This window comes from Pseudoalteromonas sp. T1lg21 (assembly GCF_002964625.1).
Taxonomy (GTDB): domain Bacteria; phylum Pseudomonadota; class Gammaproteobacteria; order Enterobacterales; family Alteromonadaceae; genus Pseudoalteromonas; species Pseudoalteromonas gelatinilytica.
The window spans coordinates 1-57,671 of sequence record NZ_PQBX01000041.1 but is presented as its reverse complement, the minus strand read 5'-3'; the positions used below and the strand labels follow the sequence as shown (position 1 = coordinate 57,671).

Annotated in this window: 41 protein-coding genes and 1 rRNA gene (1 of these 42 running past the window's edge); 22 read left to right on the top strand and 20 right to left on the bottom strand. The window is 43.3% G+C overall.

Translation table 11 applies throughout. The features are described from left to right. The 4 genes from C2M25_RS09490 to C2M25_RS09475 form a co-directional block, all read left to right on the top strand. Positions 1-2,555, top strand: partial view of a LamG-like jellyroll fold domain-containing protein gene (locus C2M25_RS09490; protein WP_105180990.1) — the 3' portion only. The gene continues 865 nt to the left of window position 1, outside the view; 2,555 of the gene's 3,420 nt are visible here — the last part of the coding sequence; its start codon lies beyond the left edge, outside the window; the stop codon is at positions 2,553-2,555. A 52-nt stretch (positions 2,556-2,607) separates the two neighbouring features. Beyond that, the gene (locus tag C2M25_RS09485; protein ID WP_234003555.1) at positions 2,608-3,105 is read left to right on the top strand and encodes a hypothetical protein; all 498 of its coding nucleotides are present in this window, start codon (positions 2,608-2,610) and stop codon (positions 3,103-3,105) included. Positions 3,106-3,577: 472 nt separating this feature from the next. Continuing rightward, a complete protein-coding gene (locus C2M25_RS09480) occupies positions 3,578-4,012 on the top strand; it encodes a DUF4019 domain-containing protein (protein ID WP_105180989.1) in 435 nt (144 codons plus the stop codon). A 174-nt stretch (positions 4,013-4,186) separates the two neighbouring features. Next, positions 4,187-4,582: a DUF4019 domain-containing protein gene (locus tag C2M25_RS09475; RefSeq protein WP_105173859.1), complete on the top strand. Its 396-nt coding sequence runs from the start codon at positions 4,187-4,189 to the stop codon at positions 4,580-4,582. A gap of 552 nt (positions 4,583-5,134) precedes the next feature. On the opposite strand, the gene C2M25_RS09470 is transcribed toward C2M25_RS09475, so the two are convergent. The 6 genes from C2M25_RS09470 to C2M25_RS09445 form a co-directional block, all read right to left on the bottom strand. Beyond that, positions 5,135-7,081 (bottom strand): family 43 glycosylhydrolase, encoded by a 1,947-nt coding sequence (locus tag C2M25_RS09470; protein WP_234003554.1) that lies wholly within the window; start codon positions 7,079-7,081, stop codon positions 5,135-5,137. 12 nt (positions 7,082-7,093) lie between these two features. Beyond that, complete coding sequence (locus C2M25_RS09465) at positions 7,094-8,161, bottom strand: aldose epimerase family protein (protein ID WP_234003553.1); 1,068 nt, start codon at positions 8,159-8,161, stop codon at positions 7,094-7,096. A gap of 215 nt (positions 8,162-8,376) precedes the next feature. After that, on the bottom strand, positions 8,377-8,961 hold the full coding sequence (locus C2M25_RS09460; protein WP_063700833.1) for an HAD family hydrolase: 585 nt from the start codon (positions 8,959-8,961) through the stop codon (positions 8,377-8,379). Between the two features lie 136 nt (positions 8,962-9,097). Then, complete coding sequence (gene araA / locus C2M25_RS09455) at positions 9,098-10,597, bottom strand: L-arabinose isomerase (protein WP_054552271.1); 1,500 nt, start codon at positions 10,595-10,597, stop codon at positions 9,098-9,100. Between the two features lie 23 nt (positions 10,598-10,620). After that, positions 10,621-11,316, bottom strand: coding sequence for an L-ribulose-5-phosphate 4-epimerase (locus tag C2M25_RS09450; protein ID WP_063528078.1), 696 nt, complete (start codon positions 11,314-11,316; stop codon positions 10,621-10,623). After that, positions 11,313-12,965 (bottom strand): ribulokinase, encoded by a 1,653-nt coding sequence (locus C2M25_RS09445; RefSeq protein ID WP_063700831.1) that lies wholly within the window; start codon positions 12,963-12,965, stop codon positions 11,313-11,315. The genes C2M25_RS09450 and C2M25_RS09445 overlap by 4 nt, the downstream gene beginning before the upstream one ends. A 231-nt stretch (positions 12,966-13,196) precedes the next feature. On the opposite strand from C2M25_RS09445, the gene tal reads away from it, so the two are divergent. Continuing rightward, complete coding sequence (tal, locus tag C2M25_RS09440) at positions 13,197-14,150, top strand: transaldolase (RefSeq protein WP_105180988.1); 954 nt, start codon at positions 13,197-13,199, stop codon at positions 14,148-14,150. 121 nt (positions 14,151-14,271) lie between these two features. Here tal and tkt read toward each other — a convergent pair whose 3' ends face one another. Continuing rightward, positions 14,272-16,272 (bottom strand): transketolase, encoded by a 2,001-nt coding sequence (tkt, locus tag C2M25_RS09435; RefSeq protein ID WP_105180987.1) that lies wholly within the window; start codon positions 16,270-16,272, stop codon positions 14,272-14,274. A gap of 426 nt (positions 16,273-16,698) precedes the next feature. Here tkt and C2M25_RS09430 point away from each other — a divergent pair, with 426 nt between their 5' ends. From C2M25_RS09430 to C2M25_RS22245, 5 genes are all read left to right on the top strand, one after another. Further along, on the top strand, positions 16,699-17,514 hold the full coding sequence (locus C2M25_RS09430) for a MipA/OmpV family protein (RefSeq protein ID WP_158679698.1): 816 nt from the start codon (positions 16,699-16,701) through the stop codon (positions 17,512-17,514). Further along, positions 17,514-17,897 carry a DUF3019 domain-containing protein gene (locus tag C2M25_RS09425; protein ID WP_063700828.1) on the top strand — a complete coding sequence of 128 codons (384 nt, stop codon included), beginning with the start codon at positions 17,514-17,516 and terminating at the stop codon, positions 17,895-17,897. Before C2M25_RS09430 ends, C2M25_RS09425 begins: the two co-directional genes overlap by 1 nt. Further along, on the top strand, positions 17,897-18,607 hold the full coding sequence (locus C2M25_RS09420; RefSeq protein WP_063700827.1) for a response regulator transcription factor: 711 nt from the start codon (positions 17,897-17,899) through the stop codon (positions 18,605-18,607). The genes C2M25_RS09425 and C2M25_RS09420 overlap by 1 nt, the downstream gene beginning before the upstream one ends. 72 nt (positions 18,608-18,679) lie before the next feature. Continuing rightward, positions 18,680-19,798: an ATP-binding protein gene (locus C2M25_RS09415; protein ID WP_063700826.1), complete on the top strand. Its 1,119-nt coding sequence runs from the start codon at positions 18,680-18,682 to the stop codon at positions 19,796-19,798. Between the two features lie 160 nt (positions 19,799-19,958). Beyond that, positions 19,959-24,905 carry a S8 family serine peptidase gene (locus C2M25_RS22245; RefSeq protein WP_105180985.1) on the top strand — a complete coding sequence of 1,649 codons (4,947 nt, stop codon included), beginning with the start codon at positions 19,959-19,961 and terminating at the stop codon, positions 24,903-24,905. 62 nt (positions 24,906-24,967) lie between these two features. On the opposite strand, the gene C2M25_RS09405 is transcribed toward C2M25_RS22245, so the two are convergent. Both C2M25_RS09405 and C2M25_RS09400 read right to left on the bottom strand, forming a co-directional pair. Continuing rightward, complete coding sequence (locus C2M25_RS09405; protein ID WP_063700820.1) at positions 24,968-26,113, bottom strand: DUF1624 domain-containing protein; 1,146 nt, start codon at positions 26,111-26,113, stop codon at positions 24,968-24,970. Then, positions 26,103-28,187, bottom strand: a complete 2,085-nt coding sequence (locus tag C2M25_RS09400; protein ID WP_105180984.1) for a TonB-dependent siderophore receptor — start codon at positions 28,185-28,187, stop codon at positions 26,103-26,105. The genes C2M25_RS09405 and C2M25_RS09400 overlap by 11 nt, the downstream gene beginning before the upstream one ends. A gap of 180 nt (positions 28,188-28,367) precedes the next feature. Here C2M25_RS09400 and C2M25_RS09395 point away from each other — a divergent pair, with 180 nt between their 5' ends. The 3 genes from C2M25_RS09395 (at position 28,368) to C2M25_RS09385 (ending at position 32,548) form a co-directional block, all read left to right on the top strand. Continuing rightward, on the top strand, positions 28,368-28,832 hold the full coding sequence (locus tag C2M25_RS09395) for an energy transducer TonB family protein (RefSeq protein ID WP_063700813.1): 465 nt from the start codon (positions 28,368-28,370) through the stop codon (positions 28,830-28,832). A gap of 85 nt (positions 28,833-28,917) precedes the next feature. Beyond that, a complete protein-coding gene (locus C2M25_RS09390) occupies positions 28,918-29,163 on the top strand; it encodes a DUF3297 family protein (RefSeq protein ID WP_171037140.1) in 246 nt (81 codons plus the stop codon). Positions 29,164-29,332: 169 nt separating this feature from the next. Beyond that, positions 29,333-32,548: a S41 family peptidase gene (locus C2M25_RS09385; RefSeq protein WP_105180983.1), complete on the top strand. Its 3,216-nt coding sequence runs from the start codon at positions 29,333-29,335 to the stop codon at positions 32,546-32,548. Between the two features lie 67 nt (positions 32,549-32,615). On the opposite strand, the gene C2M25_RS09380 is transcribed toward C2M25_RS09385, so the two are convergent. The 3 genes from C2M25_RS09380 to C2M25_RS09370 are packed head-to-tail and all read right to left on the bottom strand — an operon-like array spanning position 32,616 to position 34,749. Continuing rightward, positions 32,616-32,954 carry a low molecular weight protein tyrosine phosphatase family protein gene (locus C2M25_RS09380; protein ID WP_105180982.1) on the bottom strand — a complete coding sequence of 113 codons (339 nt, stop codon included), beginning with the start codon at positions 32,952-32,954 and terminating at the stop codon, positions 32,616-32,618. A gap of 8 nt (positions 32,955-32,962) precedes the next feature. Beyond that, entirely contained in the window at positions 32,963-33,601 is a 639-nt protein-coding gene (gene prfH / locus C2M25_RS09375; RefSeq protein WP_105180981.1) for a peptide chain release factor H, read from the bottom strand. Further along, positions 33,598-34,749, bottom strand: a complete 1,152-nt coding sequence (locus C2M25_RS09370; protein WP_105180980.1) for an RNA ligase RtcB family protein — start codon at positions 34,747-34,749, stop codon at positions 33,598-33,600. Before C2M25_RS09370 ends, prfH begins: the two co-directional genes overlap by 4 nt. A gap of 404 nt (positions 34,750-35,153) precedes the next feature. Here C2M25_RS09370 and C2M25_RS09365 point away from each other — a divergent pair, with 404 nt between their 5' ends. After that, the gene (locus C2M25_RS09365) at positions 35,154-36,302 is read left to right on the top strand and encodes a serine hydrolase domain-containing protein (RefSeq protein WP_105180979.1); all 1,149 of its coding nucleotides are present in this window, start codon (positions 35,154-35,156) and stop codon (positions 36,300-36,302) included. 19 nt (positions 36,303-36,321) lie between these two features. Here the strand turns inward: C2M25_RS09365 and C2M25_RS09360 are convergent, their stop codons facing one another. Beyond that, entirely contained in the window at positions 36,322-37,440 is a 1,119-nt protein-coding gene (locus C2M25_RS09360) for an alpha/beta hydrolase (RefSeq protein ID WP_105180978.1), read from the bottom strand. Between the two features lie 271 nt (positions 37,441-37,711). Here C2M25_RS09360 and C2M25_RS09355 point away from each other — a divergent pair, with 271 nt between their 5' ends. Next, positions 37,712-39,181 (top strand): M20 family peptidase, encoded by a 1,470-nt coding sequence (locus tag C2M25_RS09355; RefSeq protein ID WP_105173841.1) that lies wholly within the window; start codon positions 37,712-37,714, stop codon positions 39,179-39,181. 26 nt (positions 39,182-39,207) lie between these two features. On the opposite strand, the gene C2M25_RS09350 is transcribed toward C2M25_RS09355, so the two are convergent. Beyond that, the gene (locus tag C2M25_RS09350; protein WP_158679697.1) at positions 39,208-40,341 is read right to left on the bottom strand and encodes a helix-turn-helix domain-containing protein; all 1,134 of its coding nucleotides are present in this window, start codon (positions 40,339-40,341) and stop codon (positions 39,208-39,210) included. A 283-nt stretch (positions 40,342-40,624) separates the two neighbouring features. On the opposite strand from C2M25_RS09350, the gene C2M25_RS09345 reads away from it, so the two are divergent. Next, positions 40,625-42,928, top strand: coding sequence for a TonB-dependent receptor (locus C2M25_RS09345; RefSeq protein WP_105180976.1), 2,304 nt, complete (start codon positions 40,625-40,627; stop codon positions 42,926-42,928). A gap of 43 nt (positions 42,929-42,971) precedes the next feature. Here C2M25_RS09345 and glmS read toward each other — a convergent pair whose 3' ends face one another. Beyond that, positions 42,972-44,792 (bottom strand): glutamine--fructose-6-phosphate transaminase (isomerizing), encoded by a 1,821-nt coding sequence (gene glmS / locus C2M25_RS09340; RefSeq protein WP_105173837.1) that lies wholly within the window; start codon positions 44,790-44,792, stop codon positions 42,972-42,974. Between the two features lie 96 nt (positions 44,793-44,888). Continuing rightward, positions 44,889-45,659, bottom strand: a complete 771-nt coding sequence (locus tag C2M25_RS09335; protein ID WP_054552250.1) for a DeoR/GlpR family DNA-binding transcription regulator — start codon at positions 45,657-45,659, stop codon at positions 44,889-44,891. Between the two features lie 155 nt (positions 45,660-45,814). Between C2M25_RS09335 and C2M25_RS09330 the strand changes: the two genes are divergently transcribed. Then, positions 45,815-46,342 (top strand): sugar O-acetyltransferase, encoded by a 528-nt coding sequence (locus C2M25_RS09330; RefSeq protein ID WP_105180975.1) that lies wholly within the window; start codon positions 45,815-45,817, stop codon positions 46,340-46,342. 115 nt (positions 46,343-46,457) lie between these two features. Here the strand turns inward: C2M25_RS09330 and C2M25_RS09325 are convergent, their stop codons facing one another. From C2M25_RS09325 to C2M25_RS09315, 3 genes are read right to left on the bottom strand one after another with little or no spacing between them, the layout of a single operon-like run. Next, a complete protein-coding gene (locus tag C2M25_RS09325; RefSeq protein WP_105180974.1) occupies positions 46,458-48,854 on the bottom strand; it encodes an ABC transporter permease in 2,397 nt (798 codons plus the stop codon). A 1-nt stretch (position 48,855) separates the two neighbouring features. After that, complete coding sequence (locus tag C2M25_RS09320) at positions 48,856-49,557, bottom strand: ABC transporter ATP-binding protein (protein ID WP_105180973.1); 702 nt, start codon at positions 49,555-49,557, stop codon at positions 48,856-48,858. A gap of 11 nt (positions 49,558-49,568) precedes the next feature. Then, positions 49,569-50,822, bottom strand: coding sequence for an efflux RND transporter periplasmic adaptor subunit (locus C2M25_RS09315; RefSeq protein WP_054552245.1), 1,254 nt, complete (start codon positions 50,820-50,822; stop codon positions 49,569-49,571). A 230-nt stretch (positions 50,823-51,052) separates the two neighbouring features. Here C2M25_RS09315 and C2M25_RS09310 point away from each other — a divergent pair, with 230 nt between their 5' ends. The 5 genes from C2M25_RS09310 to C2M25_RS09290 all read left to right on the top strand — a co-directional run bounded on the left by C2M25_RS09310 (position 51,053) and on the right by C2M25_RS09290 (position 56,592). Continuing rightward, complete coding sequence (locus C2M25_RS09310) at positions 51,053-52,456, top strand: sigma-54-dependent transcriptional regulator (protein WP_105173833.1); 1,404 nt, start codon at positions 51,053-51,055, stop codon at positions 52,454-52,456. Between the two features lie 3 nt (positions 52,457-52,459). Continuing rightward, positions 52,460-53,764: a sensor histidine kinase gene (locus C2M25_RS09305; RefSeq protein ID WP_105173832.1), complete on the top strand. Its 1,305-nt coding sequence runs from the start codon at positions 52,460-52,462 to the stop codon at positions 53,762-53,764. 84 nt (positions 53,765-53,848) lie between these two features. Beyond that, positions 53,849-54,388, top strand: coding sequence for a hypothetical protein (locus tag C2M25_RS09300; protein WP_105173831.1), 540 nt, complete (start codon positions 53,849-53,851; stop codon positions 54,386-54,388). Positions 54,389-54,506: 118 nt separating this feature from the next. Then, the gene (locus tag C2M25_RS09295; RefSeq protein ID WP_105180972.1) at positions 54,507-55,784 is read left to right on the top strand and encodes a LysM peptidoglycan-binding domain-containing protein; all 1,278 of its coding nucleotides are present in this window, start codon (positions 54,507-54,509) and stop codon (positions 55,782-55,784) included. A gap of 91 nt (positions 55,785-55,875) precedes the next feature. Beyond that, positions 55,876-56,592, top strand: a complete 717-nt coding sequence (locus C2M25_RS09290) for a hypothetical protein (RefSeq protein ID WP_105180971.1) — start codon at positions 55,876-55,878, stop codon at positions 56,590-56,592. A gap of 794 nt (positions 56,593-57,386) precedes the next feature. Here C2M25_RS09290 and rrf read toward each other — a convergent pair. Beyond that, positions 57,387-57,501 (bottom strand): 5S ribosomal RNA (gene rrf / locus C2M25_RS09285). Positions 57,502-57,671: the final 170 nt, after the last annotated feature.

Sequence of the window (57,671 nt, the reverse complement as noted above, 5' to 3'; positions counted from 1 at the left end):
ACTACTTATTCTACTCAGTAGCTGGTTTTGCGCTAAATGATGGTTACAACATTCGTGTTGCTCGTTCTAAAACACCAGATGGTCCTTACCTAGATAACGCAGGTAACGATATTTCAACATTAGGCGGCTTAGAAGTTGGTGAAAAACTAATGGGCGGCTTTGAGTATACACAAGAGCTTGGCGAAACAGCACCAGCATGGGGCTACCAATCACCAGGTCATAACTCTGCTTACTACGATGAAGCGACAGGTCGCCATATTTTAGTAACGCATACGCGTTTTCCGCAAACATCGACTGAGTTCCCAACCATTTCAGAAGCGCACCAAGTTCGCGTACATGAAATGTTCATTAACTCATTAGGTTGGCCTATGGCTTCACCGCAGCGCTATGTGCCGCTTGAAGGCGACAACATGGTTGTGGCAGATGAACTTTATGGTTATTACAAATTTATCAACCATGGTAACGATGTAAATACAGATGCTATTCGTTCAATGCATATTGCTTTAAACGAAGATCACTCAGTAACCGGTGATGATCCAGGTATCTGGTACATGATTGATGACTCAAATATTAAGCTTGAGTTAGATTCTGGTACGTACTTTGGTGTGGCTAAATGGCAATGGGATGATGCAACTAAAGCGATGGCTGTCACTGTATCTGCAACATCAAGCGAAGGTGCAACCATTTGGGCAAGTAAACGTGATGAAATCACAGATACAGCTAACGTACTAGGTACTGTTCAAGAAGCGCTAGATATTAAAACTGAATTATCAATTGCAGACGAAGGCTACTCATTACCAACAAAAGGTAAAGACGGTGCTGCAATTAACTGGGAAAGTAGTGATGAGTACTACATCACCAGTGAAGGTTCGGTATTTATTCCAACGCCAGATCGCGGTGATAAAGCAGTTACGTTAACGGCTAATATCTCATTAAACGGTGAAAGCACAACCAAAACATTCAATGTAAATATTGAAGCGCGCCCTGAGTTTAAAAATGCGATTGCACACTATGCATTTGAAGATTCACTCAGTGATGGCTTAGGAAACCTTGATGATGCGGGTGTAACAGACAACAGCATGCTAAATGTGGGTGCTGGTACAGCAGCCTACGCTGAAGGTCAAACAGGTAAAGCATTTAACTTTGATGGTGCAACGGGTGTTCGTTTACCTGATGATCTTGTTACTGGCGATGAGTACACTATTTCATACTGGTTTAAGCCAACTGTACTGACTAACTTCACGCCTACATTCTTCGCGGCAACCTCTGATGCACGTTGGATGAGCTTGATCCCAGGTAGTACCCACTTTACAACAACACCAATGCTTTGGAGTCGTTACTTAGCTGATGATGGCACAGATATGTGGAACCAAATCATCTCTGACTCACCAGCGGTAATGGATTGGAATCATATTGCCATCACTTATGCTAATGGCACAGCGACACTTTATCGTGATGGTGTACGCTCAGGTACGATGCCACGTCCTGATTTCTTTAGCACACAAACAGGTAACTTTGCGCTGGGTGTGAACTACGGTTGGGACTTACCTTTCCAAGGTCAAATTGATGAATTTATCGTCTATGACTATGCGCTAAACGGCTTAGATATCAATGGTGCGGCTATCAATAACCTGACAGATCCGACTAAATTCGAAGACTTCATTACAGATGCGCTTGATTTAGGTGATGTTTCTGCAGTACGTGATAGCTTTGAATTACCACGAGTAGGTCCATTTGTATCTGGTATTAGCTGGACGTCAAACAACGAAGAGTACTTAAAACCAGTTAACGGCACGGCTGTTGTGACACAACCAAGTGCGTCTGCTGGCGACCAAGTTGTAACATTAACTGCAACCATTAAGTACAAAGACTTTACTGATACTAAGTCATTCGATGTAACCTTAAAATCACTTGCACCTGCTGAATACAGCTTTGAAGGTGACCTAACTGCATTAAACGGCGCATACGCGGCGGGTAAATCAACGGGTGGTTTCATCAATAATACTGGCGGTAGCGTAAGCTATGTTGACGGTGTAATTGGTCAAGCAGTATTCCTAGAAGGTTCAGGTGTTCGTTTACCGGATAACCTAATCACGACTAATGACTACTCTGTATCTATGTGGCTTAAACCAGAAAGCTTCACAGATTACACAACAACGTTCTTTGCCGGTGCAAGTGCAAACGCATGGTTAAGTTATGTACCATCGATGGCAGGCTCAGCGCTAACGCGTTTATGGGCAAATAACGGTGCCTTCTTCGATAATGCAGAACTAGATAGCCGTATTCCTGCAAAAGAGTGGACACATGTTGCTTTCACTGTTGATGGTACAAACGGTGATGTGCTGAAGATGTACGTTAACGGTGAACTACAGCTAGAAACCGATGGCTTCCCACGTGTATTCACGGTTCCTGGTGAAACAAATGAGTTTGCTCTAGGTGTTAACTACTGGGATACGCCATACCACGGTGCTATCGATGAACTGAAAATTTTCAACGGTGCGATTAGCGCTGAAGAAATAAAAGCACTCTTTGATGCAGCTGCTGCACAAGAGTAACAAAGTGAGGTGAGCTGCCTCACCTCAACTATTTGTTGTCTGGAAAAGCCGGGTGAAAACCCGGCTTTTTTCTAAAGCTTTAGTACCTTTTGCCGATACATACATATCATTCACTTTCATCGCTCTTATTATGGCTATTAACTCATTAGCAAGTGCGCTAACTATCTCAAACGCAAGCACAGCAAGCAGTCATACCCACTCAAAAGTAGGCTACAAACTTAGCAGCCAAGAGATGAATAAACTCTCTGGTCGTGAAGTAGAGCCCGCTCAAAAAGAAGAAGTATCTAGCGAACTCCCCGCGCATATTCGCAAAATGGTTGAGCAACTTGAAAAGCTCAAAGAACAACTCGAACTCGCCAAAGAGCAATTAGCCAAACTGCAAGCGCTCAAAAACCAAGAAGATGAAGCTGTAAAAGTGCAAGTTGAAACACAGACCAAGATGGTGATGGAAATCCAAACGCAAATAATGTCTCTTAGCCAATCAATTAGCGATGCGCTAAAAGAAGCAGGTATTAGCGACCCTGGAGTGCTAATGAGCGTGCTGGTGTGATAGAAGCTTTAAGCTGTAAGTTTTGAGCTATAAGCTTTAAGTCTCAAGTTTTACTCTTGTCGCTTTCATCTCGCTAACTCCCTTTCATGCTCACTTTACTCTTGCAACTTTACCCTCGCTAACTTCTCTCAAAAAACCCAAAAAAGGGTCAAAACCCAGTGAGTATGCGGGCTCTGAAATATCGAGCACGCAAATACGAAACTTCCTTAGCAGTAAAAATAGGTGTTATTTAGGGTCATTGTCGTTACATTTAGTAGCTGTTAAAACAACTTGTTTTGTTCAATAAATCAACAGCATAAAATTAACGACCTAACCTACATAGCCACTTTACGAACTCAATGACAAAGACCGTTCAAATAAAAAACAACACTTAAATCCCACCAAAAAGCCTTTCCTAGCACTTTTTTAGTATAGAAATTAACCAACTCATTCGTATTATGAATTCACCCTATGAACGAAGTGAGGGCGTCTTATGCGTCAAATTTTATTACTTTCTGTAAATGGATTTACGCTACAAAAACTGTTTTTACTGGCATCGTTATTGGTGTGCTTTTTCACCTCAGCTGAAGAAACAAGCCCTATCTCAACAGCAAGAGCATGGTTAACCTTGGTTGATTCTGGAGAATACCACGAGAGCTGGCAGCAAGCTGATCAGGTTTTTCAAAACACCACGCCCAAAGCTCGCTGGCAAACAGCCTTAGATCAAATACGCGTTCCTTTAGGCCGAGTTATGTCTCGCACCTATTTTGGCACAGCAGAGTATAGCTCATTACCCGGCCTGCCAAATGGTGAGTATTTAGTAGTCAAGTTTCAAACCGAGTTTATGAATAAAGAGGCAGTTGTTGAAACACTCAGCCTTAGCAAAGCCGCCGATGGCTGGCACCCATTAGGCTATCTGATCGATTAGTATAGAGCAGCGCAAAGCGCCCTTAGGCTTTGTGCTGTAAGAGTTATCGGCAGTCAAAATACGTATCTGCGGGAAAATAAACCGCACAATTGATGAATAGTATTTATTGTTCGTCGTCGTAACATAAAAACACTTCAAGACGTACTAAATAAACAACAAGTAAATGGAATTGCTATGAGAAAAACGCTCTTACTAATCATTTTTTTAAGCTGCTTTTGTGCACATGCTGAGGAGCTCGAAGTTATTCATCGCGCTAAAAGCTGGCTTGCGTTAATCGACAACGGTCAGTATCAGCAAAGTTGGCAGCAAGCAGACTCATTATTTAAACAAACAATGCCACAAAGCAACTGGAGCAAAGCGTTAAAACAAGTTCGGGTACCGCTTGGCAAGGTGGTTTTACGTAAGAATTTAAGCCTGATGAATTACGACTCTTTGCCCGGAACACCTGATGGCGAATACGTGATCATTCAGTTTCAAAGCCAATTTATGAATAAAGAGCAGGCCATTGAAACAATTAGCCTCAGCAAAAGTAGTGGCCAGTGGCAACCTATCGGTTATTTTATTAATTAGGGGTTAAATTTAGGTTTTAGGTTCTAGGTTCTAGGTTCTAGGATTGCATTGTAGAAAGGCTTTAGCCGTGAAGATTATGTGATGGACAAAATTCGGCACTAAAGTACCTCCTACGTGAGGTTTTATATGTAATGTGGTAGGCGTCACGCTTGCTTGGCGCGTCATGAAATCAACACCCAAAGAGCAGACATACACATCACAAACATACCCCACCGCTCAGCTAAAAACTGACAGCTGAAGGCTGACAGCTCCTAAACAACGCGCGAAATAAATTTCACGCCTACAACAACACGTGGGGTTTTATATGCAATGCAGAGGCATGAGAAGGTTTTGATGGATTATGTTGGGTTTCGCTTCGCTCAAAACAACCTCACCGCTCAGCTTGGAACTTTACTCTCGTTAACTTGACCCTCGTTAACTTTACCCTCGTTAACTTTACTCTCGCTAACTTTACTCTCGCTAACTTTACTCTCGCTAACTTGATCCATCAGCCACAAAAAAAGCCACTCATAAATGAAGTGGCTTTGGTTGAGTCGATTTTTTACTTATAACTTAATTTGGTTCACGCAGATGGAACACTTGGCACTTGTTACCTAAATCAGGTTGTTGTGCGAAGTTAGTGTTTTCAGCTAAACCACAGTTACTTAAACCAAGCGCTTGTTTTGTGTAGCGGTTGATCAGCATAACACCACCGCCTTCTACCGGAGCAATACGCCACTGTGCTGTTTTCGCTGCACAAGACGCCATTTCTACGTTGGCACCTGGTACTAAGGCGTTATCAGCTACCGCAGCACAGAACTCGCTATCAGCGCTTTGTTTAAGGCTTACATAGCCTGTATCTGTTGGTGTGAAGAACCATTGCTGTGCATCTTTATGCGTAAAAGCTTGTTGCTCAACATTGGTACCCGCTTTAACCGTATCCGCCACGCTAAGTGCTTTACCACTTTGTTGGCTTAATACGACAACACTGCCCATAGGGCGTAATTGCCAGTCGCCACACGCTGTTGCGTCGCTTTGCTGTAAAACCGCTTGGTTTTGTGCGGCAGAACAACCAGCAACCGCTAATGGCTTGCCTGTGTAACGGTTAGTAATAGAGACATTACCATCTGTACTTGGTGCTACTTTCCATTGCTGACAGAAGTTATTGCGCCATGCTGCAGATTGTACTTTAGCGTTATCTGCGTCATTACAGCTTTCAAGCTCTAAGAACTTGCTGTCTTCACGGTTAGCTAAACGAACAAAACCATCTGTTGTTGCATCAATAACCCATTGACCATTGGTGCTTGCACACTGACGTTGAACTGCACGTGCATCTTGTGGATCAGCTGCAATGTCTAAACATAAGCCGCTTGTTGCATTCACTAATTGGTAACGTTGACCTTGCACTCGCGTTACCAGTGGGCCGTATTCACCTGATGGCGGAGCTACTTCAACGCCTGGTGTTAATGGTTTACCAAAGCTTGGTGTGCCATCGTCGTTCCAAGTGAATTTTTGCGCACGTAATGAACGCGTTGCACTACAACCGTGCTCTACCGAATCATTACCGTGATAAACTAACCAATCTTCTGTGCCGTCTGGCGATGTGAAAAAGCCGTTGTGACCTGGGCCAAACACTTCTTCTGTACGCTCAAATACTGGCTTTTCGTATTTTTTCCAGCTGCTCGCTTTAAGCGGATCGTCACCAACAAGCTCAAGCATACCTAGTTTGTAATCAGGAGTATTACAGAAGCTCGCTGAGTACGTCATAAACGTACGGTCATTGTGCTGTAAAATTTCAGCGCCTTCAGTTACTTTACGACCACTGATTTCCCAATCTAGCTCAGGACGCGTGATCACCGTATGCGGTGAGTTCTTCTTCAGAGTCCATGGGTTTTCCATTTCAGCAATAATGTTTAATTGCTGATCGCCCTGCCATTGTGAGTAGATCACATATAGCTTGTCTTTGTATGTTAGGTAGTTACCGTCGATGTTCCATACGTTAGGCATTAATGCGCCCTTGTATTCGTATGGACCCATAGGATCGTCACCGGCACTTTCTAATACGTTTAAGTGTTGGTTATCTAAAGTGCCATCAGTACCGGCTGTGTACATCATGTACCAACGGTAGCCGTTTGGCCCTTTTAGACGATGGAATTCAAACGCCCAGAAGTTACAGCAACGCTCAGGGTTCGAATCAGACCAAACATTGATAGGTGTTGCATCAGCAAGGCCCGCTAATGTTGGTGATTTACGCATCACTAACTCAGAAGTCCACGTTGTTGTAGTTAGGTAATAGTTACCATCCCAATACTCAAGCCATGGATCGGCGCCATTTGGGAAAAGAGGATTAGTAAAAATACCATCATCTTGAATTGGCGCTTTTGCTGTGGCTGCGACATCTGCTTTGGCTGTGTTGTCTCCAGCCGTAGTCTGACAGCCCGTCAGAGCGCCAAACGACAAGGCAAATAGGCTAGCTAAGCCAGCCTTTTGCATTGCGCTTTTAAGCTTTGTTGTTTTCACATTTGTGTTCCTTTATTTTGTACCAAATTCGTACACGATGCGTGTTGAATACACGTCACCTGGCAGTAATGTTGTGCTTGGGAACGTTGGCTGATTAGGTGCATCAGGGAAATGCTGTGGCTCTAAACAAAAACCACTTCTGAAATTATGCACTAAGCCAGACGCTTGCTGAGTACTACCGTCTAAGAAGTTACCTGAATAAAACTGTACTGCTGGCTCTTCTGTGTAAACTGTTAACGTACGGCCTGAGTTTGCTTCGTAAACCGTCGCTGCTTCAACAAGTTCATTGCTTGGCGTGTCTTTAAGCACAAAGTTATGGTCATAACCTTTACCAAGTTTCAGTTGTTCATTGCTTGCTTTGATATCTTGACCGATTGCTTTAGCAGTACGGAAGTCAAACGGTGTGCCAGCCACATCCATCAACTCACCAGTTGGGATCAAGCCGCCATCCACAGGGGTAATTGCTTTTGCGTTAATTTGCATTTGGTGATCAAGAATGTCGCCTTTACCCGCTAGGTTAAAGTAGCTGTGCTGCGTCATATTGATGATGGTCGGCTTGCTTGTTGTCGCAATAAACTGCATATCTAGCGTGTTGTTGTTCGTTAGCGTGTAAGTCACTTCTGTCGTCACTTCACCCGGGTAACCTTGGTCACCATCAGGGCTCACTAAACTTAAGGTTACACCTGCGCTGTTTTGCGTCGTGAACGGTGTCATGTTCCACACTTTTTTGTCGAAACCTTGCACACCACCATGTAAATGGTTGTCACCATCGTTAGTCGCTAATTGGTATTCAGTGCCATTTAAGGTGAATTTACCGTTTGCGATACGGTTACCAAAACGACCGATGATTGCACCGTAGTAAGTTGTCGCTTTTGTGTACGCTTCTAGGTTATCTAAACCCAGTACAATATTACCCATTTCGCCTTTTGCATCTGGCGTTTCAATACGCGTGATAATGCCGCCGTAGTTGATCACATCAACGCTAATACCATTGCTGTTAGTCAACGTTACTTGATTAACTGGGGTCTGATCAGCAAGTACGCCATAGGCCGTCATTGATGCTGAAGGGGAAGTCGTCATATTGTCTCCTTGATGAGCACACGCTGGTGTAAGGGCAATCCCACATGTCACCAACAATGCATAAAGCCCGCGCGACTTTTTCGTGTTCGAACTGGCTGTTTGATGAGTTGTTTTTAAACCTTGGAAAACACATTGCAATGACATATGAATAACCTTTTTGTAATTGTATTTATAGTTTTATAATACAAATACAGGTGTCATTGCAAATTTAATCGCTAAAGTTGGATTTTGCCGTCTTTCACCATGATGCAATCCATACCCGCACTTTTGGCGGCTTGGTAGCCAATTTGCGTGTCTTCAAACACCACACATTGACTTGGTTCAACACCTAAAAGCGCTGCTACTTTTAAGAATGTTTCTGGGTTCGGCTTGCCTTTACTAACATCACTGGCAGTCACTAAGGCACCAATTTTATTAATTAAATTCGTATCTGTTAGATGATCAATTGCATGCTCGCGGTCAGCCCCCGTGCCCACACCCATTGGCAATACACCATGGTACTTTTCAAGTACTGCGACGGTTTCGTCAATCACTAGTGGATGATGTTGTAAATCAACCCAAAACTGGTGTTTATCTTTTGCCACAACCAAGGGGTCATGATCTAAACCAAATTTTTCGTTAAGCATTTCAATTGTTTTAACGGTCGGAATGCCGCCTAAGCTATACATGTAGTCGTAATCGAATGGATACCCATAGGCTTCGCAAGCTTTCTGCCATGCCTGTAAGTGACTGCCCATTGAGTCAATTAAGGTGCCATCCATATCAAAAATAATGCCTTGGTAGGCGCTTAAATCGATCATATCTACTCCTAAAATGTTTAGCTTCACAATAGCATAAGCCAGCGAAGAGCGTGGCTCATCACTGGCTTAATCGACAACAAAATTTGGGGTGAACGTGCTCACACACAGCACGTTCTAGTACATAAAGTACTAATTCTTACAGGCCACGTTTTAGCATGTAGTAAGCTGCGTTATGACGAAGCTCTGTTTTGAAACCACGGATCGTCGTATCGTTATCGATGATCATCGTTTCAACGCCAGCCATTTCAGCAAAATCGATAATCATATCGGTTGTTACTGCTTGGCTGTATGCAGTGTGGTGTGCACCACCGGCGTGGATCCATGCAGCTGATGCTACAGATAGATTTGGTTTTGGTTCCCAAAGCGCTGAAGCAACAGGTAAGTGAGGTAAATCAGCTGGCGGAGCCACTGTGTCTACTTCGTTAATTAGAATACGGAAACGGTTACCCATATCAATTGGTGATACGTTGATTGCAGCACCTGGTTTTGCAGTAAACAATAAACGACCTACATCACATTTCACACCAATAGTGTGCTGGTGAACTTCAAGACGTGGCTTTTGCGCTGCAATTGAAGGACACACTTCTAACATGTGCGCGCCAAGTACTTGGTCAGTCTCACCCATGTTGTAAGTGTAATCTTCCATGAATGAACAACCGCCCTCACGGCCTTCACCCATTACTTTCATGATGCGAACCATAGCAGCTGTTTTCCAGTCACCCTCACCACCGTAACCATAGCCTTTCGACATTAGGCGCTGTGTAGCAAGACCTGGAAGACCAGAAAGGCCTGATAAGTCTTCAAAACAGTTAGTGAATGCTTTAAAGCCGCCTTTCTCTAAGAAGCGCTCCATACCAAGCTCTAAACGTGCTTCGTTGCGTAGCATTTTCACTGCGTAATCGTCTTGTAGAGTTTCGTCAGCAATTACGTAGTCTTGCTTATATAGCTCTAACTGTGCATCGATTTCGTCTTCTGTGATTGTATCAACCACTTTTACAAGCTCAGCGACACCAAACGCGTGTACTTCATAACCAAAAGTAATTTGCGCTGAAACTTTGTTACCTTCAGTAACCGCAACTTGACGCATGTTGTCGCCAAAACGCGCAACTTTAAGTGTTTGGCTTTCTGCCCAACCTTTTGCCGCACGACACCAGTCATCTAACTGCTGTTGTACGTCAGCACGTTGCCAGTGACCTGCAACAACTTTACGCTCTTTACGCATTACAGTACCGATGAAACCGAACTCACGGTCACCGTGTGCACTTTGGTGCGTATTCATGTAGTTCATGTTGATGTCAGACCAAGGAAGGGCTGCATTGAACTGAGTATGAAGGTGTAACCAAGGCTTACGTAATTCGCTTAGGCCAGCAATCCACATTTTCGCAGGTGAGAAAGTGTGCATCCATAAAACTAAACCAACACAGTTAGGATCCGTATTTGCCGCTTGGCAAACAGCGTGAATTTCTTCAGGTGACTTAACGGTAGGCTTACATACCAAGTTTACTGGTAGGTTCGCTTCGCTGTTTAAGCCCGCTACAATTGCTTCGCTGTCTTTGGCAACCGTTTCTAACACCTTAGGACCATAAAGATGTTGTGAGCCGGTAACAAACCAGACTTCTTTCGTCATCGTCGTCATGTTAATAATCCTCTAAATTCTTGCTATTTGCTCTGACCGTAATACGCGTTTTTACCGTGCTTACGTAGATAATGTTTATCCATCACTGCTTTTTTAAGTTCAGCTGCGTGTGGATCTAAAGTGCGTGTTAAATACGCCATGCGTGCAATCTCTTCGAGTAGCGCGGCATGGTATACAGACTGAGCGGCATCTTTACCCCACGTGAAAGGCGCATGACCCGCAACAATCACCATAGGTGCAGCTTTCGGATCGCGGTCTTGATACGCATCAGTAATTTGAATACCGGTTTCTAATTCATAATCGCCATTCACTTGCTCATCGGTTAGCTCACGAGTACAGGTGATGTCACCGTGTACATAGTCAGCGTGAGTTGTGCCAAGGCAAGGAATGCTTTGTTTTGCTTGTGCCCATGCAGTTGCATAGGTTGAATGCGTGTGTGTGACACCGCCAATTGAATCAAAGTGGCGATATAAATGAACATGTGTTTTAGTGTCAGAAGACGGACGCATAGACCCTTCAACAATGTTGTTTTCAAGGTCGACGATCACCATGTCGTCGGCTTTCATTTGGTCGTACGAAACACCACTTGGTTTAATCGCGATTACGCCTTTGTCACGGTCGATTTGCGATACGTTACCAAAGGTATAAATTACTAAGCCACGACGTTGCAGCTCCATGTTCGCTTCATAGACTTCACGTTTTAGTTCAGTAAAACTCATGCTTTGTCTCCGTTTACATAGCTTGCAAGTGCTTGGTAGTTAGCATAAAGCTCGTCATACACAGCAACGCGCTCAGGGTTTGGTAAGTACTGATGACATACTGACGACGCCATTACTTTTTGAGCATCTGCTACTGTTGCGTGCTCACCCGCAGCAACCGCAGCCATAATTGCCGCACCCAATGCACAGCTTTGCTCACTTTCTAAAACGTCGATTGGACAGTTCCAAACATCAGCACAAGTTTGCATTACGTAGTCTGATTTTTTAGAGATACCGCCGATAACAACCACTGACTCGATTGGCACGCCTTCGCTACGGAAACGCTCAGTGATAGCACGTGCGCCAAACGCAGTTGCTTCAACAAGCGCTTTGAAGAACTTAGGTGCATCAGTGCCCATTTTTAAGCCTGTTAATGCCATGGCAACGCTTTGGTCAGCATCTGGCGTACGACGACCATTTACCCAATCAAGCGCCGTTACATCGTTGCTTGTTACAGGCAATGCAGCTGCCGCTTTTGATAACTCAACTAAGATTGAGTCTTCTAGCTTGTTAACTAACGCTTGCTCAGCGTCAGATAGATTTGTAAGTTGGCGAGTTGGCCAAAGTACTAGGTTCTTGAACCATGCGTATAAATCACCAAACGCAGATTGACCTGCTTCTAAGCCAACCATTCCAGGGATCACTGAGCCGTCAACTTGACCACAAATACCTTTAACGCAAGTATCACCAAGCTGCTCTTGAGACGTTACTGTGATGTCACAGGTTGAAGTACCCATTACTTTAGTTAGAACACCAGGGCGAACATTGGCTGCTACTGCCCCCATGTGACAGTCAAATGCACCGTAACCAACAACAATACCTTGTGGTAAACCAAGCTTCTCGGCCCACTCAGCCGTTAAGTTGCCAGCAACTTGATCGCTTGGCTCTGTAGTTGCATTTAACGTATCAACAACACCATCTAATAGTGGATCGATATTGCTGAAGAAACTGTTTGGTGGGAAACCGCCCCACTGCTCGTTCCACATTTGTTTGTGGCCCGTTGCACAACGCCCTAGCTTTAATACTTCAGGGTGCGTTGTGCCGCACATTAGCGCGGTCATCCAATCGCAGTGTTCAACCCATGAATAAGTGGCTGCTTTTACACTGCTATCAACGCGGAAAATATGTAATGCTTTGGCCCAGTACCACTCAGAAGAGTAGATACCGCCCATGTGTGAAAGGTAGTTCACATCGTTGTTAGTGGCAGCTGCAGTGATTTCATTTGCTTCTTTAATAGACGTATGGTCTTTCCACAAAATGAACATCGCATTTGGATTTTCTGCAAATTCTTCAGTTAATGCCAGTGGTGTACCTTGGCTATTAATTGCCACAGGCGTTGAGCCAGTTGTATCAAAGCTCATACCCACCACTTTGTCTGCAGTACCCGCTGGAACTTGTGACCATAGACCATTTACTACTTCTACAAGGCTATCAATATAGTCTTGTGGATGCTGACGAAACTGATCCTTACTTGGGTCACAATATAAGCCTTGTGCCCAGCGCGGGTAGTTTACTAAATGGCTGGCAAGTTCTTCACCAGTCGCAACATCAACGAGTAATGCTCTTACCGAGTCTGACCCGTAGTCTAATCCCAACGTATAACGAGACATAATTACCTTTCACTAATTGCTTACTAACATTGTTAGTCATTATCTTTATTTGTATGATAATATCAACAATACCAGATTGTAAAGGTATTATAAAAATATTATTAACAGGATTATTTGCTGCTGGCGGGCGATTTATTGCGCAATTCCTCTGGAAGATTAGATTGTTTTTTCAGCACAAATAATAGGTTAAAGCCACTACATTAACTTTTGTATGATAAGAATGGGATAACTATGTCTAGTCAATTAGAACAACTTAAAGCAGTGACAACCGTTGTTGCTGACACGGGTGATTTTGAAGCAATCAACGAATATAAACCGCAAGATGCAACAACAAACCCATCACTAATCTTAAACGCGATTCAAATTGAGAAATATCGCCCACTTGCTGCCGAAGCCGTATCATGGGCAAAAGCACAAAGCAGTGACGCAGCTGAAGTTGTAACAAAAGCAGCCGACAAGCTAGCGGTATTAATTGGCTCTAAATTAATGGAGCAAGTGCCGGGTTTAGTTTCAACAGAAGTGGATGCGCGTTTATCATTTGATACTCAAGCAACCATTGATAAAGCACTTGAGCTTGTTGCTTTATATAAAGAGCAAGGCATCGACACATCGCGCGTGTTAATCAAAATTGCTTCAACATGGGAAGGTATTCAAGCAGCCAAGGTACTTGAAGCGCAAGGTATCCGTTGTAACCTAACGCTGGTATTTGCATTTGCTCAAGCACGTGCTTGTGCCGAAGTGGGTGCTTACCTAATTTCACCATTCGTTGGTCGTATTCTTGACTGGTACAAAGCACAAGATGCAAGCGCTGATTTCGACGGTGCTAACGATCCGGGCGTTAAGTCAGTAACGCATATCTACAGCTACTTCAAAAAGCACGGCTACGAAACGATTGTAATGGGCGCAAGCTTCCGTAACATCGGTGAAATCCAAGAATTAGCAGGTTGTGATCGTTTAACTATCAGCCCTAAGTTACTTGCTGAACTAGCTGCAACTGACGCACCATTAACTCAAAAACTATTACCAGCAACAGAAAAAGCAGAAGCGCCAGCTGCAATGACTGAACAAGCTTTCCGCTGGGAAATGAATGAAGATGCTATGGCAACTGAAAAGCTAAGCCAAGGTATTCGTCAATTCGCAATTGACCAAGAGAAACTAGAGTCAATCTTAAGCGAACTAGTTTAAACCGATTGTTTAAGCAGCAAAAAGCCCGCAAACCAAGGTTTGCGGGCTTTTTTTATTGCCTGCACATCATCACAAAGGCAGGCTTATCGTGTTGCGATTACGATAATTTTCGCCAGTCACATTATTCAGCAAGTAATGCGTTTGCTTTTGCAACTAGGTTTGTCACTGTGAATCCAAAGTGCTCAAGCAGTACTGCGCCTGGTGCTGACTCACCAAATGTGTCCATGCCTAGTACATCACCATCTTGGCCAACATACTTGAACCAGAAGTCACGGTGCGCAGCTTCAACAGCAATCTTTGGTGTACCCGCTGGTAGCACGCTTTGACGGTATGCTTTGTCTTGGCTGTCAAACTGATTCGTTGATGGCATAGATACCACGCGAACTTGCTTGCCTTGTGCTGTTAATTCAGCAGCAGCATTCACCGCTAGTTCTACCTCAGAACCCGTTGCAATAAGGATAAGCTCTGCAGCTTGTTCGCTATCAACAAGTACATAACCCCCTTTAGCAATGTCAGCAACTTGCTGTGCATCACGTGCCATCGCTTTTGTACCCTGACGGCTGAAGATCAGTGAACTTGGACCGGTTTCTTTTAATAACGCTTGGCGCCAAGCTACCGCAGTTTCAGTTTCATCACACGGACGCCATGCAGTCATATTTGGTGTCATGCGAAGGTTAGCGATTTGCTCGATTGGTTGGTGAGTTGGGCCATCTTCACCTTGACCGATTGAATCATGGGTATACACAAAAATGCTCTGTGCTTTCATTAATGCTGCCATACGTACAGCATTACGTGCGTATTCCATAAACATTAAGAAGGTTGCGCCAAATGGAATGAAGCCACCATGTAATGCAATACCATTCATGATTGCGCTCATACCAAACTCACGTACGCCATAGAACACGTAGTTACCATCAGCAGCATCTTGTAAACCTTTTGCTTCTGGCCATAAGGTTAAGTTAGAACCAGCAAGGTCGGCAGAGCCACCCATTAGTTCAGGAAGCTGGTTAGCAAAGAAGGTGATCGCATTTTGTGATGCTTTACGTGTCGCAATGTTTTGCATATCGGCTTGGCATTTAGCAATGTACTCATCTGCTAATTCAGCGAAGTTAGCTGGTAATGCTTTTTCAAGAACACGACGTGTATATTCTTTTGCAAGTTCAGGGTGTGCTTTGCTATATGCTGCAAATTTTTGCTGCCATGCACCTTCAAGCTCTTGGCCTTTTGCTTGAGTATTCCACTCGTTATAAACCTCTTGTGGAACTTCAAATGCTGGGTGTGGCCAGTTTAGCTGCTCACGTACAGCGGCGATTTCGTCGTGACCCAGTGGTGCACCGTGACAGTCGTGGCTACCTGATTTATTTGGCGAGCCAAAGCCAATCACTGTTTTAGAACAGATTAGTGTTGGTTGCGTCGTGTTGCTTTGTGCCGCTTCGATTGCACCCGCAATTGCATTCATATCGTGACCATCAACATCACGAATAACTTGCCAGCCGTAAGATTCAAAACGTGCAGGCGTATCGTCGGTGAACCAACCTTCTACTTCACCATCGATAGAGATGCCATTGTCATCCCAAAATGCGATTAGCTTGCCTAGACCTAACGTACCTGCCAGCGAACATGCTTCGTGCGAGATACCTTCCATTAGACAGCCATCACCCATAAAGCAGTAAGTGAAGTGATCAACAATATCAAATTGTGGCTTATTGAATTGTGCCGCTAAGGTTTTTTCAGCGATTGCCATACCAACTGCGTTAGCAATACCAGAACCTAATGGGCCTGTCGTTGTTTCAACACCCGGAGTGTAACCATATTCTGGGTGACCCGGTGTTTTAGAGTGAAGCTGACGGAATTGCTTAATATCTTCAATGCTTACGTCGTAACCGCTAAGGTGTAACAATGCATATTGAAGCATTGAACCATGGCCATTTGATAACACAAAGCGGTCACGGTTAGACCAGTCTGGGTTTAATGGGTTATGGCGGTGAAAGTTTTGCCACAATACCGCTGCAATATCAGCCATACCCATCGGCGCACCAGGGTGGCCAGAGTTAGCTTGTTGAACGGCATCGACAGCAAGTATGCGAATAGCATTTGCAGATTGAGAACTAGGCAGAGTCATCTTATTAGCTTCCTGTTAATATTATAATATAAATAATATCGCAAAAACTCATCCAAATAGCAACTTAATAAAGCGCTATGCCAGTAATGACGTGTATTTAGGCCCATTTTGTACCGCTAAGCGCAGGTTTTAACACCATTTTATTGTTAATAACTTTTTCTAACTAAAGAGATAACAACACCGCTCAAAATAACCAAGCAAAAGTAGTGAAATATGCTTATTTATCAAGCAATTTCATTAACTAATTTAGATTACAAAAACCAGACCTTGCTACAATTTGGTACATTATTTCATTGTTCAAGCCATTAATAACAACTTAATGTTAACGAGATTTTTCATTTAGGTTGTTTATTTGTGACTGTTCTAGGTAGTTGCTCGCTTGGGCTACGATCTTTATTTTTAATTAGTGCGCTTTGCCTTTCAGCAATGGCAAGCAGCACTGACTCTGCGTATTTAGCTGATGAAGGAGTAAGCCTTGGTTTAAGCCTAGGCTATGGTCAACTCGACAACCCAGTTTATAAAAAAGACGACATTCCTCTTTATGCCCTACCGCGTATAGAAGTATTTGCCGGTGACTTTTCATTTGCAAATACTCAGTTTGCTTGGACACCCGTGTGGGGCGATCACTATCAAGTGTCGTTATTCACCCAACTCAATGAAGATGGGCTGTATTTTGCCAAACACTCAGCAGCACTAACTGCAATTAGAACAACCAGTGGCCGCCCTTCAATGACACCGCCACCACCCGGTTCAAGCATTGAAGCACCAGTGGTGATAAAACGCCGCGGTGATATTACTAAAATATCAAAACGTAAACTGTCGGCCATGAGCGGTATTGAAGCGATTGTTGACTGGCAAAGCTGGCGTTTTAGCGCGTATTGGTCAATGGAGCTCACCAACTATCACAAAGGGTTACAAGGCGCATTGTCTGCACAGCGCTTGTTTTTGTTTGATCAGCATCTAGTTTTACTCGGCGCTGAAATACAGCATTTAAGTGCCGGTTTAGTGGATTACTACTATGGCAGTGCTGCAAAAGAGATACGAGCCGGGTTTAGCCCTTTTTTAGGCCACTCCAGTCAAAAATACAATCTAAAAGCCAGCTATCAATATCAATTTAATCAACAATGGCAATTCATAAGCGATGTAAAATACCAACGCTTATCTTCAGGTATCGCCGATAGCCCCCTTATTGGTGACCGTAACTTATTGTCTTTTTATGCTGGCTTGGCGTGGAATTACTGATGATGTTGCGCTCTCGGCTTTTTTCACTCTTATTCATTTGCAGCCTTTCGTTTGTTGGCAGCACATTTGCACAAGCAGGCTACATTGAAGCAACACCAGAAAACTGTGTAACGGTAGAGCAAGACTGCGTGATGGATGTCTCCATTAATTGGTATACCGAAGTCAGCGAAACAGTGTGTATTCGCGTTACCGATCAAGAAATTAGGCTGTTCTGCCAAAAGCCAAATCAAGGGCAGAACTTTGCAATCACAGTGCAAAACAATCGCAACATTGTGTTAGAGCTACTCAGCGAGCAGCTAGAACCACTAGAAAGCACTGAAATTAGTTTATTCCACCAGCATGTTAAAAAACGCCGACGTGATATCGCATGGAGTATTTTTTGATGAGCCAGCATACTATTTTATATATTGAAGATGATTTAAAACTTGCCCAGCTAGTCTCTAATTATTTAAGCAATCATGGATATATCATTGAACACTTTGATAGTGGTTGCCATGCCTGTTACCAAGCAAGTAGTAAGAAATACGACTTAATTTTGCTCGATATCGGATTAGGCTCGGAAGATGGCTTTGAGATCTTTAAAGAACTAAAACAATACCAAGATACGCCAATTATTTTTATGACCGCAAGGCAGAGCCAAGTCGATCATATTACTGGCCTTGAGCTAGGCGCCGATGATTACCTAACCAAACCTGTTTCCCCGTCCATTTTATTAGCGCGAATAAATAACACGATTCGCCGCAGCCAAGCTATAAAACCAACAAGCACCACTCACAACGCCCATAATATTCGCTTTGGCTCGTTGAGTATTAATACTATTCAGCGCGAAGCTTACCTGCATAGCCAGCCACTTGAACTGACCAGTGCAGAGTTCGAAATTTTGATCCAGCTTGCTAAATCACCGGGCCAGTTGGTCAGTCGAGACCAATTATTTGATGGCACCATTGGTCGTAAATACGATGGTCAAAGCCGCACCATCGATGGCCGCATTAGTCGCTTACGCAAAAAGCTCGGTGACGAAGCGGTGCCGGCACAAAAAATCGTCACTGTTTGGGGTAAAGGATACATTTTTTCTCCACAAGCGTGGGGTTAATGCAGTTTGCTACGCCTGTTTTGTTATTTGTATTTAACCCTAGCCGTTTGTCTAGGAAGTGCCGCTTGGTTATTGGAAACTTATTTTCCAAACCCACCGAGTTACAGTACAGAGCAGCAGTTAGCAGAAAACATCTTGAGTCTTGCGCCCAATAACCCTGCTATTAAACACACACCTCTGGCGAACTTTTACCTTGGTGAACAATTACAGGCATCACTTTTAGCAGGTCAGGTAATTAGTGTTAACGATGCCAATAACAATGTTTACTTTCATAAACTTGCAGATGATAGACAGACCCTATTAAGCATAGGCCCATACAGCCAACCTGCTGATCAGGGTTATCAGTCTTTAGTGAGCCTACTGTTTTACTCTAGCCTTGCCTTAGCGGTGGTGATTTTTACGGGCCCACTACTGTTTGACTTAAATAAGCTACGTAAAGCCAGTAGTAAAATGTCTAATGCCGACTTTACAGCACAAGTGCACTTCACACGTTTTAGCTTGCTAAAAAGCATTGGCGATACCTTTGATAACATGGCATTAGCGCTTCATAACCGGAATCAAAGTCAACGCGAATTAATCAATGCTGTTTCCCATGACTTTTTAACGCCTATATCGCGGGCTAAATTCGCCCTCGAAGCAGTCGTTGATAACAACGCTTACCGACACAGTGTGTTGCAAGACATTATTGAACTTGAGCTTTTAGTCGAAGAGTTTTTAACTTATGCCGAGCTTGAACAATGCGAACCCACTTTGTTAGTGAAAGACTACTGCCCAAATGAACTATTACAGCCCTGCATTACTAAGTTTCAAAGCTATAGCCCTTTGGCTATTCGTCTTGACTGCGAATTAACAGCAATTTGCGTTGATAAACAAAGCTTTCAACGCTTATTGCAAAACTTACTCGGGAATGCGGTTCGCTTTGCTAAAACGCAAATCCATATCAAGGTTTCACAATACGAAAACGGCATTTTGTTAGTGATTGAAGATGATGGCCCGGGGATCCCTGAAAAAATGCGCGCCAGCCTCATGCAGCCATTTTCTAAAACCGCTTCGGTGCACCAAACAGGCTATCAAGGTGTTGGCCTTGGCTTATCAATCGTTAAGCAGCTATGCCTGTGGAACAACGCAAAATTTAGCTTAGATAACGCGCAAACCTTAAGCGGAGCAAGAGCAAGTATTCTGTTTCGATAAGCAGTTTTTCGGTAAAAATGTACCAAGCTGTAACAGTGTGTGCCAATTGTTTACATTTCATTGATGTTATAGTCACAACTCAACACTATCCCTACTGATTACAACCGTTCGCCGCTAGCGCGAGCTCATAATTATAATCCTTCGAGGGAAGTTAGATCACATGTTCAATATGAAAAAAGTATCAGTGATGGTCGCATCTGCACTTTACTTAGGTGTAGGTACGTCTGCTGCTGCGCTAAATGACCAAGCATGGCCAGAAAAGCCTGCAGGCTATGCGCCAAAGCAAACCGTTACCAATGAATTTGTGTGGGAAGACAAGGTTAACAACACAGTTAAAAAACAAAGCCGCGTTTTCACACCAGAGAAAGATATTAGTGGTATTCAAACTTATATCGTGCAACTGGACGATGCACCTATTTCGACTTACCAAGGTGGTGTTAAAGGGCTTGCGAGCACTAAAGAAGTTGTAATGCAGACGCAACAAGCAACTAAGCGCTCAACGCTTAATATGGCGCAGCCTGCTATCGCAACTTACGCTAACCACCTAGCAAGTAAGCGCCAGTCAGTACTGAGTACTGCGATGAGCCAGCAAGGCTTGAGCCTCAATGTTGAGCGCACATTCAATGTGACATTAAACGGTTTCACCACCAAAATGACACAAGATGAAGCAAAGCGCCTTGCTAAAGTGGCAGGTGTTAAGAAGATCACTCGCTCAAAAATCTACAGCCTAAATACGTTTAATACTATTGAGCAAACAGGTGCTTCTGCACTTTGGAGCGCAAGTGCTAGCAACCCTAGCAGCAACAAAGGTGAAGGCACGGTTGTCGGTATCATTGATACGGGTATCAACACCGATCATCCATCATTCGCAGCTGTAGGCGGCGATGGTTACACTCACACCAATCCTCTAGGCGACAAGTACCTAGGTGACTGTGCAACTGCTGAATTTGCTGATCTGTGTAACGACAAGCTAATTGGTGTTTATTCTTACCCTGAGATCACCGCAGCTTATGTGGATTCTGTATTTGAAGAGACTCGCCCTGAAAATGGTGAAGACTACCATAGCCATGGCTCACACGTTGCCGGTACAGCAGCAGGTAATATCCTTTACGATATTCCTTACAAACTGACTGAGTATGAAAGTCAATCATCTGGTTTAGAAACCAATGTAACTTTCCCGCAAGTATCAGGTATGGCACCCCACGCCAATATCATTTCATACCAAGTATGTTGGCCGGGTGGTTCTGGTGACCCTTATGCGGGCTGTCCAACAAGCGCTATCTTAGCAGCCGTTGAACAAGCTGCGATTGATAATGTTGACGTACTGAATGCGTCGTTAGGTGGTCTTGAAGAAGATCCATGGAGCGACCCAATTGAGCAAGCATTCATGAATGCGGCCGAAAGCGGTGTATTTGTGGCGGTAGCGGCAGGTAACAGTGGCCCTGAATATTCAACGGCTGACCACTCATCACCTTGGGTAACCACCGTTGCAGCTCATACCCCTTCAACCAAAGTAAACTTTGGTAACAAACAACTTAAAAACCTAACTGGTGGCGATACTTCTGCACCGGGTCCATTCACAGGCGCAGGCGTTAACTTTAACGAGTTAACCGGTTTGATTTTCCCTGCAACTGATTTTGAAAATCCAAATGAAAGCTCAAGCTATGCACTTGCCAACTGTGACAAGCCATTCCCTGAAGGTACATTTGATTTAGTGGATGATCCTACAACCGCTATCGATGAAAGTGCGCAAGACGTGATTGTTGTATGTAAGCGCAGCTCTTACCCACTTTACTCAAAATCGTTAAACGTAAAAGCAGGTGGTGCAGAAGGTTTAATTATTTATAACCATGTATCATTTTACGATAACTACACAATTCCATCGGTTACATACCCAATTCCGACCATTCACATTAAAAACGTCGATGGTAAAAGCTTATTAGAATGGTTAAGCACTGGCGACAGCCACATGGGTACCATTGAAGCAACCGAAGGCACCGTAGATACCGTAGATAAAGACCGCATTGCTTACTTCTCTGGCCGTGGTCCATCATACTTTGGCTTTGACACCTTACTTGTAGACGTTGCTGCACCGGGTGTTGATATCTATGCGCCATCATCAGACGATCAACCGTTTACCAGCAACCCTGCGACGTCAGACTGGCAATCAATGTCTGGTACATCAATGGCAAGCCCACACGTTGCAGGCGCGGCAGCATTGTTAAAACAATCTCACCCTGATTGGACACCAATGCAAATTCAATCAGCATTGATGTTAACTGCAAACAATCAAGTTGCTTTAGCACAGTACCTAAACAACTACACCGATGATGGCTTTGATGCTGCCCTTGCTGAAATGGGTTCGGGTAAAATGCAAGTTGAGCGCGCTGATAAAGCAGGCCTACTACTTGATGAAAGCATTGCCAACATGGCAGCTGCAAATCCAAGCCTAGGTGGTCGCGAAAAAGCGCTAAACACAGCTTACATGGTTGATAATGACTGTGGCTTTAAGTGTACGTTTATCAGAACCTTTACGGCGACAGAAGACGCGAGCTGGACACTTCATACAGAAAACTGGATTGGTAATAGCAAAATTAGTGTTGAGCCAAGCAACTTTGATATCAAAGCAGGTGAAACACAAAGCATTGTTGTTACGGTTGAAGCAAGCCAACAAGCAACACCACAAGAAATTGTTGATTACACGGGTAACCAAGGTCAAATCGTGATGACCTCAAGCAACCCTGAATCACCTATTTTAGAAATGCCGGTATGGACTTTCACTGGTGATACTGGTTTACCTGAGTATATTCAAATTGATGCACACCGCCGTTCTGCAACGATGAAGGTTGGTCCATTCAATACTGATGAAATCAGCAACCTAACCACACAATCGTACGGCTTAGTAAAAGGCCAAGTTGAAACAGTACACCTATTCAACGACACCACACCTGGCGACCCATTCGATAGCGTAGAGGTTGAGGGTGAAGGCGACGCTGTAAACAACAACCACATTCAGTGGACGACTGTGCCAGAAGACGCAAAAATGCTAAGCGCAAGCGTCATGAACGACACATCACGTGTACTTGTTTTCATGGGTAAAGATAGTAACGGTGATGGCATCGCGTCTTATGAAGAAACGCTATGTATGTCAACTAGCTACACCCTAACTAACTTCTGTAACATTGTTGATCCTGAAGCCGGTGAGTACTTCACGTTATACATGAGCCTACAAACTTTATCATATGGCGAAGTTGATGAAGGTATCGAAGTATCGTTTGCTACAGCGGTGACCACTGAAGACAATGGCTCACTCACTGTAACAGGCCCAAGCAGCGTACCAGGTTATGACGAGCTTGAACTTGACCTTGCTTATAACCTACCTGATATGGAAGTGGGCGATATCTACTTCGGTGGCTTTGATATTGGTAGCAACCCTGAAGATGCTGGCAACCTAGGTTTCGTACCAGTGATCATCGAGCAAGTTGATAAAGACGTGACCTTTACTGCTAACAAAAACAAGGCATATGTAGGTGACTTAGTTGACTTCGAAATCAGCGTTATTGCGAATAACGAAGATGAAGCGCGTCAGTTTGCTCTAAATACTGAGTTCCCTGTGGGCGTAGACATTGTTCCTGACAGCATTGTCGCATCTAACTCAACGCCAGTAACACCTATGCTAGATAGCAATGCACTAGCACTGGTTGGCGTACAAGAAACGACTAAAAATGTTGAGCGTAATTATAACATTACCACCAACATCACTGACGAAATGTGTTCATTAACATCGGCGCATTCACCAGATCCTTACTACCTAGAACTGCGTGAGCTTGGCTGGCGTACACTAGAAGGTGTTGAAGGTCGTTACTACAACGAGTTCGAGTACACATTTAAAGAAATCATGAACACTAATCTTGATGTGTCATTCCCATTCTTTAATAAGTACCACTTTGACTCAATTAAACTTAACCCAGCTGGCTTAGTCACATTTGGTTCGCAAGGCCGTACAACGCCATTCCACGTTGAACTGCCTGAGGGTTACACTCAGCCGCCACCGCCGCCTTACCTAATCGCACCTTTCTGGGTTGGTGACAACATGATCCCAGAGCGTGTTGACGGTGGTTACGGTAACTATGACGCCAACGCAGGTATCACACCAACTTACACAGTATCGCGTGAGTGGTTAGTACTTGAGTGGGATAATATCCAGCGTTCAAGAACTGAAGGCCAATCTGTTGACGTTGAAATGTTCATGCGCATGGGCATTGACTATGAGCCAGGTGAATACGAGCTACTATTTGCTTATGACAACCTAAGCTTAGTTGATGCACAAGGTTCTATCGGCTTGAAAGCTGCCGATGGTCGTGGCTTTATCAGTGGTGATATTCCTATCGATTTAAACATTGGTAACAAGTACGGTTTCAACAATATGGACGAAGTACTGCACGACAAACTAGTTGTCTGTCTTGACTACACGGGCCCTGAAATTTCTAAGTTTGACGTGAAATTCCAAGCATACATTGGTGAGCAAGCGGCGAATCAAACGCATCAACTATCTCTTACAAATGGTTTAGTTGGCGCAGATGATGAAACCATCACCCTTGATCTTGAAGTTATCGGTAACCTAGAAATGGCAGCCTTAACGGATATGTCAGTGGCAGAGAACGAATCGATTAGTTTTGACGTGCTTTATGCTGACGAAAACCAAGTGAGCAACCAAATCGACGTGTTAGGTGAAAACTTCACTTTTGAAGTCTCTGGTCACACATCAGGTAGCACAGTGACTATCACGCCAGCGGCGAACTTCCATGGTGACATTGATGTAACAGTAAAAGTTAGCGACAGTGTTAACCCAACTGATGCAGCAATGAGTTCATTTGTATTATCGGTGATGTCTGATGGTGAAGAGCTCGGCTGTACTGACAGCTCAGCATCTAACTATGATGAAAGCGCCAATACTGATGATGGTAGCTGTACTTTCCCTGAGGCAGTGATTCCAGAAGCTGAGATTGAAAAAGACAAGAAATCATCAAGCGGTTCATTCGGCTGGTTACTACTAGCTGTTGCACCACTGATGGCACTTCGTCGTAAAAAATCTCGAATTAACTAAGGACTAGTAATTAGGATAGTAAGTAGGTAATGCCGATATGCTTAGCATATCGGCATTTTTCGTTATAAATACTTTAACCAAGGCTTGTTAGCCTTACGCTTGTATTCACTAAACGTCTTGGTTGGCCAATAAAGCCCTACTGCCAACAACAAAGTAATAAACCAAATACCGGATATATCACTGACTCCTAAATATTGCCCTTGATTTGCCCCCCAGATCAGCATGCCTATTTGATACATAAATAGCAGTACATAGAGGTGGAAAATATAAAAGAACATAGGCACAGAACCATACACTCTCAGCGCATTAGTAACGCGGTTGAGCGGTCTTTCAAATAACCATAAGCCAACAAACATGCCCGCTAACGTGATCAGCAAAAAGCTCAGTGACGGTGGGTACTTAGTCACGTTAAACACCGACATCATGGTTTCGGTTGTGGTGCTAAACGTTTGCCATGGCAAGGTTTCACCATAAATATTAAATCCACGCAGCAGCGCAAATAACCCCACACATAACAGGGCTAACAGCAGCAATGCTCGTTTACGCGAATCCGCCGATTGAGTGTGCGCATATAAAGGACCGGCACAGTAACCCAATAAGATAACGCCAATCCAAGGCAGCACTGGGTAGCTAATTTTGACGTCGATTAAACCACCTTGTGATAGATAGCCTCGGTCATGCAAAATCGTCCACAGCGAGTAACCAAACTCATCGGGCGTAAAGCTGATAGGGGTCAGTAAGTTATGACCAAATACAATAACTAAACCAAGCACCAGCAATAGGTTGCGTGGCAGCTTAATCAATGCTGCTAACACCAGCATACAAAGGCCAATCGCCCACATCACTTGCAGCCAAATAGTGTGGTAGTAACCCATCCACGAAAAACAAATCAGGGTCACTTCGAGGGCGATTAAAAATAGCCCTCGCTTAATTAAAAAGCTTCGTGCTGAACGCGCCACGCCACTTGCTGGGTGACTATAAAGCCACGCCGACAAACCGGTTAAAAAGATAAAGGTTGGCGCACAAAAGTGTGCCGCAAAGCGGCTCCAAAAAAGCCCCGGCGAAGTGGTATCAACCACCATGGGATCGGCCACCTGCATGTGCAAGAAAAAGCGCTCTCGCACATGATCAAGTAACATCAGCAGAATAACGACACCACGCATGATGTCGATACTGTGAATACGGCTTTTAACTTGTTCAGAAGTCATAGCTTACGCCAAGTTTAAATTGTGTCGGTGCCCCCGGATAGGCCCACAATGCATTGTAAGAACTAGCAATATACTGCTCATCAAACACGTTATCGACATTTAATGATACTGTAGTACGTTCAGTCGCTCGCCATTTAGCAAATAAACCAACGGTTTGGTAGCTAGGTAATCGGAAAGTGAGATCAGCCGGGTCGCCCAAACGGTCAGAGACATATTGATAATGACCACCAATCTTTATGTCTTGTGCGAATACACTTAGGTCATGGTTTAAGCCAATCGAAAGGTTATTCTTTGGTACGTTCACAAGTGGACTGCCCTTAGGAATTGGCACTAACCAGTCAACATTTAGACTATCTGTCGCAGTCTCTGCATCCACATAGGCATAAGATAGGGTGTACTCGGTATTGTCACCCAGTGAACCTGTTAAATCTAACTCAAAACCTGTGCTATTTGCTTTCCCTACAGGTGTTGAATAACCCACATTTACTGGATCTGCCACCAGCATGTTGCTCTTGCTTGCATCAAAGTAAGCAAGCGTACCGCTAATGTTGGCATAGCTAAATTTAATACCCACTTCAAACGAGTCGCTTTCTTCAAAACCGAATGGATTACCTTCGGCATCGGTGCCGCTCAGTGGTAAAAAGCCTTCTGAATAGCTTGAGTAAAGGTTAATGTCGTCATTAAGTGCGTAAACCACACCAAAACGTGGACTAATGCGGTTTTCTTTGCTGTTTGATGCAACACCAGACTTAGTTTCAAAGATGTCTTGCTCAATTTCATCAAAACGCAGACCTAACATCACTTTTAAGTTATCGGTTAGATCTAGTTGGTCTTGCAGGTAAATGCCGTACGCATTTTGCTGTTCGTTATTTTCGTACTGCATGCTTACTTCAGGGCCTTCAGTGGTGCTGTACTCTGGCTCATAAATATCAATGGTGTAAGTGCCATTACCACCACGGTAGCGATAAAGCCCCGTGCGTAGCTCATAGTCGTAACCATCAACACCAATCATTACATGGTTGGTGATACCAGCAACATCAAAATGACCGCTTAATTCAAAGCGCAGCGATAAATCATCAGACTCATAATCACGGTATCTGTGTTGGCGAGTTAAAGTTCTGCCATCATCAAATAATGACTGACGCGATGTTGAAAGCTCAGCATCTGACGAATAACCCGTTAGCGTTGCAGTACGGTAACTAGCACCTAATAACAAGCTCCAAGCTTGGTTTAGACCGTTGCTGTAATTTAATTGATGACCGCGTGAGTGCACTTTGGTTGGTGCATCATTTGGGTTACCTAAAAAGCGTGACTCAGGTACGGTATCAAAATCACCATTTAACACCACAATACCGCGGTCATACATTTGCTGTTGGTCAACATACTCAAACTCATAAGTCAGCGATGAGTTATCGTTGATTTGATAATAAAGCGAAGGCGTAATCACGAATTTGTCGTGGTGCACATAATCTCTAAAGCTATCGCTATCTTGCCATGCACCATTGATACGAAACGCTAAATCATCGCTTAGACCGTTAGTGTAATCACCTTGAATACGCTTGTGATCATCGCTACCGAACTCAGCTTGAAGTTGCCCTTGCTGATAAAACTGGGGCTTTTTAGTAATAATGTTTACGGTACCACCCGGCTCTGAACGGCCATAGAGTGCTGAGCCCGGTCCTTTTAATACTTCGATGTATTCAATGTTTGATACATCACGCGGGCCTGCAAAGCCGCGTCCACCACTAAAGCCGTTAACTAAATACCCAGACGGCATATTTTCGTTACCCGACAAACCACGAATTGAATAGCTATCCCACAGCGCGCCACCATTATTCTTTCGAGTAATGCTGGCAGAAAAATCCAGTGCATCACGAAACTTAGTGATACCGTTATCAGTCATCATGTCTTTACTTAATGTGGTGATCGATTGCGGTAAATCTTTTGTTGGAATATCACCACGAAACGCTTGCTTATGTTCAATGGTGATTGTTTCGATATCGCTGTTATCAGCTGCGTATGTATTCGCTGCAAACGCCGCAGCTAAGGCTAAACTTAGTGTTGAGTACTTCATAAGGTCTGATTGTAGTAATTAAGGGAAATGTTTTGTTATAAAATAACACAAATGAGCATATTGATATAGTATAACAAATCATTTGCACAGAATTTTTACCTATCTTTTTAATGTTTACATCATGCAAGTTCATCACTAGTATTAATAAATGACTAAAAAACAAACAAGTTAGGGAAAACTATGTATAAATCACTTTTCGCATTAACGCTCGTATGCACATCTATAAGTTCATTCGCTAACCCTGATTTATCAGGCCGAAACCCTTTTGTTGATATTCAAGCACAGGTACTCGACACCTCCACAGGTAAGCCAACATGGCAACGTCTTGATCATATTCCTTATGTACAATACCCAACGGGACTACTTAATCAGCAAGGTAGTGGCTGTGCGATTGTTAACTTTGCAGTTACTCCCGATGGTGTTGTGAAAAACCTTAATATCGAGAACTCAGCACCTAAGCGCTTTAGTAAAGATGTTAGAAAAGCAGCAAGGCAAATAGTGAGAGATTGGCAATGGCCTGAACGTACTGATGATCAAACACTTGAGCTAACCATGCGTTTTGATTACTGCCTAACCTTCGATTACGACAAAAAGAGTGAAGCTATAGCTATGTGTGTTGAGCATTCAGAACAAGCCTGCGAGTAAAGCATAAATTTGCCATACAGATACTTGAGCCAATGCGAGGTATTGCCTACAATGGCGCACAATTTATTCAATGCAGATCGCAATTATGACTGATACACAAAAACCAGAATTACCAAACCAACTTTCTATCAATCCACGTAGTAAATTTTATGTGGAAGAAGTTTTCGAGCATGAAATTGGTGTAAAACTTAACGGCAAAGAGCGTTTTGACGTTGAAGAATATAATATCAGCGAAGGCTGGATCAAAGTCGCTTCTCCAAAAGCCCTTGATCGCCGCGGCCAACCTTTACTATTAAAGGTAAAAGGCACTGTAGAAGTATTCTACAAATAATGATTTGTCGGCTAAAGCTTGCTTTAGCCGACACTCCCTCTAAATTCACGCCCCTATTTCATCGATTGATTTCTAGACACATTTTGTAACACTGCGTTCATCGCAACTGCATCGCTATTTAAAACTGAATTGTTATGATGTAACAGTTCCCAAAATAGGATGTAATCCCATGAAAAAACTAACAACGTTGGCACTGGCCATGGCTGCGACACTGGCACCTTGGGCATCAGCTTACGAAACAAAAGACACGCGCTTACTGCGCTTTCCAGATATTCATAACCAAAACGTTACCTTTGTGTACGGTGGCGATATTTACATTGCTAATACACAAACAGGCGAAAGCAAACGCTTAACTGACCATATTGGCTTTGAAACCTTTCCTAAGTTTTCACCTGACGGTAAACGCATTGCCTTTGCAGCCGAGTACAATGGCAGCCGCCAAATTTATGTAATTAACAGCGATGGCTCTGGCTTAAAGCAACTGACTTACTACAACGATGTTGGCCCAATGCCACCACGCGGCGGTTTTGATTATCGTGTTCTCGATTGGACACCTGATGGCAAAAATGTGGTATTTCGTGCTAACCGCACACCGTGGGGTAAACGTATGGGTCGTCCATACATGGTGCCTGCTGACGGTGGCCTTGAGCAGCCTCTTGCTATTCCAGAAACCGGCGGCGGCATGCTTTCGCCAGATGGTAGTAAATATGTTTACACGCCAATTGACCGTGAATTTCGTACTTGGAAGCGCACCCGTGGCGGTCGTGCGCAAGATGTCTGGGTTTACGATTTAAAAAGCAATACCTCAGAGCAGCTAACCAGTAACCGCGCTACCGATCAGCAACCAACCTGGGTTGGCGATAATATTTACTTTGTATCTGACCGTGATTACACCCTTAACCTGTATCAATACCAAAAAGGCGCTGAGCCGAAAAAGCTGACCAACCATAAAGACTTTGACGTACTGTGGCCATCAGCTGGCCCAAATGCTGTTGTTTATGAAAATGGTGGTTTCCTTTATCGCTTTGACCCAAAAACTCAAAAAAGCAGCAAGCTTAGCATTAACATTGCTGGTGTGCGTCAATACGCAATGCCGTACACAAAAAATGTGAGTGACTTTATCGACTCAATGTCGATTTCTCATGATGGTAAACGTGCACTCTTTACTGCCCGCGGTGAGCTATTTAGCGTACCGGTTAAACAAGGCCCAACACGTAACTTATCTTACACAGCAAAAGGCCGCGAAATTGACGCAAGTTGGTCGCCAAATGGCCGCTATATTGCTTATATGAGCGATGAAAGTGGCGAATACGAAATTTACTTAAAAGACCGCAGTAAAAATAATGCCACCAAGCAGCTAACCAGCAACGGAACTATTTGGCGTTTTACACCTATTTGGTCACCAGATAGCTCAAAACTGTTATTTGCAGATAAAAACCACACACTCTGGTGGATAGATGCAAAATCAGGTAAACAACACAAAATTGATACCAGCATCTACGATGAAGAAGGCATTCGCCAATATACTTGGTCGCCAAATAGCGAAGACATTGTGTATGTAAAAAACAATGAAAACCGCTATGCCTCGCTGTGGCACTACAATGTTGATAAAAAGAAAGTGACTCGCTTAACGGATGAAATGACCAATGAGCAAAACCCAACTTTCTCTCCTGATGGTCAATACCTGTATTTTAGTTCTGAGCGCGACTTTAACTTAGCCTTTAGCAGCTACGAGTTTGACTACATGTTTAATCGTGCAACGCGTATTTATGCCGCAGCCGTAAATGACAGCATCAAACCACTTATCGCACTACAAAGTGATGAAACAGCAATCGTAAGCGATAAACAAAAAGATGACGACAAGAAAGCGAAAAATACCCTGCAAAGCAGCGACTTTATGCAGCGCGTTACCGCTTTAAATGCGCCGGCTGGAGATTATCGCGGTTTAACGGCTGTAAAGGATGGCGTGCTAACACTGGCTAATGGCGGCCTACAATTGATAGGCACAGCTCACGACAGCGAGCTTGAAACCGTGGCTAAAGGGGTTCGTAGTTATACTATTTCGAGCAACGGTGAACACCTGTTAGTACATGCGGGTAACGATTACAGCTTAATTGAGCCAAAAGCAAAACAAGACCTAGCAGCGAATAAGCTAGATCTTAGTAACATGACCTTAAAAATTGAGCCACAAATTGAATGGCAGCAAATGTATGTTGAAGGCTGGCGTACATTACGTGATTGGTTCTACGATGAAAACCATCACGGCCAAGATTGGGACGCAATTTTAGCTAAGTATCAACCTATGGCTGATGCAATCTCACACCGTAGTGACCTAGATTACATTCTCAGTGAAATCGCAGGTGAAATTAACTCAGGCCACATTTATGTACAGTCGGGTGATATGCCTAAAGCAGAGCGTAAAAAGCACGGCTTATTGGGTGCAAAACTTGCCAGCGATCCATCTGGATACGTAAAAATTGAGCAAATCTTCCAAGGTGAAAACTGGCATGAAGACTTCCGCTCACCACTTGGCACAACAGGGGTAAAAGCACATAACGGCGACTACATCATTGCCGTAAATGGCCGCTCAGTAAAAGACGTCGCTAACTTCTACGAATTACTAGAGAACACTCAAGGTGAGCAAGTTGAGCTAGTCCTTAACAGTAAGCCGCGCAGCAAAGGTGCATGGCAAGTTACCGTTAAGCCTGTAGCCAGCGAGCAAGGTTTGCGTTATTTAGACTGGGTTAACTCTCGTGCAGCCTACGTTGATAAGCTATCAAATGGCCGTATTGGTTATGTTCACTTACCAAATACAGCCTACGAAGGTAACCGCGCCATGTTCAAAAACTACATGCCGCAAACCACCAAAGACGCCATGATTATTGATGACCGATACAATGGCGGCGGCTTTATTCCTGAGCACATGATCACTTGGCTTGCTCGTAAACCGCTTAACTACTGGAAGCGCCGCGGTGTTGAGCCTACGAAAACACCACAATTTGCTCATGATGGTCCAAAAGCCATGCTGATCAATGGTTACTCAAGTTCAGGCGGTGACGCTATTCCTTACTACTTCCGCCAAGCGGGGTTAGGTAAGCTTATTGGTACCCGTACTTGGGGTGGATTAATTGGTATTTCGGGTAACCCAAGCCTAGTAGATGGCGGCCAAGTTATCGCGGCAACATTCCGCATTTTAGATAACGATGGCAACTGGATCATCGAAAACGAAGGTGTCACCCCAGACATCAAGGTGGTTGATCGCCCAGAGCTAATCTACCAAGGTAAAGATCCATCGATTGAACGTGCCGTAGAAGAGCTATTAAAAGAGCTAAAAGACAACCCGAAAAAGCCACTCACCGTGCCACCAGCACCGACTGACTTTTAATTCTTAACTGGTTGTTAAAAAACAAAAAACCCCGCAGCAATGCGGGGTTTATTTTTAATTAAAAGAGCTATTCATCACCTTGTATATACAAGCAATCATCGACTGACTGCTTTAAAGTTTCAATGAGTGCCTCATCCATATATTGGTACTCGTCGGGTATATCGAGTACCTGAATCGGCTTGTGCTGCAATAAACGGCTAAACTGCGCTTTAAGGCGTTGTTTATGCTTATGTTCCATCACAAAAATTATATCTGCCCAATTAATATCAGCAGTTGTTACCGTGTGCCTTGCTCGTGGGCTTGTGCCTGCAGAGCGGGCTTTAATGCCATTGTATTGGTTGAATACCTTTTCTGCCGTTGGGCTACGCCACTGGTTACGGCTACATATAAACAGTAAATTTTCCATGTTATTTGCTAACCTTTTCCTTTGTGAGTCTGGCTAAATTCAGGGCCCTTAAACGTACGAATCGGATTACCCCGTTGCAGCTCATTGTGTTGTTGCCACCGCGACTTTTGCTGCTGGCTTGCCGCTTGCTGAGCTTGCTCTGCCAGTTTTTGCATTAGCAACAATCGGGCTAAACGCTTATTCGCATGCTGACTTCGTTCACTCTCTACGCGAACAGTAGTTCCTGTCGCAACATGGGTAGCACGAACAGCCGAATCAGTGGTGTTTACATGTTGGCCTCCCGCGCCACTTGCGCGGCATTGCTGAAAGCGGATCTCGCAATCAAAAGTTTGCTCAGCTATTTCAAATAGTTGACCGCCAAAATACCAGTTTTTACGCTTATGCCTTGCTCTGAATGGGCTTTGACAAACCCACAACATCGAGCCATGCCATTGCTGCGCAAACTGTTTTAAAATTTGCGGCTCAGTACCGGTTAATTCAAGCAAAACCGATTTGTAGCAGCCTGAAAGTTCAGCTTGCTCTACAGCAAGAGTATTCATCTTAATAGCTAACGCTTTAGCATCACATTCAAGGCGCTTAACAGCCATAGCCACCGCTTTACAGCACTCTAAAGGACCCGCCCCTGACGATAATTGCACTAAGATCATCCGCACGTTCCTTGTGTTTTAAAGGTAAGCACAGGCTTTAATTTGGCAATTACAGTAACCAGCCCAGCATCAACAAGGTCATCAATAACTGTTTGGCAGTCTTTGTAAGCTTGTGGTGCTTCATCATAAAGCAGCGTTTTATCATTACAGATCACCCTGCTACCAAACGCAGTGCGATATAAATCTTCCTTTTTAAACTTGTGACTCAAACGGCCTTGGCATTCTCCACGCTTCCATTTGCGACCAGCGCCATGTGCAAGGGAGCGTAAGTTTACGTTTTGCTCAGCCGTTGGCTTAACTAAGTAACTGTAATCACCGCGAGAGCCAGGGATCATCACAGCCCCTTGATCGCTAGGTGTAGCGCCTTTTCGATGTAACCAGCCTGCTTGTCCTGCAATCTGTGATTGACTTACAAGGTTATGATTTACATCTAAAACCTGTTCGCCACCAGCGCGAATAGCTTGTAAAAAACGCCGTGCGATCAGTTCTCGGTTTAACTGAGCCCAACGCAGGGCTTCGTCATGTTTGGCCATATAATCTGTAAAGGCATCACTTACTACCTCAAGGCCATCATGGTTATGCTCTGCAATATGCTTAACTAAAATAGCTTGCCCTAACCCTCTAGAGCCAGAATGCACCAATAGCTGCAATTGTTTAGGTTGTAGGCCTAAAGCAAGCAAGGCTTGTTGATCAAACACCTCTTCAATCGCCTGAAATTCAGCGAAATGATTGCCACCACCTATGGTGCCAAGGGCGCTATCAAAACCAGTTTGTGTGATAGCCAGTTCATGTTTTCGCTCGCTAATCAATGTGTGCCAACTTTCATCTAGAGGCTGTTCAACATCGCTTAAGCGTTTTGCGAGCTTATCTACATTTAACTTGGCTAACTTAGTATTGGTTTGCCAAAGCGACATACCGCAGCCAATATCATTCCCCACTAAAGCGGGATAAATTCTACCTTCTGTAAAAAAGGCAGCCCCAATGGGGTAACCTCGACCTGGGTGTAAATCGGGCATACCCGCTACAGCGTGCATACCAGGTAATTCAGAAGTTTTAATTAATTGTTGTATTGCTAGCCCTTCAATCCACGACTCTTTAGACGCAATAAGGCTAACGTTATCAGTAAGTTTTTGGACGGACTTGCCCATAATACCAATTCCTTTCTCTGCAATAGAAAAATGCTAACGAAAAATGATTTGGCAGGTCTTTGATTAATTGATCAGGCTTAGCTTTGAAAAGCTAATAAAGAAATAGCTTCGAGCTAGGCAAGAAAACGACCTGCAAAGGAACAAGTTGTATAAGTCATATTGTTTACTCCTCTACAGTGTGTGAATGGTTAAAATCGCGGCGATTGTAAACACCTTAAAAAGTGAAAGCAACTAAAAAATAATCAATCGTTGTTATTTACGCCCTTTTTAAATGTTCATCACAACGTGAAAAATGTGCAATTAAGCGACTATGGGTTGTCATCTAGAGAAAATTTGAGCAATCTAAAAATGCCTTAAAAATAATAACAAGAGTGACTGCAAGGTTACTCAAAAAGGATGCCGCCATGCTCAAACACCGTATAGCTCGCTCACTCATCAGCTTACCACTGTTGATTGCTGCCCATGTCACTAGCGCAGCTGAACTACCACAAGCGATTGATGCCGCGTTTCAATCGGCGGTGAGTGCGAAAACGGTGCCGGGCATTACTGTCGCGGTGGCCGATAAATCAGGAATAATCGCGGCAAAGGGTTATGGTTTTGCCGATATCGAAAATCAAGTTTTAATGAGTCCCGAGCATAAGGTTCGCATTGGCAGTGTCTCTAAACTTATTGCCACTGCCGCTATGATGCGCCTTTACGACAAGGGGTTGATTAACTTAGACAAACCTGTAACCGACTATGTAACTAACTGGCCAGAGAAACACGCAACTTTAACACTGCGCCAACTCGCGTCACATACCGCAGGGATCCGCCATTACAAAAAAGGCGCCAATGAATTTTTACTCAACAAATGGTATGGCGATATTGATAGCGCTTTAGCCATGTTTAAAGATGATCCCCTGCTGTTTGAGCCGGGCACCAAACAGCAGTATTCAACATTCGCTTGGACATTAGTAAGCGCTGCGATGGAAGGCGCTGATCCGAAACGCAACTTTAGAGAAATTATCGAACAAGAAGTCTTCGCGCCACTTAAGTTAAACGACATATATTTTGATGAGCAGTTTACCCTGATCCCACATCGTGCAAGACCTTATAGCGTTGATCAGGGCCGTTTAATTAACTCACCGCAGACCGATCACAGCTATAAATGGGCTGGCGGTGGCTTTATTGCAACACCAAGTGATATCGTCAAGTTTGCAGTAGCTCACACGCAGGGCAATTACCTAAAAGCAACCACCGTGGATGAAATGTTTAGCCCAGCCACACTCAATAATGGTGAACAGGTCGATTTTGGTATCGGTTGGATGACTGGTTTCAAAAACTATCAACAAAGAGAAAAATACCAACATGATACTGAACTACAAACATTGATGGCCGACATGCCACACGCTGTAATGCACTCTGGCGGTAGTATGGGTGGCATTACCATGACCATTATGTGTGTTGATCATCAACGCGCGGTGACTGTGGTTAAAAACGTTAATGGTGATAACAGCGCAGATGTATTTGCGCTTGCCCTACAAACCCTGAGCTATTATCACCAAGACCATTGATTTGTTTAAGGCAGCTTAACTATAGCTGCCCTTGTAACCTCGTTTTTGTCTCTTTTAAGTAACCTGGGTAGGGATACGAGTCATCTGCAACAGCGATTGCAGCCTCGATTTGAATTAATGCTTGGCGAGTATTACCTTGCATTTCATAGCCATATGACAAAGCTGATAGTGCATACACTGATTTAGGGTAGTTTTTGATATTGTACTTAAACACCTCAATAGCCCGCTCAAATTGCTGGTTATCCGTTAAGCTGTAACCCAGCAACCTAACAGCGCGGTCTGGTGGCGCTATTTGCTCGCCCCATTGCTGAGATAAACGTTGATAATAGGCATCAATTGATGAAACATCATCGCCCAATGCACTCAAAGGCATATGTTTAGATAAAAATAAGCCATGGTACGCATTAAATGCCCCAGCGGCTGAGGTTAGGTTATGCGAAACCCCTGCAAAGGCATCGCTCTTAAAGCGCAGATTTTGCACCTTACTATTTTGCAATGTTTGCTGCATATCATCGTATCTTTCGCGCATAATGCCGGCTTCTTCACCGATATTCATATATACATAGCTGTTAATACTTTTGGCTTTAGTAACAAAGGTATTTAGACTCTTAGCCGGGGCGCCATAGTTCCACCATACCGCAGGGCTATAAGCAATGTGCGCTTGAAATAACTCAGGCTCAGCCTGCATAGCGTAAAGAGCAAGTACACCCGCAGCTGAGGCTCCGGCAATAACTCTATAATCATGAGTACGATACTGTTTATTAACCAAAGGCATCAGTTCTTGCTCTACGAAAGCTAAAAACTTTGCTGCACCACCGCCTTCGCCAACAGGCCCTTGTGGTTCTTTGTTCACTGTCGGATAAAAATCTCTAAGTCGATTAGTGCTTTCAATCGCAACTACAATCACCTCTGGCGCTTGATCATTTTCTTGTAAGCGCTCTAGCACAGCATTAATTAAGGGTAAATTACCGGCCCCATCTAAACGGTAAATAACGGGATACTTTTTGTTTGGATGTGTTTGATAGCTTTTAGGTAATTGCACAACGACAGTGCGTTGCTCACTAAGATTACTTGATTCGATAGTATGCGTATGTTGGCTGTAATGTGTAACCGCATCATCTGCAGCTGGTTCAGCCATTACAAGACTAGTACAGAGTAAAAAACCACTAATACAGAATAACTTAAATAGTCGCACGACTTATCCTTAAGAAAAATTGGTAATTTTTTAAGCTAACAGAATTGCAGGTACAAACAAAGAAAAAAAGAGCACCATTTTCTGAGATTTAACCTCCAACCAACAACCAAAGTAGTTTTTTTATAGAATTTATTCTCAGTTTGCAAAACCGGAAGTAAACCAGCCATTTTTACGTTTCACTCACTCAGTACTTTTCTAAATAGTGAAATAAATCATGACAATAAAAAAAATACTCATCTGCTTTGTAGCGGCTTTGCTACTGCTAACTGCGATTGTGTTATTTCGCACTTGGCAATTCAAACCCGCAGCAATCACCCCAATCCCTAAAGCAAATATTGCTGTAAACAGTCAGCAGATTGCTGAACACTTATCTCAAGCGGTGCAATTTAAAACGATTTCAAAAGAGCATCGTTCTGATATTGATTACCAGCAGTTTAGCGCATTTATATCTTGGCTAGCGCAAACATACCCCGATGTTCACCAACAACTTGAGTTAAAAAAGTTTAATGATTACACCTTGCTCTTTCATTGGCGTGGTAGCGAGGCGCATAACAAAGCGATTTTATTATCTGCTCATTATGATGTCGTTCCGGTCATTGCCGGCACAGAGTCATTATGGAGCCACCCTCCCTTTGCTGGCACCATTGATAGTGAACATGTTTGGGGGCGCGGAACACTTGATGATAAAGGCTCAGCAATTACTCTCATGGAAGCGATCACTCATTTACTTGCACAAGACTACCGCCCCAAGCGAGATGTTTATATTGCGCTAACGCATGATGAAGAAATTGGTAGTAAATATGGTGCTGCAGCAATTGCTGATTACTTTGCTGATGCAGCTATTGCCCTTGAATGGTCACTCGATGAAGGCTCATTTGTACTTGATGGTATGATCCCTGGTGTTGAGCCAAAAGTGGCAAGTATTAACGTCACCGAAAAAGGCTATTTAACCCTTGAGCTAATCGCACATGCCAAGGGTGGTCACAGCTCAATGCCTCCCTCAGAAACGGCAGTGAGTATCTTAGCGCAAGCCATTGTAAACTTAAAAAATTCCCCAGTGCCCGGTGGTCTTGAAGGTATTTCGGCGCAAATTTACGATAAAATGGCTCGTCATATGCCTTTTTCAAGCCGTGTGTTATTTGCCAACCAATGGTTATTTGGCTCACTTATCGAAAATAAAATGAGTGAAATGAGCTCTGCTAATGCCATGCTCCGCACAACCACAGCACCGACTATGTTATCGGGCAGTGAGAAATCAAACGTATTACCCATCGAAGCTAAAGCAAAAGTTAACTTTCGAATTCACCCACGCGATTCCGTCGAGAGTATCATTGCCTACGTAAATGCAGTGATTGATGACCCTCGTATTGAGATTGGCATTGTTGAACAATTTGAACCATCACCCGTATCAAGCAGCGAAAGCCCTGCATTTAAACTACTTGCTAATGCTGCACAAAGCATTCATGGCGATCTGGTAGTTGTACCCGGGTTAACAGTAGGGGGGACAGACAGTCGTCGCTACCAACAAGTTGCTGACGATAGCTATCGCTTCTTACCCATGACGCTCACTTCACAAGAGCTAACCGGTTTCCATGGTACAAATGAAAAAATTAGCATCGAGAACTTAACTAAAGCGGTGCAATTTTATAGCTACTTAATCAAGCAAAGTGATCAAAACCTTTAATTAAGCGCTAAACCCACACTGTGGGTTTAGCTTTTTAAACTCACAGTAGCCGCACTTTGTTTGCTGCGGTATTGTTTAGGCGTACAACCTTGATAGTTTTTAAAGTGGCTGTAAAAGGTTGAAACCGAGTTAAAACCAGCCTCAAAGCCAACTTCAGTCGCTGATAAATGGGCTTTATTAGGATCTTCTAAGATGCGAATAGCGGCTTCTATTCGCTGCTTATTAATAAAATCGTAAAACGATAACCCTGCATGACCGTTAATGGTTTCGGATACATGACTCACTGAGACATCTAAACGCTTAGCTAAATCACTCACCTTTAAACCCGCCTCTAAGTATGGCTGTTCAGTCACCATCAATTGCTGCAGTTGCTGCCAAAGTGAAGCAGCATCTACTTCAGTTAAGCTGCTTGTTTGGTACTTTTTATTGCTGCTCGATACGCTTTCTACTGGCTGGTTTCGAGGCTCTTCATTATCTTCAGCGTGGATTGTTACTTGTCTCACCCCGTAATGAGCAATTAGAACGGTTGTCACCAGCATCGCAAGTTCATGCATATGACCACTATTAAATTCATTTCCTAAGAACTGACCAGCTTCAAATAGAATAGCCAATAGAGTACCGATTATATAGCACCAGCAAATCATGGTGACCCAGCGTAAATTGATCTCTTCGATATTAGAAAAACGTCTTTTAATTTGCACTTGGTAAGATTTAAGAATCCCAATGATGATAAAGCCATAAGCTAAATTGCTGACCCAAGCAGCCACCTTATGAAGGTAACGATTTTGTCGATACACATCGCATAACTCATTACTAAAACAAGGTAAAGCCAAACTGTGATTAAGCTCAACGGGCATTTGCCAATGCCAAATGAGTGTAAAAATGAGTACCGGACTCAAATGCCATAAGTGTGTCGCTTGAAGAGTGAAATTAGGCCTTGTTTGAAACAACACATAAAAATACAGCAAAGGACCCGTCAGCATTTGAATACTGACGAGGTAATACACTTGCCCTCTGAGGGCTGGTATCTCAGCTTGCATGATGACAGCTAAAGCCAACATTGAAATCAATAAACTAACCAAGGCCATGGTATTTTTTGCCCCCGCAGAGCCGGGCCCTGCACGCCACAAAAAAAACGACAAACCAAAGCTAAAACACATACATGCGCCGATAAAAAGAGAGAACGGCTGAATTGTCAAAGGGCTAGATAAAAACGCATTTAATACCATAGTGATACACTTTTATTATTCTTTTTATTTTAATCTCACAGCTGCCAAAGCAGCTAAATACGGGCTTTTTAATATTCCGAATTTGCAAATTAGTAAAAACTTTAAAACTAATTTCTCTTATTTTGCAAAGCCGGAAGCACTAACAAAACTTATCGCTTAAAAGATTAACTTACCAGAAAAAAATAATAATTAATTGCTTCAAAAGGAGAGCTTGGTGGGTCATTTTAAAAAGCACAAACTGGCAAAAACAATAACCAGTTTATTAACCTTGTTGCCTATCGTGAGCCTAGCAGCTGAAACTCAAGATACCGCACAACAAGAACAATTAGCACTCGAAAAAATCATTGTGACAGCGCAAAAGCGCGGTGAAAACTTGCAAGAAGTGCCGCTGGCAATATCAGTGCTTGGCAGCAAGCAAATGGACCGCGGAAATATTCAAAATATTCAAGATATTCAGCAGTCTGTTCCTAACTTGAGCATGGTCACCACTTCACCATTTACAACCACCATCAACATGCGTGGTATTCCATCAAGCCCTAATGGCGTATTTAACTCGGGAACCAGCCCTGGCATGGGCATGTATGTCGATGGTGTGGTCTATTCACGAGCAACAGGATTCAACCAAGAGCTCAGTAATATTGAGCGAGTAGAAGTTTTGCGTGGCCCACAAGGCACTTTATTTGGTCAAAATACCAATTTAGGGGTTATTAATATCACAACCAAAAAGCCTTCAGATATGGTTGAAGGTAAAGTAAAAGTCGACTTAGGCAATTATGGTCTTCGTAAAACCAACCTGTATTTAACAGGGCCTCTGATCGAAGACGTTCTCGCCGCGAGTATTTCTTTGTTTGATGTTTCTCGAGACGGTTATGTTGAAAATAGTGCCGACGGCAGCGAATTTTCAACACAGGACCGTCATGGTGGTCGCGCGCAAGTTCGTTACACACCAACAGATAAACTAACCCTTGATATCAGCGCTGAATACTTAAAAGACAAGAGTATTCCTCTTGCGAATAAACTCACTGACTATGAATTAGGTCTTGGGTATTTAGGTCTTTACCCAAGTGGCATGACACCAGAAGATTTTATTACCGACGATATTCATGAAGTGTTTGTAAACCCTGAGCGCTACTTTGTAAGCCGCGAAAACTGGGGGTTAGATACAACGCTCAGTTACCAATTTGATTCTGGGTTTGAGTTTAAATCCATCACAGCTAAAAAGGTGTACGACTCAACCATTGGTACAGACATGGACTCAACTCCCGTTGATATCGTATTCAGTACCGAAACCGAAAATAACGAACAATTCACGCAAGAGTTTCAGATTTTATCGCCAACGGATCAGTCATTACGCTATGTAGCTGGTTTTTTCTATTTAAATAATGAGGCTGTAAATGACCAAAACTTTTTAAGTGGTACTGGGATATATGGCATTCCAACAGGTTTACCAGAGCCGTACCCACAGAGCCTTAACTTACAACCGGGTAGCGGCCCTATCAATGGCGGCACATTACAAACCAAAAGCAGCGCCATTTTTGCAAATGTTAATTATGATTTCACTCAAGCAATTAACGGCTTTTTAGGCTTACGATACTCAGATGTAGAAAAACAAATGAGCTTTTATCAACGCGGCTGGGAAACGTCTTTGCCGGGTGTGTACTTGCTCAATTACATTGATATTCCAGCCACAAATCAGACCCTTAAAGATGACTTTTTATCATGGACTGTCGGCTTAAATGGCACAATAAACGACAACAACCACGTTTACGGTAAAGTATCGAAAGGCTATAAAGAAGGGGGTTATAGCTTCCGTCCACAATCTCTACAATCAATTGGTGGCGACCCTTTAAACCCACAGATGAGTTTTGACCGTGAAGCCGTTGTCAGTTACGAATTAGGCCTTAAAAGTGATTTATTTGATCACCGCATGCGTCTAAATATGGCTGCTTTTTACTTAGACTACTCAGATATTCAAACCCGCGTTATTGACGATAATGGCACCAACAGAGTCGTTAATGGCCCATCGGCAACCAGTCAAGGTATTGAGGCTGAATTAAGCTACCGAGTAACGAAGCAATTAGCTGTGAATGCGGCTATTGGCTATGCTGATGCAACCTTTGATGAATTTGAAAACTGCCATGCCATTGACGACTGTACCGGTAACCAACTTCCGGGAGCCGCAAAATGGACGAACAGCGTCAGCCTAAACTATGAAACCACACTCACTGAAAATTGGGATCTGTTTGCTGGGGTTGATTATTCGTACCGCGGTAAAGTTCAAAGCGATGCGCGTAACTTATCAGCCACCGAACTTGGTACCAGTAACCTAGTGAATAGCCAGATAGGCATTGTTTCTACAGATGGCACATGGGAAGTCATGCTGTGGACTAAAAACCTGCTCGATGAAGAAATTGAAGTTAGTAAAGCAGATAAAGCAACGTCTGAACTGAGTTTCAGTGATGTCATGTATGCTCCCCCAAGAACATACGGCGTTTCATTCACTTATAACTTTTTTTAAACACTAGAAAGCCGGCTAATTAGCCGGCTTTCGATGCTTTAACTTACTCAACCGTTACCGATTTTGCTAGGTTTCGAGGTTGGTCTACGTCGGTGCCTTTAATAACCGCAACATAGTATGAAAGCAGCTGTAACGGAATTGTATATACAACTGGAGCAATCACGTCATCTACATGGTTTACGTTGATTACACGCATTGTTTCGTCAGATTCAAACGCTGAGTCTTTATCTGCGAATACATAGATAATACCGCCACGGGCACGTACTTCTTCTACGTTTGATTTAAGCTTTTCTAGTAGCTCGTTGTTTGGTGCCACAACAATGATTGGCATGTCTGCATCAATCAACGCAAGAGGACCATGCTTAAGCTCACCCGCTGCGTATGCCTCGGCGTGAATGTATGAAATCTCTTTCAGCTTAAGCGCACCTTCCATCGCGATTGGGTATTGTGAGCCACGACCTAAGAATAGTGAGTGGTGCTTATCAGCAAACTCTTCAGCTAAATCTTCAATGCCCTCTGCAAGCAGTAGTGCTTCTTCTAACTTGTTAGGAAGTGTTTTGATTGCATTCACAATCGCACTTTGATCTAGGCCTTTTTCTTGGGCAATAGATGCCGTAAGCATTAATAAGCCAACAAGCTGTGTGGTGAAGGCTTTAGTTGATGCAACACCAATTTCAGCACCCGCTTTAGTCATAAAGGCTAAATCAGATTCACGTACTAATGATGAACCCGGCACGTTACAAATGGTCATTGACGCCATGTAACCTTGCTGTTTTGCAAGACGCAGTGCAGCAAGCGTATCAGCTGTTTCACCAGACTGTGAAATGGTCACAAGTAAGCTATTTTCATGTACAAATGATTCGCGGTAACGGAACTCAGAAGCAATCTCAACGTTACAGCTCACGCCTGCGAACTGTTCAAGCCAGTAACGCGCAACCATACCTGAGTGGTATGAAGTACCGCAGGCAATAATTTGCACGTGTTTTACGTCTTTAAAGATTTGCTGAGCACTTTCGCCAAAGGCATCAATCGCGACAGTGTCATTAACTAGGCGGCCATCAAGGGTGTTACGTACAGCAAGCGGCTGCTCGTAAATTTCTTTCAGCATGTAGTGACGATATTCGCCTTTACCTGATGCATCTTGCGTAATGTTTGATTCAATCACTTCGCGTTCAACTGCATCACCATTTGCATCAAAGATTTCTACACTGTCACGGGTAATACGAGCAACATCACCTTCTTCAAGGTAAATAAAGGTACGTGTAACAGGTAATAGAGCAAGTTGGTCAGAGGCAATAAAGTTTTCGCCAAGACCTAAACCAATCACCAGTGGGCTACCTGAGCGCGCTACGATGATTTCGTTGTCGTTCGCTTTATCAAATACAACCGTACCAAATGCACCTTCAAACTGCTTCACAGCAGCCTGTACTGCAGCTAAAAGCGTATCGTGTTGTTGGCGAAGTTGGTGAATAAGGTGCACCATAACTTCAGTGTCTGTTTCTGATAAAAACTCATAACCGTCGCCTTTAAGCGCATCGCGTAGGCTGGCATGGTTTTCGATAATACCGTTATGAACGAGGGCAATTTCGCTGTTCGAAATATGAGGGTGTGCATTCGCTTCGGTTACACTACCATGGGTAGCCCAACGAGTATGTGCAATACCAGTAGTGCCTTTAACAGCAGCTTCATTCAGTGCCGCTTCAAGGTTAGCAACCTTACCCACTGCTTTTACAGTGTTAAGCTCAGTACCTTTAAGTAAAGCCACACCTGCCGAATCATAACCACGGTATTCAAGGCGTTTTAGGCCTTCAACAAGAATTTTATTTACAGGGCGTTCTGCAACAGCCCCAACGATTCCACACATAATCTCTCCTTTTGCACATGCCAAAGTGTTTTACTTTGGGCGAGATGTGTTGTCATAAAATGATGCGTAATAAGGTGTTGTCGGTCTTATTACGGGTTATTCAATTTCTGCACAGATCAGCTGTACACCACATGCTGTTATCGCCTCGCGCTTATCTGCGCTTAGGTTGTTGTCTGTGATAACTGTGGTTACACGCTGCCAAGGCAGTTCTAAATTCGGTATTCTTCGGCCAATTTTTTCTGACTCAACCAGCACCACTACCTCTCGGGCAGCTTCAGCCATCACCTGGCTAAGCCCAACTAATTCATTGAAGGTTGTAGTACCTCTATCAATATCAATGCCATCGGCACCAATAAAAAGTTGGTCAAAGTCGTAAGAGCGTAGAACATTCTCAGCAACTTGGCCCTGAAACGATTCTGAGTGTGGATCCCAAGTTCCGCCGGTCATCAAAAGTGTTGGCTCATTTTCTAATGAAAGCAGTCGGTTAGCGACATTAATAGCATTTGTCATCACCACTAAACCGCGCTTACTTGCAAGCTCAGGGATCATCGCCGCTGTAGTTCGGCCGCTATCAATGATGATGCGGTTATGATCTTTAATAAGCTTTGCAGCTGCCTGTGCGATTGCCATTTTGCGAAGCGAGTCGCTTTTCTCGTTGCTATTTGCAACGATTTCTTGCGGCAATGCAATAGCGCCACCGTAACGGCGTAGTAACAAGCCACTTTTTTCAAGGGCTGTCAGATCTTTGCGTATCGTCACTTCAGAGGTTTGAAACTGCTCTGCTAACGCTTCAACAGCAACTTCACCGAGTTCATTCACTTGGCTTAAGATAGTATGGCGACGTTGTTGAGTGTTTCGTTTTGTCATAAAGTGAACCACGTAAGTTTCGTTTCGAAAGTTTTGAGATTTTAAACGAAACAATATAAATGGCAAGTGAATGATCGTTAACCTACACAGGTTTAATTTTGATCTTCATCACCAACACGCTAAGCTATTGGCAAATATAACCATGAACATGCCCCATGAAAGAGTTTAATAGCCTCGACAAGTCCTTACTCGAACAACGAAAAAATGCCCATGAAATTTGCCGTTTATTTGCCAAAAGCCCGAGTAAAGGCAATTTAAAACGACTAAAAGGCATGTTTGCTCACTGTGGAGAGCAGGTTGTTATAGAAGCGGGTTTTCATTGTGATTATGGCAGTGGTATTAAAATAGGTGATCGAACCTTCATAAATATTAACTGTACTATGCTCGATGCACCGCTAACTGATGCGCAAATTATGATAGGCGATGACTGCTTAATAGCCCCTAATGTGCAAATACTCGCGGTATCGCATGCTGTAAACCCAACCGAGCGTTTAGCAAAAGCTAATTTTGCAGCGCCGATTAGCATCGGCAACAATGTATGGATTGGTGCAGGCGCTATTATACTTGCAGGTATTAAAGTTGCTGATAATGCCGTGATTGGCGCAGGGGCAATAGTTACCAAAGATGTCGCGGCAAATACCCTAGTAGCAGGTAACCCCGCGGTGAAGGTTAAAGACCTTTAACCCTATCCTTACGCGCTAAAGCACGTCCTACGTAGGTTGTCATTTATGGCGTCGTATTTAAAAGTAAAAAAGCCCAGCTGTATTGCTGGGCTTATCGTTGATAGTTAGTTAACTGTTATTCATATCTTAAGATAAGTGATGGTCTGGTGCTTGCGGCCTTAAAGGCTAAGCTTGCAACGGTAACCCAGGTAATCGCGGCTACAGCGGCGGCGGCAACTAAATACACCCATACAGCTTGTTCAATACGGTCATTAAAGTTGGCTAACCAATCACCTACCAACAAGTAAGTTACTGGATACGCAATAGCAATACTTACCGCCACCAGCACTAAGAACTCTTTAGCGATGATATTTACGATACTGATGCGAGATGCACCTAGCACTTTTCGAACAGCCACTTCTTTTTGACGACGCACTGTTGCAAACGAAGCCAAACCAAAGGTACCTAAACAAGTTAAGAACACAGCAAGACCGGTAAAGATTAAAACCACATTCGAAATTCGCTCATCACCTTTTAACAGGGTTTTGTAGTTGTCTGCGAGTAAGTTAATTTTTGGCTCATAGATATTGGCTGAGCTTGCTAATACTTCTGCGATCTGAGCTTTAATGTAAGGCAAGTTTTGCTGATCAATCGTTAAAATTAGTTCTGATACTGGTGATAAAAAGTTAAAGCCACATAAGAACATAATATTTGAGTTGGCATCTTTAGCATTACCTACTTTTACATCTTCAACCACACCTACAACACGCATATCTACGCCACGACCTGAGTCTTTAATTACCTGACCAATAATGTCACTCATGTTAGTGTAACCCGCTTGCCTTGCGACAGATTCAGTCACGATGGTACCCGTACTTGTTACTCCATTTGCACGGCTTGCCCAATCACCAGCAAATTCACGGCTAAAGTCACGTCCAGCAACCAGTTTTAATCCTAGTGTTTTTACAACATCGTAGCTTGCACCTACTACAGGCGTTAAGCTGCCAGACGCTTCACCATTTGGCCACGTTGGCATAAGTGTATTATTGATTGAAACGGTTAAACGGGTATCAATGACTGTTGTTTGCTGTACACCTTGAATTGCACTAATACGGTTAACTAAGGCATTTTTTTCTTTTGTGAATACTTCGCCTACAGGTAGCTCTGAAATAACCAATCTTTGTGTTGTTTCATAGCCTAAAGGTAAGCTTTGTAAGTAAGTTAATTGCTTTAACAAGGTAATAGAGGCAATGATTAAACCTATTGCTAGCGAGGCCTGTAAGGTTAGTAAGCTCTTACGAACCCATATTGCAGTATTACCACGCTGTAAGTCACCACTTAAAACGCGTTTTGCACTGAATGATGAAATAAAGAATGCAGGATAAAGCCCAGCTAATATGCCCACAGCAATTGCGACCACAATAATGGCAATGCCAAATTCAGAGGCATAATTCACGCCCAATTCGCGGTCTACTAGTTGATTAAAACTTGGTAAAAATAGCTCCACTAAAGCACATGCAATCACCATTGAAAGCATTGATACCAAAACAGATTCAGATAAAAACTGCGTTATTAACTGGCCTTTACTTGCGCCAAGCGCTTTACGCACACCCACTTCTTTTGCACGTTTCGTCGATTGAGCGACGGTCATATTAATGAAGTTAAAACCTGCAATAAGAATAAGTAACACACTTAAACCAACACAAATCATCACCACTTGTTTAGCACCACCTGCTTTCATCTCAAACGGTGATTTAGCCGTTAAGTGCAAATCAAGTAATGGATGCAGCTCTAAACTAACTTGCTCCAGCATCGAACCACTAAAAAAGCGCTCTGTTAAGGTTTTAGCCAATGCATCTGTATCGGTGCCCTCTGCTAAACGCATATAAACATAACTACTGTTGATGTTTATATCGCTCGGATCATGCTTAACATAAACAAGATTTTTAAAGGCAAAGTGAGTGTTGTCTGTTAAGTCTGCAAACACGGCACGCACTGTGTACTGTCCTTGTTCATGCGTAAGTGTTTCACCAATCACATCGGTGCGACCAAAAATGCGCAGTGCTTCTGATTCACTTAAAGCGAGACTATCTGGTGTACTCATTGCTGTTGTTAAGTCACCCGCAATCGTCTCCAAAGCAATGAAATTTTCAATATTTGCAGTAGCACCATATAAGGCATTTAACTTATAGCCTTGGTTGCGGTAACTCACATCAACCATGGCTTCACGAGTCAACTCGACCATAGTTAATCCGAACACTTCTTCAACTTGGCTGTAATCTTCGGCCTGCTTTGACTGCACATAATTAAAAATAGGCACCACAGCTAAACCAAGTTTTGAGAAGTCCTGGCCAACGCGATAAACACGCTCAGCATGTGGCTGTTGGCTATCGTACGAAAGCTCATTTTTTGCAAACAAAGCAACTAAAATTGCCGCAGCTAAGCCCACACTTAAACCCAGAACATTTAAAATAAAGTGCTGTTTTTGGTTTTTAAACGCGCGCAGCGCGGTGATCAAATAACTTAAAATCATGTTATGCCACCTCTGCTGTTTGTTGAACACGGTTAGCTTTATCAACCATCACTTGGCCATCAAGTAAGCGCACCAAACGGTCAGCATAATTGCCTTCTTTTTCTGAGTGGGTAACCACAATTACCGTGGTACCTTCGCGATTTAGCTCACGCAGCATCGCCATGACTTCATCACCATTTTTTGAATCAAGGTTACCCGTAGGCTCATCCGCTAAGATTAGCTTTGGATTAATCACCAGAGCTCTGGCTACTGCTACACGTTGCTGCTGACCACCCGATAGCTGCTGCGGTAAGTGATCTGCTCTATGGTCGATTGCAACACGTTTTAAAATTTCTTCTACTCGCTGTTTACGTTCACTTTTTGAGATATTTTGATACTGTAATGGCAGCTCAACGTTTTCAAATACTGTTAATTCATCAATTAAGTTAAAGCTTTGGAAAACAAAACCAATCGACGCTTTTCTAAGTGCCGCTAATTGCTTTTCACCAAACCCTGCGATGTCTGCACCTAAAAATTCAAAACTACCTGCTGATGGCGAATCCAACATACCTAAAATAGAGAGTAATGTTGATTTACCACAGCCAGATGGCCCCATAATGGCAAGAAACTCGCCTTCGTTTACATGTAAGTTAATGTTATTAAGCGCTGTTGTTTCAACATCTTGAGTACGGAACACGCGTGATAAGTTAGTTAATTTAATCATTGTTATTATCCTTAAAATTGTAGTTGTTGTGCTTTATCAAAGTTGCTGTAGCTAGAGGTGATCACGCGATCTCCGGCGCTTAGGCCACTTAACACTTCATAATAGTTTTGATTCTTTTTGCCAAGACGAATGTCTTTTCGTACTGCACGATTGCCATCTTTTTCCATGACATAAACCCAGTTACCCCCTGAGCTGGTAAAAAATGCGCCGCGTTCAAGTAATAAAGCAGTGCCTTTGCTATCACCTAGCATCAGCTGTACATCAAGGCTTTGCCCACGTTTTATGTTGCTCGTGCCATTGGGTAAATCGACTTCAACCTGAAACTGTGATTGCTGAACACGGCTATCAATTTTGCTAACTGTTGCCGCAATTTCGCCTTGCTCGTGTTCAATAAGCACTTGCATACCTGTTTGAACTTGGCTCAGGTAAAACTCATCTAGTCGCACAACTAGCTTATATTCATTAGGAATATCAATCTGCCCTAGGCGAGCACCACGGCCTTTTGATTCACCAATTTCAACATCAAGTTCACTTAAATAACCATCGGCAGGTGCTGTTACGAGTAAGTTTTCAAGGTTCTTACGCGCAAACTGAAGGTTTTTCTCTAACATGTCGGCACTGTCTTTTAACTGGGCTACTTGAACTTCACGAATGCTGTTTTCTTGCTTTTGACGCTCAAGGGTTAGTTCTTTTCGAGCTTTGTAATACGCTAAGTCTTCTTGAATTTCAGATAATTGCTCTTGTGCTAACACACCCGTTTTCACTAGCGGCTGAGTTTGTTTTAAGCGACGCGATAAATGCGTAATTTTAAGATCGATTTCAAGCAAATCACGACGTAAGTTTAAACGGCTGGTTTCCATATTCATTTGCGTGTTACGTAAAAAGTTAAGCTGCTCAGTCACCTGTGCTTCACGACTCATTACATCAAGCTGCAAATTGGTATTGCTTAAACGCACAAGTGGTTGGCCTTTTTTAACAAACTCACCCTGCTCAACAAGTCGCTCTTCGACTTGGCCTCCGGCAATGGTGTCGAGGTAAATAGTAGTGCGAGGCATAACCTGACCACGAAGACTTAAAGCATCAACAAACTCACCTTGTTGTACTGTGCTAATCGTTAAGCTTGTCGCGGTTACTTGCTGACTACGACCTGTTTGCTCAGTTTGCGTGAAACCATAAGCTGCAGCCGCAACAGCTAAGCATGCCGCTGCAATGACTGATTTCTTAAAAAATGCTTTGTTATTTGAGCGTGTAATTTTCTTATCCATGTTGACGCCTTTAAGTTATCTAGGTGCTAATTACCTATAGATAAAACAACTCTTGTGCCAACTTTTATTTTTATTAAATTACAAGGACTTATACAAAAATCAATACGAGTGCATATAATCAAGTGTCCGCTTATAGAACACTTCAAAACCCATATATCGTCCATAAATGGACACTCTTACTATTTTCAATTAGTCTTAGTGTTCCCATAAAGGAATAATAATAAATAGCTATGAAACAAGCAGGATCAATTCTTATCGTCGATGATAACCCCGACGTACTCATCGCCGCACGATTACTTTTAAAGCAGCATTATCAGGTTGTAAAAACCACAGATAACCCCTTTGATATCGAAGGTATCATTAACGCACAGCATGAAGCGGATCAGGCTATAGATGTTGTGTTACTCGATATGAACTTCACGCAAGACTCAATTAGTGGCAAAGAAGGATTCTACTGGCTAAAAAAGATCATGAGCCAAGACGCTAACATTGCGGTACTGCTTATGACGGCCTACAGCGATATTCAGCTAGCTGTCGAAGCAATTAAGGCCGGTGCCTCTGATTTTATTGCCAAGCCTTGGCAAAATGAGCAATTACTCGGTGCTGTAGCGGCGGCATTTTCACACGCTAAAGACAAACAGCAAGTTGGTAAACTCACAAAACAAAAACAAGCCTTGCAGCAATCAATCGGCAACCAACCATTTGAATTTTTAGGCCAAAGTGATGCCATGCAGCAGGTTTTTTCGGTAATCGACAAAGCAGCCAACACCGATGCCAACATATTGATCAGTGGCGAAAGTGGCACAGGTAAAGAGCTCACTGCACATGCAATCCACAATGCAAGCCAGCGCCAAAACCAGCCTTTCATTAGTCTAGATATGGGCTCACTGGCCGAAAGCCTGTTTGAAAGCGAACTATTTGGCCATAAAAAAGGGGCGTTTACTGGCGCGAAAGAAGATCGCATTGGCCGATTTGAGCTGGCCCATGGTGGCAGTTTATTTTTAGACGAGCTAGGTAATTTACCGCTTAACCAACAAGTTAAGCTACTTGCGGCACTACAAAATAGGCAAATAACACCGGTTGGTGGTTCTAAAGTCATCGATATTGATATTCGCTTGATCTGTGCAACGAATGAAAACCTCGAACAAGCAGTTACTGAAGGCAAGTTTAGGCAAGACTTACTGTACCGTGTTAATACCGTAGAGATCCGTTTGCCAGCTCTGCGTGAGCGCAGTGAAGACATTCCATTACTGTGTAACTACTACTTGCAGCACTTTGCACATAAATACAAACGTGAGCTCTCGATTGCAGCATCTGATATGGCACGTTTAAGCCAGTATCATTGGCCAGGCAATGTCCGTGAACTTGCCCATGCAATTGAGCGAGCAGTCATCCTCTCAGAAGGCTCAGAGCTCGATATAAGCTCAGTGATAAGCTCACCAAGTGCTGCTACTAGCACAAATGAGCTCTCTTCAAGCGCCGCTGACTACGACACTTTTGATCTTGAAATCATCGAGCAGAGAACCGTTCGTGCAGCTTTAAAGCATTTTCAAGGGAACGTGAGTCATGCAGCAAAAGCGCTCGGCCTAACACGCGGAGCCATGTATCGTCGTTTAGAAAAATACGGACTTTAATCTATGCGAAATTTTATTATCTTAGCCAGCCTATTAGCTGCATTAATAGGTTTATCAATTACTTTGTTTTGGCAAATAGAACAAAGCGGGTTTTCTGCAATTTCGGCACTTTTAGTAATTTTAAATTTGGTATGTGCCGCGCAAATTTTTAATTTATTTAAACGCCAAACAAGGCGTGCAGATATAGTGTTTCGCGCTTTAGCGAATGGAGACAGCACATTAGGCTTTGGCGACCAACACCCTATGCAGCAGCAATTTGAGCAGGTTAAACAACAAATTCAGGCTGCGCGTTTTAATGCAGAGCAACAAGCCCAGTTCTTACAAGCGCTATTAATTCATATCGATTTAGCAGTATTAGTATGTGACGAACAAGGCACTATTATTGAAAGCAATCCGGCGGTCAGCCGTTTACTTGGACAAGCTGTAAAGCACATCGATGATTTAGGTGTAATAGCCAACCTAGTCCAAGACGCAAAGCAAAATAGCCGTAATACCGTGCCATGGCAAAATGGTGAGCAGCACGATACGTTATCTGTGCAGATCAGTATTGCCGAAATCCAAGGTAAAGTTCGTAAAGTGATCAGTTTGCAATCGATTCATGATCAGCTGCAATTAAAAGAGCAACAAGCTTATAAGCGCCTTACCAAAGTACTAACCCATGAAATTGCTAATTCGATTACGCCACTTTCTTCTTTAGCACAAACTTGTACGGCACTGCTGCCAACTGAGCTTAGTTTTGATGATCAGGAAGATAAACAAGACTTGCAACTCGCCCTAACAACACTCGCATCACGAACCGAGCATTTAGGGGAATTTATAGCGCAATTTAAAAAGGTTAGTAGCTTACCCGCCCCACACTTACAGCCACATATTCTGGCAGATCTTGCCAAGCAAGTTGTTGCTCTGCACTCACAACAAGCTAAGCAACTTAATATTACGTTGAATTTATCGGTGCAAAGCCAACAGTTAGTAATGATAGATAGAGGCCAAGTTGAACAAGTAATAATAAACCTGCTTACCAATGCCCTTGATGTCCTTAAGCAGTTAAATAGTCCAGAGTCAGCAAAGTGCATTGAAGTAAGCATTGCACAAAATGCTAATCAACAACTGTATTTAGAGGTCAGCGACAATGGTACAGGTATCAGCGATCATGTGATTGAGATGATTTTTGTGCCATTTTTTACCACCAAGCAACAAGGCTCAGGAATAGGCTTAAGTTTATCGCGCCAGATCATGCTCAATCATGGCGGCGATCTGGTATATATCAAACGCCAACAAGGAGCCTGCTTCCGCTGCGTGTTCGGCTAACTTACATAGTTAGAACACTTACTTACAATTTGCTAAGGCGCCGTTTGGTATCATGTACCCATTAAGTTTAATGGACTAACCAATATGCGAAACCTTGCCTTAGCACTCTTTTCATCACTTGCCTTCATTCCTGCTACAAGCTTTGCTGGTATTTATGACAGCCCTAATATGAACCTGTTTGTTAAATCAGAGCATAATAGTACTGATTCAATCACCTCAGCCGGCATCGAAGTTATGGCTAAAAATAACTACAGTAATTTCGGCGCAGCATTTACAACGGCACTAGGCTCAGCAGAAGTATTTACTAAAAAAGGTGATCGGGAGACATTTCTCACCTTAGATAGCGGCATCAAATTTGGTTATTTCAGCAACTTTTTTGTCTATGGCGAAGTGGGCTTAGATTTAATTGAGCTTGCTGTATACGACGACCGCGATGACCACGACTACAGAGACCGCTATGATGACGACCACAATAATATTGATGGCTATGTTGGTGTGGGTATGGGCGTGGACTCAAAGCCATTCAGAATAGAGATCTATGCCAGAGCCCGAGAAATAGACAGCCGCTATTGGGAAGCGCAAAACCATGGTTATGCTGGGTTACAAGTTAGTATTTCGTTTTAATTTCAATTGGGTGAGTAAGTTAGCGAGCTGTTAATCTAATGGTCATTTTTAGCTCACCCTATGTTAAGCTTAGGCGCTTTAGTTTACCCGCACCTAAGTTAACGGAGTATTTTAATACGTGTTTTTAAATCGATTTTTAGGCCTTGTTGTTGTTTCTTTTATTGTAACAGGCTGTCAGACTGCCCCTGAGTCACTTCCCGAAAAGAAGCCCATCATCAAAGCCAATCCAGGCACTGTGGTTGCAGAAGCTAAAACAGCACAAGTAGACGCGGTGACACCGCTCAAACCAAGTGAACTTGATGACGTATGGCAGCGTATTCGCATTCAACTACAGTTTAGCGATTCAAGTCACCCAGATGTGCAAAAGCGCATTGCTTGGTACCTTACTCATCCAAATTACATGGAAGAAATAAGCCGCCGTGCAGCGCCGTATTTGTATCATATCGTCACAGAAGTAGAAAACCGTGACTTACCAATAGAACTCGCTCTAATGCCGCTTATAGAGAGCGATTTTGATGCCAGTGCCTATTCGCACAAACATGCATCGGGTTTATGGCAACTCACCCCCTCAATCGCCAAATACTTTAAAGTAAAAATTACCCCTTGGTATGATGGTCGCCAAGATGTGATCGACAGCACCCGCGCAGCTTTGGATTTTATGGAATACCTTTATAAACGCTTTGATGGCGATTGGTATCATGCTATTGCTGCCTACAATATTGGTGAAGGGCGTGTATTACAGGCAATTGCTCGTAATAAAAAACAAGGTAAATCGACGGACTTCTTTAGCTTAAAACTACCATCGCAAACCAAACAATACGTGCCTAAGTTACTGGCCGCAGCACAATTATTAAAACACCAAAAAATGATATTCCCTGCCATTAAGAATGAGCAGGCTATTGCGACCTTACCAGTGACAGGTGCAGTGATCTTGGCAGACAAAGCGAAATGGCAAGAGCTAGAAGAGCTGAACCATGGTGTTATCCGATACCCAGCAGTGATTGATGCGCCACATATTGTGGTTCCCAAAGATCAGCAAGCAAGTTATCAAACTCTATTAGCTAATCAAAAGAGCAATGATTATAGCCAGTGGCAACATTACACTGTTAAACGCGGTGATAGCTTAAGTGTGATTGCAAAGAACTATAAAGTAACAGTTAGCCAACTAAAAACCTTCAATAACCTAAAAACAAACACCATTCGTATTGGTCAAAAACTGATATTGCCGCAATTGGCTGATCAACAAATCGAGTATAAGGTTAAATCTGGCGATAGCCTTTGGAAGATAGCAAAGCAATACAAAGTCAGTATCACTAAGCTCAAACAATGGAATAACCTTTCAAGAGATAGCTTAAGAGTGGGTGAAAAGCTCACCGTATTTATCTCAAATAGTTAATACCAAATCAGGGAGTTTTGCTCCCTGTCTCTTTTATCTATCCAATTAAAGTTGTATCTTTATTAGTCTATAAAAACAACAATTAAAAATTATGGATAATCAGCAACAGGACGCAAGCTGTTCAACCGTTAAAACAGAGCAAAACTCTAACGTTGAAGAGCAAACAAAGACCACCCAGCAAAACACTCAGCCTGCTAGCAACCAGCGCAAGGCATGGTTTACCAACGAGCGGCTAAACCTATTTCTCGCACTCTGCGCCATTATAATTTCAGCAGCCTCCTTTTATGCCACTTACTTGCAAGCCAGCGCCGCAGAACGACAAGTAAAAGCCGCAACCTGGCCATGGCTCGAAGTGATGACGGGAAATTTTAATGAAGAAAAAAATCTATCTGAAATCACCTTTGTGCTCTCTAATTCAGGTTCAGGACCTGCGATAGTAAAGTATGTGAAGTATCATTATAACGACCAATCATATTTAGATATCTATAAAGTAATTTCTGCATGCTGTTTTGATACACAAGCATATGAAACACAGCTACAAACTCTGCAAGATGATTCTCCCGACATAAATATTTTCGAAGCATTTGGCTGGATTATGACGAGTGCCAGTGATAACCGGTTACTGGCATCTGGCAGCAAACTTAAACTTTTTGGTTTCAAGCGAACGGGATTTAATGAAACTCAATGGGACAAAGTAAACAAGCAACGTAATAGCATCAAAACCGAGATCTGCTATTGCTCTTTACTAGAACAATGCTATCTAAGTGATGGCCGCGGTGATGTGAAAGAAATACAGCAGTGTGAGTGAGTTGCGAGAGTAAAGTTAGCAAGGGGAAAGTTTTGAGGTCTGGCGTAGGTTGGGTAGAGCGAAGCGAAACCCAACACAGAGTTTTCAGCCGTCAGCGTTCAGCCGCGCGGTGTGGGTGTTTGGTGCTGCGTCTTCCTCTGCCGGAGGCTCTAGGCTCTAGGCTCTAGGCTCTAGGCTCTAGGCTCTAGGCTCTAGGCTCTAGGCTCTAGGCTCTAGGCTCTAGGTTCAAGGTTCAAGGTTCAAGGTTCAAGGTTCAAGGTTCAAGGTTCAAGGTTCAAGGTTCAAGGTTCAAGGTTCAAGGTTCAAGGTTCTAGGTTCTAGGTTCTAGGTTCTAGGTTCTAGGTTCTAGGTTCTAGGTTCTAGGTTCTAGGTTCTAGGCAAAGTGTACTTGTAGGAATGGCTTTAGCCATGAATATGTTTGTTATGGTCAGAATTCGGCACTGAAGTGCCTCCTACGGGGTTTTGTTGCTGAGGGTGACTCTGTACTAAACAACCACACAATTCAACTTTACCCTTGCTAACTTGTAACTCGCTAACTATTTAGCCATGAATGTGTTTGTTATGGTCTGATTCGGCACTGAAGTGCCTCCTACGGGGTTTGTTGCTGAGGGAGACTCTGTACTTAACAACCCTACAGTTCAACTTTACCCTTGCTAACTAGCCACTCGCTAACTCACGTTGGGTTTCGCTTCGCTCTACCCAACCTACCTGAAGAATGAATAGGGCACGTTATGTGGATAGCTCCAAACGCAAAAAAGCCCGACTCTTTCGAATCGGGCTTTCTCTAATTTGGATCCTGGCGATGTCCTACTTTCACATGGCAAATGCCACACTATCATCGGCGCTGTTTCGTTTCACTACTGAGTTCGGCATGGGGTCAGGTGGGTCCAAAACGCTATTGTCACCAAGCAAATTTGGTTTTAATTCGCTCATCAGAGCAAATTAATAAATTCGGAAATCTGATATCAAGTAAAATGTCTACTTTAGTGTCTTAACTTCTGTCTGTTACGCTGTCATAAAACGCGTTTGGCGTTGTATGGTTAAGCCTCACGGGTAATTAGTACAGGTTAGCTTAATGG

What these genes read in the sequence shown, in the direction of transcription:
- C2M25_RS09350 (WP_158679697.1), bottom strand. Translation starts at nt 40,341, where the DNA reads ATGTGTTTTAGCTTTGGTTTGTCGTTTTTTTTGTGGCGTGCAGGGCCC.
- C2M25_RS09460 (WP_063700833.1), bottom strand. Translation starts at nt 8,961, where the DNA reads ATGATCGATTTAAGCGCCTACCAAGGCATTATTTTTGATATGGATGGC.
- araA (WP_054552271.1), bottom strand. Translation starts at nt 10,597, where the DNA reads ATGACGACGATGACGAAAGAAGTCTGGTTTGTTACCGGCTCACAACAT.
- C2M25_RS22245 (WP_105180985.1), top strand. Translation starts at nt 19,959, where the DNA reads ATGTTCAATATGAAAAAAGTATCAGTGATGGTCGCATCTGCACTTTAC.
- C2M25_RS09385 (WP_105180983.1), top strand. Translation starts at nt 29,333, where the DNA reads ATGAAAAAACTAACAACGTTGGCACTGGCCATGGCTGCGACACTGGCA.
- C2M25_RS09310 (WP_105173833.1), top strand. Translation starts at nt 51,053, where the DNA reads ATGAAACAAGCAGGATCAATTCTTATCGTCGATGATAACCCCGACGTA.
- C2M25_RS09325 (WP_105180974.1), bottom strand. Translation starts at nt 48,854, where the DNA reads ATGATTTTAAGTTATTTGATCACCGCGCTGCGCGCGTTTAAAAACCAA.
- C2M25_RS09290 (WP_105180971.1), top strand. Translation starts at nt 55,876, where the DNA reads ATGGATAATCAGCAACAGGACGCAAGCTGTTCAACCGTTAAAACAGAG.
- C2M25_RS09380 (WP_105180982.1), bottom strand. Translation starts at nt 32,954, where the DNA reads ATGGAAAATTTACTGTTTATATGTAGCCGTAACCAGTGGCGTAGCCCA.
- C2M25_RS09305 (WP_105173832.1), top strand. Translation starts at nt 52,460, where the DNA reads ATGCGAAATTTTATTATCTTAGCCAGCCTATTAGCTGCATTAATAGGT.
- C2M25_RS09400 (WP_105180984.1), bottom strand. Translation starts at nt 28,187, where the DNA reads ATGAAGTACTCAACACTAAGTTTAGCCTTAGCTGCGGCGTTTGCAGCG.
- C2M25_RS09300 (WP_105173831.1), top strand. Translation starts at nt 53,849, where the DNA reads ATGCGAAACCTTGCCTTAGCACTCTTTTCATCACTTGCCTTCATTCCT.
- C2M25_RS09355 (WP_105173841.1), top strand. Translation starts at nt 37,712, where the DNA reads ATGACAATAAAAAAAATACTCATCTGCTTTGTAGCGGCTTTGCTACTG.
- C2M25_RS09450 (WP_063528078.1), bottom strand. Translation starts at nt 11,316, where the DNA reads ATGAGTTTTACTGAACTAAAACGTGAAGTCTATGAAGCGAACATGGAG.
- C2M25_RS09445 (WP_063700831.1), bottom strand. Translation starts at nt 12,965, where the DNA reads ATGTCTCGTTATACGTTGGGATTAGACTACGGGTCAGACTCGGTAAGA.
- C2M25_RS09330 (WP_105180975.1), top strand. Translation starts at nt 45,815, where the DNA reads ATGAAAGAGTTTAATAGCCTCGACAAGTCCTTACTCGAACAACGAAAA.
- C2M25_RS09430 (WP_158679698.1), top strand. Translation starts at nt 16,699, where the DNA reads ATGGCAAGCAGCACTGACTCTGCGTATTTAGCTGATGAAGGAGTAAGC.
- C2M25_RS09405 (WP_063700820.1), bottom strand. Translation starts at nt 26,113, where the DNA reads ATGACTTCTGAACAAGTTAAAAGCCGTATTCACAGTATCGACATCATG.
- glmS (WP_105173837.1), bottom strand. Translation starts at nt 44,792, where the DNA reads ATGTGTGGAATCGTTGGGGCTGTTGCAGAACGCCCTGTAAATAAAATT.
- C2M25_RS09360 (WP_105180978.1), bottom strand. Translation starts at nt 37,440, where the DNA reads ATGGCTGAACCAGCTGCAGATGATGCGGTTACACATTACAGCCAACAT.
- C2M25_RS09465 (WP_234003553.1), bottom strand. Translation starts at nt 8,161, where the DNA reads ATGACGACTTCCCCTTCAGCATCAATGACGGCCTATGGCGTACTTGCT.
- C2M25_RS09480 (WP_105180989.1), top strand. Translation starts at nt 3,578, where the DNA reads ATGCGTCAAATTTTATTACTTTCTGTAAATGGATTTACGCTACAAAAA.
- C2M25_RS09370 (WP_105180980.1), bottom strand. Translation starts at nt 34,749, where the DNA reads ATGGGCAAGTCCGTCCAAAAACTTACTGATAACGTTAGCCTTATTGCG.
- C2M25_RS09425 (WP_063700828.1), top strand. Translation starts at nt 17,514, where the DNA reads ATGATGTTGCGCTCTCGGCTTTTTTCACTCTTATTCATTTGCAGCCTT.
- C2M25_RS09335 (WP_054552250.1), bottom strand. Translation starts at nt 45,659, where the DNA reads ATGACAAAACGAAACACTCAACAACGTCGCCATACTATCTTAAGCCAA.
- C2M25_RS09420 (WP_063700827.1), top strand. Translation starts at nt 17,897, where the DNA reads ATGAGCCAGCATACTATTTTATATATTGAAGATGATTTAAAACTTGCC.
- C2M25_RS09365 (WP_105180979.1), top strand. Translation starts at nt 35,154, where the DNA reads ATGCTCAAACACCGTATAGCTCGCTCACTCATCAGCTTACCACTGTTG.
- prfH (WP_105180981.1), bottom strand. Translation starts at nt 33,601, where the DNA reads ATGATCTTAGTGCAATTATCGTCAGGGGCGGGTCCTTTAGAGTGCTGT.
- C2M25_RS09315 (WP_054552245.1), bottom strand. Translation starts at nt 50,822, where the DNA reads ATGGATAAGAAAATTACACGCTCAAATAACAAAGCATTTTTTAAGAAA.
- C2M25_RS09390 (WP_171037140.1), top strand. Translation starts at nt 28,918, where the DNA reads ATGACTGATACACAAAAACCAGAATTACCAAACCAACTTTCTATCAAT.
- tal (WP_105180988.1), top strand. Translation starts at nt 13,197, where the DNA reads ATGTCTAGTCAATTAGAACAACTTAAAGCAGTGACAACCGTTGTTGCT.
- C2M25_RS09320 (WP_105180973.1), bottom strand. Translation starts at nt 49,557, where the DNA reads ATGATTAAATTAACTAACTTATCACGCGTGTTCCGTACTCAAGATGTT.
- C2M25_RS09475 (WP_105173859.1), top strand. Translation starts at nt 4,187, where the DNA reads ATGAGAAAAACGCTCTTACTAATCATTTTTTTAAGCTGCTTTTGTGCA.
- C2M25_RS09395 (WP_063700813.1), top strand. Translation starts at nt 28,368, where the DNA reads ATGTATAAATCACTTTTCGCATTAACGCTCGTATGCACATCTATAAGT.
- tkt (WP_105180987.1), bottom strand. Translation starts at nt 16,272, where the DNA reads ATGACTCTGCCTAGTTCTCAATCTGCAAATGCTATTCGCATACTTGCT.